The following is a 57,671-nucleotide window of genomic DNA, read 5'->3' as shown; positions in this document are numbered from 1 at the left end:
TTATGACAATATGCGTACAGCCATCGATAAGGTCGGTCGAGGCAAAGAACGGGACGTCAATATTCGCTTTCAAGCCATGGCCAGCCATTATTTGTTTGAACCAGACTTCTGCAATCCTGCATCGGGTTGGGAGAAGGGACAGATTGAGAAGAATGTTCAGGATTCTCGGCATCGGTTCTTTCAACCAGCTCCACGATTTGCTTCACTGAATGAATTGAACGACTGGCTGGAGGAACGTTGCAGGTTTTTCTGGGCAACGACACAGCATGGCAAAATGCGCGGCAGCATAGCCGATCTTTGGATGGAGGAAGCTCAGGCTCTCATGCCCGTTTCCCGACCTTTTGATGGCTTTGTCGAATATACCAAGCGCGTATCACCGACCTGCCTCGTTCACTTTGATCGTACGCGTTATAGTGTTCCAGCATCCTTTGCCAATCGTCCAGTAAGCCTGCGTGTCTATCCTGATCTTGTCGTGGTCGCTGCCGAAGGGCAGATCATTTGCGAGCATTCACGCATCTTCAATCGCTCTCACGAAGCACCAGGTCACACTGTCTATGAGTGGCGGCACTATTTGTCGGTCGTTCAACGAAAGCCCGGTGCATTGCGCAATGGCGCTCCTTTCACGGAGCTTCCTGAAGCGTTTCGCACACTCCAGTTTCATCTGTTGAAGAAGCCGGGCGGCGATAGGGAAATGGTCGATATCCTTTCCCTCGTCTTACAGCATGATGAACAGGCCGTACTTATGGCAGTCGATATGGCACTGAAGTCGGGAGTGCCGACAAAGACCCATATCCTCAATTTGCTTCACCGTTTGGTCGACGGCAAATCTCTCATTCCACCCCCGATTAATGCGCCGCAGGCACTTACCCTTAACAATGAACCCAAGGCCAACGTCGCACGCTATGACACCTTGAGAAAGGCGGAGGCTCGTCATGCGTCATAATCCAGCGAGTGGTGCTATCGTTATCATGCTGCGGCAATTAAAGATGCATGGCATGGCACAAGCAGTTGGTGAACTCACCGAACAAGGGTCACCAGCATTCGAGGCAGCTATTCCAGTTCTTTCTCAGCTGCTAAAAGCCGAAACGGCGGAGCGTGAAGTCAGATCAGTTGCCTATCAGCTCAAAACTGCACGCTTTCCAGCCTACCGTGATCTGAACGGCTTTGACTTCGATAGCAGTGAGATAAACGAGGCATTGGTCCAGCAGCTGCATCGCTGTGACTTTCTCAATGATGCAAACAACATCGTTCTGGTTGGTGGACCCGGCACGGGTAAAACTCATATCGCCACCGCTATTGGAGTACAGGCGATCGAGCACCACCACAAACGTGTCCGGTTCTTCTCAACCGTTGAACTTGTGAATGCACTTGAACAGGAAAAAATCCAGGGCAAATCGGGGCAGATCGCCAACCGACTCATTTATTCCGATCTCGTCATTCTTGATGAACTCGGATATCTGCCATTCAGCGCATCAGGTGGCGCACTTCTATTCCATCTGCTCAGCAAACTTTACGAGCGCACGAGCGTCATAATCACCACCAATCTCAGCTTCAGTGAATGGGCAAGCGTGTTTGGTGATGCCAAAATGACGACCGCATTGCTCGACAGGCTCACTCATCACTGCCACATCCTTGAAACCGGAAATGATAGCTTTCGGTTCAAAAACAGTTCCGCACAAGAAACAAAACGACCAAAGGAAAACACGAAACTTGACCCGATCGAAGCCTTGGCGCGCGACTGATGACCTTGGAAGGACATCGTAAACTTGACGATGTGGGAAAACGAAGCATGACAAACCGTAAGCCGGTTCTGTTCGGGACGCTTCTCATCTGCTTGAATGTTGATTTTGCGCTGAGGAGTGGTCAGCGCTCAGCGCAAAATCAACATTCAAGCGAATCTACCGGCTAACTTCAGAGAGAAGGCAAGAGCCATTGCAGTTTACAGCCTAAATTGCCACTCGCAACGAATGTCGGTATCGGTGGTTGCGTGCCCCCGCAACCAAATCAAAAATAGCCCCGTCTCCGACGGGGCTTTTTGCGTTTAAAGCAAACCAAATCTAAAGCCCACTAATCAATAAAAAAACGCTAGCACGAAACGGATCTTAAACCGAATACTGAAAATCATGTGGGAGGGAAAAGGGTCAACTCCAAGCCCCCCATGTAACAAAGGTTACTGTCTCTAGAGCGCCAGATGCCAAAATATCAACGCCGATAATGATGGCAGTCTGAGGAAACAGGCCCCCCGTTACCATAAAGAAAAGCCCCGGCAACAATTGTTGGCCGGGGCTAAGCTATTGGGAACCTGCATAGGGCAAGTCCAGGAGGCGACGTTAAAGGGTGATAAAACTAAACGGTTTCGGTGACTTTGCTGAGATTCATAGGCTTATCGGGATCAAAACCGCGGGCTAGTGCAACGCGTTCAATCAAGCCGTAATAAGCCCCTAGACCTACAAGCGGATCAATCAAACCATGTCCCGTTGGCGTGATCCCGATAGCTTTATGTTGAGCGCTTCGAGCGCTAATCGCTATAACATCAGCACCAAGACCAACCAGACGGTCGACTGCCTGGTTGCTGGCGCTGAATGCTTCGTCTTCATTCAAAAATGTCAAGACTGGAAAGCCGCTGTGAACCAGACGAATGGGGCCATGCATAACTTCGGCCAACGAAAAAGCCTCTGCGTGAATGCCACAGGTCTCCTTGGCCTTAAGGGCAGCTTCCAATGCGACTGCAAACCCAGTGCCTCGTCCGACGACATACATTCCTTCAATTGAGGCGAGTTTTGTAATCAATGCCTCATCGATTGGAGCACTCGTCGTTGCGTCCAATGCCTGCGGCAGTCTGGTGAGCGCCGCTTGCAACGCACTGTCGTCGCTGATTGCTGCTGTGATGGCGGCAAGTGCGGTAGCGCCCGCGATGCAGGATTTGGTTGCAGCTACGCTCTGTTCTTTGCCTGCGTGTAACCCCAGCACAATATCGGCCTGTTGCGCCAAAGGACTGTCGGTTACGTTGACGAGAGCCACGGTAATCGCTCCGCCCTGTTTGGCCGCCCTCTGCAACGCAACAATGTCGGGGCTGGCACCGGACTGCGAAACCGTAAAGTGCAATCCATCCTGCAGCTGCAAGCGGCTGTTATAAACCGATGTCACCGAAGGACCTATTGAAGCCACCGGCAAGCCAACGCTGATCTCGAACAGATATTTGAAGAAGGATGCAGCGTGATCCGATGAGCCGCGGGCAGCCGTCGTAATCACACGTGGCTTACGCTCTTCATAGAGACGTTTGATTGCCGCGATCGTTGCGGCTTCTTCAGTCAGCAAACGCGAAACAACGGCCGAGGCCTCTATTGTCTCTTTGCGCATAAATGATGTCGTGACCATGAAAGACCCCATGCTGAAATAGTTGAATGATTTTCTGCCAGCTTAACTCTGCAGGATGGAAGCCCCACCTGCGGCCTGAACCGCCAGGCTACCGCTTTTGACACCCGCAGCCAGACAGTCGGCCGGACTACATCCGTCAATCCATGAGTCGATGAAACCAGCATTGAAAGCATCGCCTGCACCGGTCGTGTCTATAACGTCTACCTTGTCAGCAGGAATAAGCATCTCCATCGACCCGGTGCTCAGCCATGCTCCTTCTTCGCCCGCCTTCAGAGCGACGATTGGAAAGTGCTTCGATAGAACACCGATTGCTTTGCGGGGATCTCGATCTCCGGTAATGGCTTCCGCTTCCTCGCTGTTAGGCAGGAAGATATCCACGCCTTCACAGCTTTTCAGAAAGTCCTGGCTATAGATGAGAGTTTCATCCCAACTTGGATCTAGTGAAACGGTCAGCCCGGCAGCTTTAGCTTTAGCAATCAAATCCGGTATTTCGTGCAACGTCGCATATTCTGCGATGTGGAGATGTTTCGCATTGTTCCATGTCAAAGCGTCATCAAGGGTGGATGGCCGTGCGGAGCCCGCACGGCGCGAAAGAAACGCGCGGTCGTTGCCGATAACACTAGCCACAGTCACTTGCGGCCCAGCCTCAGTTGAAGTTTCCAGAAAGCGCAGATCAAGACCATCGATGGCCAAGTCCTTAGAAATGCCCTTTGAGAGGCTGTCCGTTCCAAGTCGTGCGACCAACGCCACCGAGCGGCCAACATGAGCAAAATGGGCGGCGGAAATAAAGGCGCCGCCGCCGGCTACGATCTTCATGTCGCCTGCAAAAACTTCTCTGCCTGGCTGCGGTAACGCATCAAGGCCAGTGAAAATCAGGTCGCAATAAATCCGTCCTATGCTAAGGACCGCAGGGGTTTTGAACTGTTTTGACATTATAGGCGACCGAGGCTCTTTTCTGTCTTGGCATCAAACAGATACAGGCTGCCAGCAGGCGCAACGACGCTCAGTGTCGTGCCAGACTTTGGAACGGTTTTGCCCGGTGCTGTCGCAATAACAGCATCACCATTCACATCAAGATGAACCAGAGTTTCTGCTCCGAGCGGCTCAACCGCCGTTACCACACCTTGCAGCGATATACCGCCTTCAGTGCCGGTTTCACCGACGGTCAATTCATGTGGGCGAATACCGATCAACATGTCGCCATCAGCACCGAACTCGACCGTATCGCCTTTGCGGCGGCCTTTGAGCAGGTTCATCGACGGGCTGCCGATAAAGCGTGCTGTAAACACATCCACCGGATGCTCATAAAGCTCGGTCGGCGTGCCGGTTTGCAAAATATTACCATCGCGCATCACCACAATACGGTCGGCCATAGTCATGGCTTCAACCTGATCATGGGTCACGTAAACTGTGGTTGTCTTGAGGCTCTGGTGCAGGCGTTTGATTTCAATGCGCATCTGTGCGCGCAATTGCGCGTCAAGGTTCGACAATGGTTCATCAAACAAGAACGCTGAAGGATTACGAACCATTGCACGGCCAATTGCCACACGCTGACGCTGCCCACCGGACAGAGCCGCAGGACGACGATCGAGATAGGGTGTCAGCCCCAATGATGCACCAACATCCTCAATCCGCTTGGCCTTTTCCGCCTTTGAAAGTTTTGAGGTGTAAAGGCCGAAACCAATATTCTGGCGTACGCTCATATGCGGATAAATCGCATAATTCTGGAATACCATTGCAATATTGCGCTGTTTCGGATCGCGTTCGTTGACGACTTCGCCACCGATTTTCAACTGCCCCCCGGAAATATCTTCCAGACCGGCAATCATACGCAGAGTTGTCGACTTACCGCAGCCGGAAGGGCCAACGAAAACGACAAATTCTCCGTCTTCGATCTGCAGATCGATTGCGCGAACTGCTTCGACCTTGCCGTAACGTTTGACAAGTTTTTCGAGTTCAATGGTTGCCATTAACGTGTCTCCGCAAGTGCGCTGAATTTTTCATTAAGTTCTTGATTGGCTTTAGCTTCATAAGCTTCGTGCTCTGCAGCGCGTGCTGTTAAACCCGCAACGTTTGTTTGGTAACGCGCGAGGGCCTCGCGCATTGGCTCTGGTGCCGGACCGCCTAAACGGCTACGCACAGCAACGAAATGCTGCGGCGAAACCAGTTCTTCAAATTTGACCTGATCGAAGGATGGTTCGCGTCCGGTTGCTTCATGGAATGCTGCAAGGAAAGGCGCAAAGCCATCTTTCTCAAGCCCGCCACCTTGAGCCACCACCGCGCGTGCTACAGTCGCTGCAATCGCATGCGCCTGACGGAACGACAGGCCTTCAATACGCACCAGTGAATCGGCAAGTTCCGTGATCGTAATACACGAACGACGGATATTTTCAGCAACTCGTGCCGGATCGATACGAATGGCTTCGATGAAGGCCGCCAGCAGATCAAGCACACGACCGGCAGAGGCAAAAGCCTCATAGCCCATTTGCTGGGTTTCGCCTTCACTGTCATTCATATCGGTGAAAGGCGTATTGTGCATCACATCCAGCACAGTGCGGGCACGCCCCATTGTCTGGCTCGACAAATGACGCATATGTTCAATCGGCACCGGATTGCGCTTTTGCGGCATGATTGAAGAAATCTGCACAAAGGCGTTCGGCACATAAATCTGGCCAACTTCAAAGCTCGTCCAGAACTGGAAGTCCTGAATGAGCCTTCCCAGATGAATGAACATCAGTTCCAGCGCGGAATAGGTCGAGGTGATGTAATCCACAGCTGCGATACAGCTGTAGGAATTGTTTAAGGGGGCAGCAAAGCCCAACAGCTCCGAGACGCGCTTGCGGTCAATCGGAAAGCCGGAGGTGGTGATGGCTGCTGCCCCCATCGGGGACTGGTTTACAATCGCGCGGGCGGCTTCAAGGCGTTCGATATCCCTGATTAGTACTTCCGTAGCCGCAGCGAGATAATGCCCGAATGTGGTCGGCTGTGCCGGTTGCCCATGGGTATAGGCAACGATCAATGTTGCCTGTTCACGTTCAACAGCTGCAACCAGCACATCAAGCAGGTGCCGTGACTTGGCCAGCAACGCATCAATGTGCTTTTTTAGGCCAAGTTTGAACAGCGTGTGGTCAATATCATTACGCGAACGAGCAGTATGCAAGCGCCCCGCAACATCGGCACCGATACGGGCTTTAAGTTCCTTCTCGATGAGGAAGAAGAAGTCTTCTACCTCACCGGTATAGGTCAGCTCAGCCGGATTGATTTCCTGATCAATTGCTTCAAGCGCGCAGGCAATCTGTGCCGCCTGTTCGCGATCCAGAATACCGGTTTCAACCAGCATCACCAGATGAGCGCGGTCAATGCGACGGAAACCATCAACATGGTGTGTCTTGGCACCATCAAACAGCGGACGAAGCACGGTTTCTTTATAAACCGGATTTGGAAACACGCTGTTGTCGGACAATTTTGGGTCGAGATCAGACATGGTTCAACCTTTCAGACCTGCCAGCATAACACCGCGTACGATGTAGCGCTGAAGCAGCATGAAAACGATAAGCGTAGGCAAAGTAGCGATCGCTGCGCCGGTCATGATCATTTCCCACTGGATCGATTGCTCAACTGCAAAGCTCGATAGTCCCACCGGCAACGTATAAAGCTCCGGACTGGTTGAAACGATCAGTGGCCAGAAGAAAGCGGTCCAGTTACCGAGGAAGGTAAAGATCGCCAGCGCCGACAGAGCCGGGGTGACCAATGGCATGGCAATTTTCCACCAGATCTGGAACTCGTTAAGCCCGTCTACACGTGCGGCTTCGAGGAAATCATTTGGCACGCCTTCAAAGAACTGTTTCATCAGGAAGGTACCAAAAGCAGTCATCATGCCGGGGAACATGATGCCCCAATAGCTGTCCAGCCAGCCGAGCTTGCTCGACATCAGATACCAAGGAATAACCAGCATTTCGGTCGGGATCATGAGGGTCGAGAGGATCGCGAGGAAGATGAAATAGCGGCCTCGGAACTGGAATTTCGCCAGCGTATAACCGACCAGACTGTCGAAAAATACGTTCGACAAGGTTACGACCACGGCCACGATCATCGAATTCATGAACCAGCGCAGAAAGCGCCCGTCAGCAAGAATGGTGGCATAGTTTTGAAGCGTGGGCTCCGCGGGAATGAGCCTCAAATCATAGACCTGACTTGCAGTTTTCAACGAGGTTGAAAACATGAAAACAAGTGGCGTGATCATGATCAGTCCGCCGATGAACAGCAAAGTCCATGTGATGACGCGGCCGGGCTTCAGATTCTGGAACGGGAGGGATTTGGTTTGTGCAGGCGCGGTCATTTCTTTTCCCTCAGAATCCAGAGCTGTAACAGGGAGACGCAAAGCAGAATGATGAAGAGAATGATCGTTTGCGCAGCCGCATAGCCCATTGCATAGGACGAAAATGCCGTCTGATAGATCATCAGTACCAGTGGTTTGGTTGATCCCAGTGGACCACCGGGATCATTGGTGGTCATGTTGTAGACCTGATCGAAGATGCGCAGGAAACCGATTGAGGAAAACACCACCAAAAACACAGTTGTTGGCTTTAGCAACGGGATGGTGATTTTGCGCAGAATGGCCCATTCGCCGAGGCCATCAATGCGCGCCGCCTCATAAAATGTGCCGGGAACCGCGCGCAAACCCGCCATGAAGATGATGATCTGAAAGCCAAGTCCTGCCCAGATTGAGGTTGCCATGATGGCATAAAGCCCCTGATCAACCGAGCGCAGAAAACCTTGTTGCGGCAAGCCAAGGGAACTCAGAATATTATTGATGAAGCCGATTGGTGCAGGCTGGTAAAACCAGCGCCATACCCATGCCATTGCTGCAGCTGTGGTCAGATAAGGCAGGAAATACAAGGCTCGAATGAAACCGTGCATAAGCCTGACACGGTCCAGATAGTAAGCGATGACAAAAGCCAGAACCAGACTGATGGGCGTGCCGACCAACAGGTAGATGAAAGTGTTTTTGAACACTTTCCAGAATTCAGGATCGGCAAAAAGCTTCTGATAGTTGGCGATGCCGATAAATTCCGGCGGACTCATGAGATCCCAGTTGGTGAAAGACAACCAGAATGCTTCAATCGTCGGATAAAAGCGGATGACGCTATAGAAAAGGATGGGCAGAGCCAGAAAGCTCCACACCCAAATCAATTTTCTGGTTTTCATCGACAGGCGATCTGTCAGTCGCGAACCGAAAGGTCTGCGCGCTGTATGATCGGGTTCAGCCGTCATTGTCATAATAAAAATCCTTCGGCCAGCCGATGCGTTGCAGGGCAGCCACGGTCGGAAACGATTGCTTCCAAAACAGAGCCGTGTTGTTCAAAGCAGCACGAAAGCTGCTGAAAATCGGAAGCGGGCGGTCCGCGAGAACCGCCCAACCGAACGCAGTTCTACTTCGCAGTGTCCAGAATGGCTTGTTCAGCCTTGGCAGCTTCATCAAGGGATTCCTTGACTGGCTGGTTCTGCAGGATCACGCGGTTAGACATGTCGACGACGATCTGGCGCTGCTTCAGCTCATCGGTGAACATGGTTGTGTGGGCATATTCCAGACCTTTGAGGAATGGTCCATAAACCGGATCAGCCAGATTAGTTTCCGTCAAAGCCGCCGAACGGCGCGCAGGCAATTCGCCTACACCCTTCAGCCAGATTTCCATGGCTTCAGGTGACGTAATGTAGTTCAGGAACTTTGAAGCCGCTTCCAGCTTTTCGCCCTTTGCCGATGCACTGATGCCGTTGGCAAAATAGCTGGCATAGTTTGAACGCACGCCCTCAGCATTAGCTGGCAACTCAGTCACGCCCCACTCGAAGTCCTTGATGGTGTTAAAAGCGGCGAGACGGAATGTTCCATCCACAGTCATTGCCGCCTTACCGGAACGGAATGCTGCATGGCCTTCATCCATGAACTTCACTTCGCCGACCTTATATTTGGTCTGCAGGTCGGTGTAGAACTGCAATGCATTTTCGCCGGCAGCGTCGTCATAGGCAACCTTGCGATAATCATCGCTATATGGCTTGCCGCCGAACTGGCGAACCAGCACTTCGCGCCACCAATGCAGATCTTGACCCGGCATATCTAACGTGATGCCTTCGCTCAACAGATTGCCGGAAGCATCGCGCTTAGTTGCTTTCTCGGCATAAGCCAGCAGTTCTTCGAGATTTTTCGGCGGATTTTTCGGGTCAAGGCCCGCTTCTTCGAAAAGCTTCTTGTTGTAGAACAGAGCCAGTGAACGCACAGCAGTGGGCAAGCCGTAATATTCATCGCCGCGCTTCATAGCGCTTACGATTGGGAAGAATTCGCTTTCGATCTTGTCGTGCGGAAAAGCCTCCTGTGGCAGCGGCTGCAAAATGCCACCGGCAGCGAATTTATCAAGCCAGCCGTAGAACAGCTGCATCACGTCTGGGCTTTTTCCCGCCATCTTCGCCGCAATAACGCGGGTCTGATAATCGTCATAAGGGAACGTGACCTGCTTGACCTTGATATCAGGATTGGCTTTTTCGAAATTCTCGATCAGCTTGTCCATCGTCTTGACACGCGATTCAAAGACATACTGCCAATATTCGATTTCAACTGCTTGTGCAGCGTTGATTGCGATAGAGCTCAGACCGGCCACAAGACCCGCAAGCAGCAACTTACCCATTTTCATAAGACCTCCCCGTTGCTCAGCCCCTCTGGTGCCCGAGCAAGGTATGTGCAGGTCAATGACCTGCCGGTTCCACCATTGCTGCACTTTTCGTGCAGCATCCTCACCGTCAGTATGTTCGGCCAGGCGCCGTTCGAATACCGACAGGGCAATTATTTGCCCCTCCATAGGCTTCAATTTTGTAAGTCATTTGTCAATAAGATAATTTAGTTGAATTAATATATTGCTGTTAAAAGTCGGGTGCGCTATCTAATTTGAGGCATTTGGGAGAGGGCATGAAATCGAAGGCGGCGAACTCACGAACCATGGTGCATCCGGACACGCAACCGATCACTTTGGGTAAAAATCCTGAGCGAATTCGGGATCATAACCGCCGTGTGGTGTTGGATGTCGTTCGCCGTCATGGCCCCGTGGGTCGAATGCATATTGCCCGTTTGACGCATCTGACGGCGCAGGCTATCGCCAATATTGTTGATGAGCTGGTCGCTGAAAATCTTCTGATGCAGCTTGGCAGATTAAAGACCGGGCGCGGCCAGCCGCCGATTCAATTTGCTGTTAATCCGTCTGGTGCGATGACAATCGGAATTGAAATGGGTTCGACCCATATGGTGACGACGGTTCTTGACCTTTCTGGCGTCCCACGCAAGCAACAGGTGCATCTGGTAAGCGACACGCGGCCCGAGGCGCTTTGCGCCCAGCTTCGCATCGAGATCGACAAGATCAGGTCTGAGTTTGATGCGCGTCTTCTTGGGATAGGTGTTGTGATGCCGGGTCCGTTTGGCATCGAAGGCATGACCTCGGTCGGTCCGACGACGCTACCGGGTTGGGCTGGCATTGACGCCGCGGCTGTTCTAAGTGCTGCCTTTGGTGAGCCTGTCATCGTCGAAAATGATGCAAATGCTGCGGCAGTGGGCGAGCGATTGTTCGGGGCCGGGCGTGCTATTTCAAACTTTGCGATGATCTATTTCGGTGCCGGTATCGGTCTCGGTATGATCCAGGATGGCTCGCCGTTTCGCGGTGCTTTCGGCAATGCGGGTGAAATCGGGCATATCTCGATTGTACCAGGAGGGCGGCTCTGCTCCTGCGGTCAGCATGGTTGTCTGGAAACTTATTCATCAGTTCATGTTCTCAAAGAGAAATTAGCGAATGCGGGGCTTTTCGATGTCAGCTTCGAGAAGCTTGAAGAACTGCTGCAGGACAGAAATCCCTTGGTCTTGGATTGGGTAGCGGACGCTGCAAAACATCTTGCGCAAATGATTGCGATTATCGAAAACATTCTTGATCCTGAGACCGTGGTTCTCGGAGGAATGCTGCCAAATCCCGTCATCGACGCGCTGATTTCGCATATGGATGAGCTGCCGATATCGGTCGCAAACAGAAGTGCACGCACGCTTGCCCGTGTGCTTCGCGGACAGACAGGTCAGTTTACGGCGGCTCTGGGGGCGGCCTCGCTGCCCATGTTTGAGGTCATGACACCCAAGCTTGATATGAGTCTATAGTCCGCCCAAATATCTTGAATGATGCGAGTTGTAGGCCCTGAATTCAGTGTGCGGATTGTCTTGCGAGCGCTTTGTTGAGCCATGATCACAAAGTCGTCGCGATATTCGCGCCCTAATTGCTCGTCGTTTAGACCAGGAAATATATAATTATTACAAAACGTTATGATTATTTGAGTTGATGTGCACTGTCGCTGATGCAGGATGGATTTTTATGCCCTGAAGTTGATTTTGACAAAAGACGATGACTGCTAATCAAATGTAAAATACGTGTATTGACATATGTCGATCAATAAGTGATTTTTGTCGTGCGTGGTCAAGGAGGATACCGTGCAGACGCTATTGAAAGTAGAGAGCCTGAAAAAATCGTTCGGCGGTGTTGCGGCACTTCGCGATGGCCAACTGGAACTGCGTGCAGGTTCGGTCCATGCCCTGTGTGGCGGCAATGGTGCAGGCAAATCCACATTTCTCTCCATTTTGATGGGTATTCAGCAGCGCGACGGCGGCAAGATCTGGCTGCGGGGTGAAGAGGTTCAATATTCGACGCCTGCGGAAGCGCTTAAATCCGGTATCGCGATTATCGAGCAGGAGCTAAGCCCAGTTCCACATATGAGTGTTGCAGAGAATATCTTTCTCGGTCGCGAGCCTTCAACGCGATTTGGCGGCATTGATTTCAAGAAGATGAACAGTGAAGCGCAGGCGCTTCTGGATCGTCTGGAGTTCGACATTCGTGCGACCCAGGTGATGAGCCAGTTGTCGGTTGCGCAGATGCAGCTCGTGGAAATCGCCAAAGCGTTCAGCCACAATGCCGATGTGATCTTCATGGACGAGCCGACATCGGCCATCGGTGAAAAGGAAGCGCAGCATCTGTTCAAGGCGGTTGAGCGCCTCAAGGCTGAGGGCAAGGGCATTGTCTATGTCTCGCATCGCCTGTCCGAGATTTTCCAGATTGCAGATTCCTATACGGTTTTCCGTGATGGCGGTTATGTCGGTTCGGGCGCGCTGAGCGATATCGACCGTCCCGAACTGATCCGTCTGATCGTTGGGCGCGAGCTTGGCGAAGAATTCATCAAGACCAACGAGCCGACAGATGAGATCGGTTTCGAGGTTTCCGATCTCGCGCTGCCTGGCAAGATCGAAGACATTTCCTTCTCGGTCCGCAAAGGCGAAATCTTTGGCATTTACGGCCTGATGGGTTCCGGTCGCTCTGAGATATTCAACTGTGTTTTCGGCCTCGACAAGGCGAGCAAGGGTGAAATTCGTCTTGAAGGCCGCCAGCTGAAAGTTGGCAGGCCTGCCGATGCGATGGCTGAAGGCATTGCCTTTGTGACAGAAGACCGCAAGCTGACCGGGCTTAACCTCACGGACAGCGTGCGCGCCAATATCTGCCTTGCAAGCTTGCCTGAAATGAGCCCGGCATTTGCCATGCGTCAGCGCGAAGAAGCTGAAGCAAGCGCTAAGATGATCAAGCATTTTGGCATCAAGGCAGCGCGCGATACGATGCCGGTTTCCGGTCTTTCGGGCGGTAACCAGCAGAAAGTCGTGCTCGGCAAGTGGTTCCTGCGCAATCCGCGCCTGTTGCTGCTTGATGAGCCGACACGAGGCGTGGATGTGGGCGCGAAGCGGGAAATCTATCGCATCATCTGCGAATTCACTGCGTTAGGCGGCACCGTCGTGATGATTTCATCTGAAATCGACGAGGTTCTGGGCATGTCCGACCGCATCCTCGTGATGCGGCAGGGCCGGTCAGCTGGCGTCTATGACAGGGCAGACACCGACGCACAAAAGCTGGTGCATCTGTCCACCTGACGGTGGGCTTTTTGATCCAGAGCGCGCTCAGAAAGATGCGCTTGAAAACAAATGATCAGAGTGCCTGATTGAGATTAGGCCTGACACTGGCAGGCTGGGAAGAGGCTGGAAAACGTGAGCAATATCGAGAAAACACAAACGAGCAGCTGGTTCGCTTCCGAGAAGCGCCGGTTGATCATTCAGGAATACGGCATTTTCCTCGCCTTCCTGCTTCTCGTCTTCATCCTGTCGGTGTCAAATCCATACTTCCTGACAACAGGCAATATTTCGAACGTTCTGCTACAGACCTCAATCAACGGTGTGCTGGCTATTGGCATGACGTTTGTCATTCTGACGCGTGGCATTGATCTTTCTGTAGGCTCGGTTGCAGCGCTCACAGGTATCGTTGCGGCTAGCCTTGCCACGACATCTGCCGCTGCAAGTGTTGCGGGCGGCCCTTATCCTGCGGTTGTAGCCATCGCTGCCGGTCTTGCTGTTGGTTGTGCCTGCGGCGCATTGGTCGGCTGGATCGTTTCCCGCTTCTCGGTGCCTGCATTCGTTGCAACGCTCGGTATGCTCTCGGCTGCACGCGGCATGACGCTTATCTATGGTGGCGGTAAGCCTGTGCCTGCACTGATCCCGGATTTCCGCTGGATTGGTACCGCCAAGATCATGGGCATCCCGATGCCTGTCATTATTCTGGCGATCGTCTTCATTGGCGCCTGGTGGGTTCTCACCCGCACGCGCTTCGGCCGCTATGTCTATGCTGTTGGTGGCAACCCCCATGCTGCAAAGACATCGGGTATCAATGTCACCCGTGTTCGCTTCAGTGTTTATATCATCTCCGGCGCACTTTCCGGCCTTGCAGGCATGATGCTCGCCGCTCGCACCGGTTCGGCGCTGCCACAGGCCGGTATCGCTTACGAACTGGATGCAATTGCTGCGGTTGTTATCGGCGGTACCAGTCTTTCGGGTGGCGTGGGTCGCGTAACTGGAACGCTGATTGGTGCGCTCATCATCGGCGTCATGAACAATGGTCTCGATCTGATGGGTATCGAATCTTACTACCAGCAGGTTCTCAAAGGCGCGTTGATCGTCGGTGCAGTCATGCTCGATCAGAAACGTAACCAGAGCGCCTGATTTCTAGAAGTTTCCAATTGCCAGTCACATGGCGCAATCAAAGCCGCACATTCAATAATTGCGGATAATGTGGAGGAGAATACCGATGAAGAAATTGCTGATTGCCCTGGCATCGGCTACGGCCTTACTCGCAGGCGCTGCAAATGCTCAGGAAAAGCTCAAGATTGGCGCAGCCCCTTACGGCCTTAATGCTGAATTCATGCAGATATGGTCTGAAGCGCTGAAGGAGCACCCAGCGGTCAAGAGCGGTGAAGTTTCGCTGACGGTTTTCGACGGGCGCTATGATGCGCTCGTTCAGCAGGAACAATTCAATACCATGATCACCCAGCAGTTCGACGCGATCATTTTCGTGCCGATAGATGTTGAAGCCGGTGCGACCGCTGTTCAGGCAGCCGCAGATGCAAACATCCCGGTTGTGGGTTCCAACACCCGCGTAAACTCTGATCTTCTGGCTTCTTATGTCGGTTCTGATGATGCGGTTTCCGGCTACATGGAAGCCAAGACCGTTCTCGACAAGATTGGCTGCAAAGGCAATGTCGTCATCATTGAGGGCCCGATTGGCCAGTCGTCGCAGGTTTCGCGCCTCGAAGGCAACAAGAAGGCTCTTGCTGAATGTCCGGACGTGAAGGTTCTTGAACAGCAGACCGCAAACTGGTCGCGCGCTGAAGCACAGACACTGATGGAAAACTGGTTGACCGCACACAAAGGCGAAATCAACGGCGTGATCGGCCAGAACGACGAAATGGCTCTCGGCGCGATTGAAGCCATCAAGTCGGCAGGCCTCAAGGTTGATGATTTTGCTATCGCAGGTATCGACGGTGTGACCGACGCTCTTAACGCAGTTAAGGCTGGCACGATGACGTCGATTCTGCAGGATGCGCGCGCTCAGGCGCAGGGAGCTATGGACCTTGCAATCTTCCATGCGAAGAAAGGCGATTACAAGCCACAGTCTGATATCTGGGCTCAGTATCCTGACATGCCATTCAACGATGGTAAGGACAAGGAATACAATGTTCCTTGGACGCCAGTAACGGCCGACAATGTCGATAAGTTGCTGGAAACACGCAAGTAATAGAGAACTGCGGGATGAGCATCCAGCTCATCCCGCAACCCAAACATTCCGCTACCCTCAACACCGAGGATCAAACCATGTCCGACCAATCTCCCCAAATCGACCTGAACTTCCCGCTCAACGGTAAAGTTGCTCTGGTAACTGGCGCTGCTTCCGGTATTGGCGCGGCTGTTGCTGAAGCCTTCGCTGCCAAGGGTGCAAAGGTTGCTGTGCTTGATATCAATGCTGATCAGGCGCGCGCCAAGGCTGAAGCGCTTGGAGATGCTGCAAAGCCTTTTGTCTGTGATGTATCTGATCCTGGTTCGGTAAAGGCTGCGGTGTCAGGTGTGGTCGAGGCATTCGGACAGATTGATATTGCTGTAAACAGTGCAGGAGTTGTTTTTCTCGCTCCTGCCGAAGATCTGACTATTTCCGATTGGGATCGCACGATTGCAATCAATCTCAAGGGTAGCTTCCTCGTCACACAGGAAGTGGGCCGCGCCATGATCTCTGCGGGCAAGGGTGGCAAGATCGTCAATCTTGCTTCGCAGGCTGGCACTGTAGCCATTGAAGACCACGTTGCTTACTGCGCGTCGAAGTTCGGTGTTATAGGTATGTCGAAAACCTTTGCTGCCGAATGGGGCAAATACGGCATCACCGTCAACACGATCTCGCCGACCATTGTTCTCACGGAACTGGGCAAGAAAGCCTGGAGCGGCGAGAAGGGCGAAGCGGCTAAAAAGCGCATTCCTACCGGACGCTTCGCGTTTCCCGAAGAAATTGCCGCTGCCGCAGTCTTTCTGGCATCAAGCGGCGCGAACATGATAAATGGTGCCGACCTTCTGATCGATGGTGGCTACACAATTCTTTAACAAAGCGAACGGTCTGACGATTGTTCGGGGCCGAAAATACGGCTTTAAAATTACAGAGCGGGAACTCATCTCTCGCCTTCGATAGGTGCAAAATGCAAAGATTTATCAATAACCCGGATGAAGTGGTCGAAGACACTGTCAAGGGTTTCATCAAAGCTCATAACGATCTCGTGCGGCTATCGACGGAAAACCCTCGTGTGGTTGTAGCAAAAGACGCACCTGTCGAAGGGAAAGTCGGCGTTATCACCGGGGGTGGCTCGGGCCACGAGCCTGCGTTCATCGGCTATACCGGCAAGAACCTGCTCGATGCTGTTGCTGTTGGCGAGCTCTTCTCTTCGCCCACCGCCAAGAGTTTTTACGATGCCGCGCGTGAAGCAAATGGTGGCAAGGGTGTTGTCTGTCTCTACGGCAATTATGCCGGAGACAACATGAATGTGAAAATGGCAGTGAAGCTCGCCGCCAAGGTCGGAATTGAAGTTCTGACCGTAGTTGCCAATGACGACGTCTGCTCGGCTCCCATCGAAGAACGTGAAAAGCGCCGCGGCGTTGCTGGCGAAATCTTCATGTGGAAAGTTGGTGGTGCAAAGGCTGCTTCGGGTGCAAGCCTTCATGAAGTACAGGCAACCGCACAGAAGGCTATCGACAATTGCCGTTCCATCGGTGTGGGTCTTGGTCCGTGCACGCTGCCATCGGTTGGTCATCCAAACTTCACTATCGAACCAGGCACGATGGAAGTCGGTATCGGCCATCATGGAGAACCAGGCGTTCGCGTTGAGCCGCTAAAGCGTGCCGACGAAGTTGCCAAGGACATGACCAAGATCGTTCTCGACGACCATGATCTTTCAGAAGGCACTGAAGTGGCTGTTCTGGTGTCTGGTTTGGGGGCAACACCGCTCAACGAACTCTATATCCTCAATGATACAATTGAGCAGGAAATCACTGGGCGTGGTCTTAAGATTTACCGCACCTATGTGGGCAACTACTTTACCTCACTCGAAATGGTTGGAGCCACGCTGACTGTCATGGCGCTTGATGATGAGCTCAAGACGCTGCTGGATGTCGAAGCCCGCTGCACGACAGTTTTGTAAGAAAGAGGTGTATCATGCAGACATTCAAGAATGCAGGATCGGGTGAGATCGTACTTTCGCTTGCGGAGCGGATCATCGAAAACAAAGCCTATCTGAGCGAGATCGACGGCAGGATCGGCGATGGCGATCACGGCGTGAATATGGCCAAGGGTTTCGGCCTTGCAGCAGAACGCCTGAGAGGCAAGGATGTGTCTCTTGCAGAAGGTCTCGACACACTGGGAACAGTTCTGCTCACCGAAATCGGCGGTTCCATGGGCCCGCTTTATGGCGTGATGTTCAACGAGTTCGCGGAGAAGCTGGAAGGCATCGAGAATATCGACGCAGCCACTTTCAGCACGATGCTCCATGCCGGTCTGGAAGGCATCCAGTCAATTGGCTCGGCAAAGCTCGGTGACAAGACACTGCTCGACACGCTAATCCCGGCCATCAATGCTTTTGACGAGGCAAACGGCAAAGGCCAGTCCTTTGCTGAAAGTCTGGATGCTCTATCGGCTGCAGCCGAAACAGGCCGTGACTCAACGCTCAATCTGGTTGCAAAGATTGGCCGGGCAAGTCGCCTTGGCGAGCGCTCGCTGGGCGTACTTGATGCAGGCGCAACATCTTGCGCGCTGATTCTGACAGACCTTTCGGCACAGGCAAAGAGCCGCTTGCAGTAAGCTCTTTGCTTTGATTTTGCATTTGGCGTCTGAAAACTGTGTGGGCCCACACGTTCAGGCGCCAAATTCGATTGATCGTGTTGCAATTGCGTTCGACTGCTTTCATGTTTGCGGGTGGAACAGAGGCAACAGAAAATCGCATGACGCTTAAGCCCAACACATCGCGCAAGGCTGGCAAGCCGAAGGCCAATTCCAGCGAAAATTCGCTTGCGATTCCGATGCGTTATGGTGACGATCCCTACGTATGGGCCTGCTGGCTTTATTACGAAGACGGTCTGACGCAGAGCCAGATTGCCGATGTCATGGGCATTTCACGCGCGACCGTAAACAGCTATCTGGCCGAAGCACGTGAAAAGGGTATCGTCAATATTTCCATTGAAGGTGGGCGCCTTGAATCGCTGTCTATTGCTCAGGAACTAAAGCGCCATTTCGGGCTGACTGACTGCCTTATCATTCCCCACGACGACAATGCTCGGCCTTTGATCGATCGGCTGGGTGGAGCTGGTGCTCATGCGCTTAACAAGATCCTGAAATCAGGTGACACACTTGCTGTCGCCTGGGGCCGTACTGTGCTTTCGGTGGGTGAGCAGACCGCCATCGGTACTTTGCAGGATATGACGGTTGTGCAAGCGACGGGTGGGACGACTGCATCATTTCCTTATACGCCTGAACGTTGTGCGACCGTTCTTGCGGAAGCAGTCTCGGCGCGCTGCATCAACATCATGGCGCCTGCGATGGTTCGTTCGCAGCAGACGCGGGATGTTATGCTGGATGAGCCATTGCTGCAGGAACAATTCGCCACGCTTGAGAATGCCAATCGTATTCTGTTTGGCGTCTCATCGCTTCGCTCCAATTCTACCATTCACACAAGCGGCTTTTTTGAATCCGTATCTCTGCAACAATATCTTGCAGCAGGTGCGGTTGGGGTCGTAGCGGGTCGTTTTATCGACGAGCGTGGGAAGCCGGTTGCGGGGCCACTTGATGAGCGGACCATAGGCATCTCGCTCGACAAATTACGCCAGATCCACACGCGTATCGCGGTTGCGGGTGGATTTGACAAAGTGCCAGCGCTCCTGGCAGCCCTCCGCGGTGGTTGCATCAATGTGCTGGTCACAGATGCTGCGACGGGGCTTGGCATTCTGCGCGCTGATGGCGTTATTGACCTTGATGCGCGGCTTTCGCAGAAGCCTAAGACAAACCAGATTCCGGCAGCCTTTCGCGTGCGTGTAAAGAAACTCCTCAACAACCCCAATGAGGTGGTTGAGGAAATGCTTGATGGCGTTGTCCGCGCGCATGGAAAATTTCTGCGACCGATCGGCGGCTCCAATCGTGCGCTGGTCGCATGTGATGGCCCACGTCCCGGGAAGGTCGGCTTGGTGATTGGCGGAGGAGCAGGGCATGAGCCATGTTTCCTTGGCTATGTCGGGAAGGGACTGGCAGATGCGGTTGCTGTGGGCAACGTCTTCTCGTCTCCTCCACCAGATCCGATTGTTCAGTGCGCGCTTGCAGCTTCCAATGGCGAGGGTGTGCTCTTCGTCTATGGTAACTACGCAGGCGACGTCATGAACTTCGAGATGGCGGCCGAAATGGCCGAGGAGAAGGGCATTCGGATCAGGACCGTTCTGACCACCGATGACATTGCTTCATCGCCGATAGATGACAAGGACGGACGGCGTGGTGTGGCAGGCAACTTCTTTGTCTTTAAAGTGGCAGGTGCGGCCTGCGACAAAGGGCTTTCACTGGAAGCCTGCGAGATCGCGACACGCAAAGCCAATGCGCGCACTTACACCATAGGTGTGGCGCTGGAACCAGGCTCTTTGCCGCAAACTGGTCGGCACAATTTCGAGATTGGTCCCGAAGACATGGAAATAGGCGTCGGTATTCATGGCGAGCCGGGTGTTTCGCGTGACCGCATCCGACAGGCTGACGAAATCGTCGATAGCATCATGGACAGAATTTTCAATGAAATGAAGGCCGTCTCAGGTGACCGCGTCGCAGTCTTGGTCAATTCATTCGGAGCGACGCCGTTGATGGAACTGTATGTTCTTTATAGGCGCGTGGCACAGCGGCTTGAAGCGAAGAATATTCACATTGAAGCCAACTGGATCGGACACTATTGCACGTCTCTGGATATGGTTGGGGCGTCGATATCCATCATGCACCTCGATCAGGAATTGACGGATTTGTTGCTGCATCCTTGTGAAACGGCGAGCCTCAAAATCAGCTAAACGCTGTGTTTGAGTTCTATCGTTTCACTCTGCCTGAAAGTAAATTAGCATACGCCTTATGATGAGCGACGCGCGTTGCAGTTGTAAGGTTTGAGGAGAAAATCCATGTCGGAAACTGCTGCTCGTCGTCTTGCCCATATGTTTGATGCTGTTTCTGCAGCTATAGAAGCTGACCGTGATCGGCTGTCCGAACTCGACGGTGCAATCGGCGACGGCGACCATGGAACGACAATGGCACTGGGCTTTCAAACTGTGCGGAGCGAGTTGTCCAAGCTCAATCTGGATGACACAGATATTTCGACGGTTCTCAATACGGCAGCAACAGCCTTCATCAATGCGGTCGGCGCATCGACGGGTCCGCTTTATGCCACGGGTTTTCGTCGTGCAGCGCGAGCAACAGCAGGCCATAATGATCTCGATCTTGCCACTTCTGCGGCCATTATTGAAGCTATCGGGGTGGGTATTCGCGAGCGTGGTCACGGTCAACGTGGTGACAAGACAATGCTTGACGCTTGGCTGCCAGCCGCTGAGGCCGCTCAAGCGGCAGTCGCCGAAAATAGAAGTTCTACTGAATTCTGGGACAAGGTTGTGGCAGCTGCCACGGCTGGCGCCAATACGACCCGCTCGATGATTGCCACCAAGGGGCGTGCCGCGCGCTTGCGCGAACGCTCGCTCGGTCACATGGACCCCGGTGCGGCATCGACGGTCATCATTTTGCAGGCAATGGCCAGATCAGCAAAAAAATACTGATGACAGTTTTAAAGTTGAAAAAGCAGGCATGTGCTCGTCGAGCATCCTTCCGGCCTTTTGAGCCTTATCAGTATCTGTTCAACGAGTGCCTCGATAAAAACCTGTCGAGTTCCCTTTGCTGTGGTGTTTGGCCGGTGAAGGCTTGCACATAATGAGGAATGCGCGCGAGGCGCACCTCAGTTTCTTCCTGCGTCCGCATTGAAATATAGCCGATCTGCACGAGATAGATCGTGCGTGCGCGAACATCTGCGATAGCTTTATCAAACCCGAAACGCTCAAACATGCGGGTCAAACCTTCAAGCCGAGAGGCGTCGGCTTCGCGCACCTCCTCCTCGACCTGTGCGGATTGTAAAGCCCAGCTTCTAATTGCGAATTCGAACGCTGGATCAAACAAATCGCGGTTCAGCCAACAGTCAAAGACGTTCAAAACAGCTTCTTCGATGGTTTCCGCATAGGCGTCAGTCTGGCGCAAAAGGGCGCCCGTATTTTTATCGCGCCAGCGTGCGGTGAGAGCGTCGAGCAGCTCTTCGCGATCTTTGAAGAACCAATAAAAACTCGTGCGCGAAATATCGAGTGTCTTTGCAAGCGGTAGAATGCGGACAGCGTCAACGCCGTTTTCAATCAGCGCATCATAGGCTGCCTGAAGCCATAAATCCGGCGAGCCGCGCCATCCTGCATCACTCGTTGTGACCTGTTCCATTGTTGAATTCTTACCAGACAACACTGGTTTGGCAAGGGCAATGTACATCTATGATTATTAAATTGACAGTTATGTACATTTATACTTAGCTCATAAAAAATCATAAAATGGGAACTTTTGATATGTCAGTCGATCCGCTGCTGCAGCCGCTTCAGATCAAGCATCTGACGCTTCGCAATCGCATCATGCTTACCTCTCATGAACCAGCCTATGCCGAAGATGGCATGCCCAAGGAGCGTTATCGTGCCTATCATGTCGAGCGTGCCAAAGCTGGCATTGCTTTGACGATGACGGCCGGTTCGGCAGCCGTTTCAAGGGATAGTCCACCGGCGTTCAACAACGTGCTTGCTTATAAGGATGAGGTGGTGCCGTGGCTGCGCGATCTTGCTGACGAGTGTCATGAGTACGGCGCGGCAGTAATGATCCAGCTCACTCATCTTGGCCGCCGTACGCGTTGGGATAAGGGCGATTGGTTGCCTTCACTTTCATCGACGAGCAAGCATGAGCCTGCTCATCGCGCCTATCCCAAGAAGGCCGAGGAATGGGATATTGAGCGTATTATCGGCAACTATGCCGACGCTGCAGAACGGATGAAGGCCGCTGGTCTCGATGGGCTGGAACTCGAAGCTTATGGTCATTTGCTGGACCAGTTCTGGTCGCCACTAACCAATGAGCTTGATGGCGATTATGGGGGCTCGCTAGATAATCGTATGCGCTTTTCGTTACAGGTATTGAATGCCATTCGGGAGCGTGTTGGTCCTGATTTTTTGATCGGCATTCGCTATGTTGCCGATGATGTTCTCGAGGGTGGGCTGACGAAATCCGATGGTCTTGAGATATCGCGCAAGTTGAAGGAAAGCGGCCTTGTCGATTTTCTCAACGTTATTCGCGGGCATATCGAAACCGATGCCGGATTGACGGATGTTATCCCCATTCAAGGAATGCCTAGTGCACCACATCTTGATTTCGCGGGCGAAATTCGTGCAAGCACTGGAATGGCAACCTTTCATGCTGCGAAAATTCAGGATGTAGCTACAGCCCGTCATGCGATTGCATCTGGCAAGCTCGACATGGTGGGTATGACGCGGGCGCATATGACTGACCCGCATATCGTGCGCAAGATTATCGAAAAGCGGGAAGAGGAAATTCGCCCCTGTGTGGGTGCCAACTACTGTCTGGATCGCATCTATCAGGGTGGTTCTGCCTATTGCATCCATAATCCGTCGACAGGGCGTGAACTGACCATGCCGCATTTGGTGCAGAAAGCGGATCAAAGCCGTCGTGTCGTCGTTGTTGGTGCTGGGCCAGCGGGTTTGGAAGTGGCGCGCGTGAGTGCTGAGCGCGGTCACAGGGTTACGGTGTTTGAGGCCGCAAACCATCCCGGCGGACAGGTACGATTAACGGCTCAAAGCCCGCGTCGTCGTGAAATGATGGGCATTATCGACTGGCGCATGGCGCAATGCGAAAAACTTGGCGTCGAATTCCATTTCAATACATGGGCAGAAGCCGATGTTGTGCTGGGTGAAACACCCGATGTGGCAGTTATCGCCACAGGTGGCATGCCTGATGTGCAAATCCTGCGTGAGGGTAATGAATTAGCGGTTTCGGCCTGGGACATAATCTCAGGTGATGTGCGACCGGGCGCAAATGTGCTGGTATTCGATGAAGCAGGTGATCATGCCGGGCTGCAGGCCTCCGAGTTCATCACGAACTCAGGTGGGAAAGTAGAGATCATGACAGCAGATCGCACCTTTGCGCCTGAGGTGATGGGCATGAATCTCGTGCCCTATATGCGCAGCCTGCAGAAAAAGGATGTGATATTTACTGTGGCCTATCGTCTGGAGGCAATCCGCCGAGACAATAACAGGCTGATGGCGCAGATTGGTAGCGACTATGGCGGTATCAGTTTTGAGCGCGAATTCGACCAGATCGTTGTCAATGACGGTACAAGACCGATGGATGATCTGTATTTTGACCTTAAACCGCTTTCCCGGAACATGGGTGCAGTCGACTACGACGCGCTTATAGATAGAAGGCCGCAAAAACTGGTCAGAAACCCAGAAAGTGCCTTCGAACTTTATCGGATTGGTGATGCGGTTTCTGCGCGCAATACACATGCTGCAATCTATGACGGATTGCGGCTTGGCAAAGTGCTATAGCCTGACATAAGGCGGTATCACTTCAGGTTATGACTGTGCGGATATTTTTTGCATTTGTAATCTGTTGGGCCGGGACTATCGTGACTAACCAAGGGAACACTGACGGCAAAAAAATACGAAACAGCCGTTAGCACTATAAATACTCCAGCACCTGCTGCAGGAATTAGAAATCTGCACGTCGCGGAACGATGGAACAATCGTGATGAACGATCAAAATGGGGAGTTTTCTTGTTGAACGCAATGCGACCGACACAGGTGTCTGACACGGCGACTTTGACCGCTCTCTCACCAAAACTTATTCGCCTTGAAAGGCTTAGCAAGCATTTCGGCGCACATCGCGTTCTCGAAAATATCGATCTGGATGTCGCACAGGGCGAGGTCCTTGCAATCATCGGTCCCAGCGGTTCAGGCAAAAGTACGTTGTTGCGCTGTATCAATTATCTGGAGCAGCCAGACGGCGGCTTAATTGCGGTGGGCAAGGTGAAGCTTGATGCTACGCAACAGCCACGTAAGGACCAGCTGAAAGAGTTGCGTAACACGGTTGGGATGGTGTTCCAGTCGTTCAACTTATTTCCGCATATGAGCGTTCTACGCAATGTCAGCTTGCCGCAGGAGCGCGTGTTGGGGCGTAGCCGTGCTGAGGCTGATGAAAGGGCGCTTCAACTGCTGGAGCGTGTCGGACTTGCCGATAAAGCAACTCAATATCCGGGGCGTTGTTCTGGCGGACAGCAGCAGCGTATCGCGATTGCGCGCTCGCTGGCGCTTGATCCGCAGGTGATGCTATTCGATGAGCCGACTTCCGCACTCGATCCTGAACTTGGCCTCGAAGTTTTGGCTGTGATGCGTGAATTGGCTGAAAGCGGCATGACGATGCTGGTTGTCACGCATGAAATGGGTTTTGCCGAAAATGTTTCGGACACTGTCATGATCATGGCCGAAGGTAAGATCATAGAAAAAGGTGCGTCGAAAGAAATCATGCGTAATCCGCAAGAGGAGCGCACGAAGCGATTTCTTCGTGCGGTGCATGACAGATGACAGCAGACAATGTTCTTCTCATCCTGAGTGGCTTGCCCTGGACACTTGCTTTAACGCTAGGTTCGTTTGGCATCGGCTGTATTCTCGGCGTGCCATTATTGGCTGCACGCAGAGCCAGCTTCGCACCTACACGTTGGATTGCGGCTTTCCTCATTCAGGTCGTGCGCGCTCTTCCGCCCATTCTGTGGCTCTTCATTATTTTCTTCGGCATCGGTATGGGCATCATGCCGATCAATCCTTTTGTCGCAGCGTTGATCGGCCTTGGCCTGATTGCGTCGGCCAATATGGCTGAGATCTATCGCGGTGCGCTGACGTCACTCCATCATGGTCAGTGGGAGGCGGCAACGGCTCTCAATCTCGGCACCAGATTTACATTGATTGACGTAGTCGCTCCGCAGGCATTTCGGGTCGCGCTGCCTTCGGCTGCGAGCTATCTGATAGGGCTTATGAAGGAAACGGCTGTCGCATCGACCATCGGCGTTGCGGATCTGGCTTTTCGCGGCAATCAGTTATCGCAGCTTACCTTCAAGGGCATTGAAGTTTTCGCGCTGGTTGGCCTGTTCTACATTTTCCTGAGCCTTCCGGTTGCGTGGTTGTCGCGTTCTGCTGACAGCTATTTGAGAGCAAAGGTGGCCCGCTGATGTTTCCCACCCTGGATGAGTTTTACGAATGGATGCCAGCGCTTCTTGGTGGCCTTAAAATCAGTCTGCAGGTTGCCGCTTTAAGTCTCGCCATCGGCATTCCGCTTGGACTTGGTTTGGCGCTCGGTGTTGGTGCCAAATCTCGTACTGCGCGTTATGTAAGCCTGTTTCTGGTTGAAATTGGCCGTGGTGCGCCCGCATTGGTTCTTCTGCAGTTCATGTATTTCGGCCTGCCCTCAACAGGACTGACAATGACGTCTTTTGCGGCAGCAGTTATAGGTTTGGCCTGGAACACCGGCGCCTATACGAGTGAAATCATACGCGCCAGCCTGCAATCGATCCATCATGGTCAGCGAGAAGCAGCTGAAGCAATGGGTTTCAGTATGCTGGATGAGTTGCGCTTTGTTTTGTTGCCACAGGCCTTGCGAGTGGCGCTGCCTGCGCTGTTGGGCTTTGCCATCCTGATCTTTCAGAGCACCTCGCTCTGTTTCACTATCGCGCTGCCAGAACTCGTGAGCAATGCCTATGAAATTGGCGCCAACACATTCCGCTATATGCCCGCGCTGATGTTGGCAGGGTTGCTCTATGCCACGATCTGCGTTCCGGCGGCATGGATCGTATCTTACGTGGAGAAGCGGTCATCCGCTTATGCCGCGCGATAATTCACAATAACAAAAGGGGAGTCGCACATGAATAACGGGATCATTCGCAAAAGTATTATCAGTGTTGCCATTCTGATGGGGCTGTCAGCAACAGCCTTAGCACAGGATTGCAAGCCGAAGCATGAGTTTAAAACCATTACGCCGGGAACATTGACGATTGCCGTCACCACCTATGCACCGCATTCATTCATGGATGAAAGCGGCAAAATGAGTGGGCTGGATGGCGATATCGCGACAGAATTCGCCAAACGCGAATGTCTGACGTTGAAGCCTGTTGCGGTCGATCCGGCCGCGGCAATTCAGTATGTTCTGTCTGGTCAGGCCGATATTACCACCGGTGACTGGTATCGCACAGCCGAGCGCGCCAAGGTGATGAACCTTTCCTATCCGCTTTATAAGGATCAGATGGGCCTTTATTCCAAGGATGGGATCAAGACCGTCGAAGAACTGGTTGGCAAGAATGTCGGCACTGTTCAGGGCTATCTCTGGGTGACAGATGCCAAAAAACTGTTGGGTACCAATCTTCGCCTTTATCCGAACTCGGTGAACATGCATCAGGATCTCGCCTCCGGTCGTATTGATGTTGGTATCGACGGTTATTCGACAGGTGCTTATGCTGCCAAGAATGGCAACTTGAAAGACATCAAGGTTGAGATTGCGCAGCCTGACGATCGCATTCGAGCCACTAAGGAAGCGGCACAGGCAAGCTTGCCTTACGCTAAAAGTGCAACGGATTTTGGCGCCGCGCTCGATGCGAATATCGAAGAGATGCACAAGGATGGCACGATTGCCAAAATCCTGGAATCCTATGGTCTTGATGAAAGCATTGGGGACACTGGCGCTCCGAAGCTTATCGAATAGTCGATAAGATTACGACTTGATGCAGCGGATTGCTGCTGCATCCACCTCAACCAAATTCATATCGGAGACTGCAACGATGACTGTTTACGCGGTCAGCCGAAACAGCCAGTCGTGGTATGGGGAACAGGTCGGCATCCTCATTCTGGATGCCGCCTATCCCTGTGTGCCCGGCAATGTCGGCAATGCGACTACATATAAATATCCGGTGCGTTATCAGGAGGTGCGCGGCGCGTCCATTGATCGTCTGCTGAACCAGCGTGATCCGGCGCTGCGCGAAGCTTTCGTGGAAGCGGCGCTTGAGCTGCAAGGACGCGGTGTCAAAGCCATTACAGGTGCTTGTGGGTTCATGGCTTATTTTCAGGAAGAGGTTGCGGAAGCTGTCGATATTCCGGTCTTTCTGTCGAGCCTGATGCAGATCCCGTTCATGCATGCAGTGGCGCGTGGCACGGTGGGCGTTATCACTGCCAATGCAGAACGCCTGACACCCCGCCATTTCGCTGCGAGTGGCATCCCGGATACGATCCCGGTTGTGTTGGCTGGAATGGAAGATCAGGCCGAGTTTCGCGAAGCGATCCTTGAAGAAAAAGGAACTCTTGATTCAGCAGCAATCGAACACGAAGTTTGTGAAGTTGCCAAAAAACTGGTTCGCGATAATCCGGAAGTACGCTCTATTCTGCTCGAATGCAGTGATCTGCCACCCTATGCACATGCCGTGCAGAAGGTGACGGGTAGGCCAGTTTTCGATTTCATCTCAATGATCAATTATGTCCAGCAGACTGTTGCTTGTCGTCCTTATCAAGGCTTCATGTAATCCGCTTGATAAAGAGGAGCTTCCCGATGTCGCTTGATCACTATTTCCTCCTTGGCCGATCCGGGCTGCGCGTAAGCCGTCTTGCGCTTGGCGCGATGACGTTTGGCAATGGGGGCGTGAGAGGGATCGGCGGCTCTTGGGGCACAGATGAAGACAATGCCCGCACCATCTTCAATCGTTATCTGGAGGTGGGTGGCAATTTCATCGATACTGCAGACTCCTATGGCGCGGGGCTCAGCGAAACTCTGGTTGGCAAGTTCGTCACGGAAACTGCGAGTCGTGATCAGGTAGTGATTGCGACCAAATATTCGAACAATCTCCAGCCCGGCAATGCCAATGCGGGTGGCAATAGTCGCAAGAACATGATGCGTGCTGTTGACCAGTCGCTGAAACGTCTGAAGACCGATTACATCGATCTTTATATGGTACACACATGGGACGGTATGACCCCTGTGGAAGAAGTGATGCGCGGCTTCGATGATCTGATACGCGCTGGTAAAATCCGTTATTGTGGCCTGTCCGATGTGCCGTCCTGGTATGCGGCGCGGGCGCAAACATGGGCGGAAGCACATGCACTGTCGCAACCGATCAGCCTGCAGCTGCCGTATTCGCTGGCCGAACGCAGCATTGAACAGGAATTTGTGCCACTCGGACAGAATCTTGGAATGGGCATTACCGCCTGGAGTCCATTGGCTATGGGGCTTCTGTCTGGCAAATACCGTGCGGGCGGTGAGGGGCGTCTCAATCGCAATAATGCTGAGGGGTTAGGGCTCTTCACTCAGCGCAATATGCGTATCGTTGCTGCACTTTCTGAAGCGTCCGACGCTATGGGAAAATCAATGGCTCAGATCGCACTTAACTGGGTCGTCACTCAGCCCGGTATTGGCGCCGCTATCATCGGCGCAAGCAAGCTTACCCAGCTGGATGATAATCTCGGTGCGCTTGCGTTTACGATCCCCGACGAACTGCGCATGAAGCTGGATGAGGCGAGTGCGATCCAACCGACTTATCCGTACTCGCTGTTTGTCCCAGATTATCAGGCGGGTATCCTCAATACGGGTGTTTCAGTTGGCGATAAGCCGAACGGTTATATGCCTTCGAAATTCGTGCCCAAGGTTGGTGACTACGCTTTCGGCAAATCCGCCAAAGGCTCGTGAAATTTCAGAAAGAACAATCATGAATGACATGTCAGTCAAGGTGCGGCCCGTGGCCAGCATCGATCCTACACTTTTTGTTCTGACGCTGGATTGTGATGACAAGCCTGGTATCGTGGCGGCAATCACAACCGAACTTGCCGCAGTGGGGGGCAACATTGCCGAAAGCAATCAGTTCCGTGACAAGCTGACCAACCGCTTTTTCATGCGCATCGCTTTCACTGCTCCGCTTGGCATGTCACGCGATGCCATAGAGCACGCATTGAAGCCAGCCGGCGAACGATTTGGTATGAAATTCACGGTTGCTGACGCGAACCGCAAACCAAAGATCGTGCTTATGGTGTCGAAGTTCGACCATGCCATGTTGCATCTTCTCTATCAAATCCGGGTTGGTTGGCTGAATGCCGATATTGTCGCCGTGGTGTCTAACCACGAGGATAGCCGAGAGACTGCCGCAAGCGCTCAAATTCCATATCATTATTGGGCCGTGAATAAAGATAACAAGGCTGAGCAAGAGGCGCGGTTGCTTGATCTCGTGCGGGAAAGCCAGGCTGATCTGGTTGTGCTCGCCCGCTATATGCAGGTGCTCTCAGATAATCTTTCGAACCGTCTGTTCGGCAAAATCATCAATATTCATCATTCGTTTTTGCCATCCTTCAAGGGTGCCAAGCCGTATCATCAGGCATTCGAACGCGGCGTGAAACTAATTGGTGCGACCGCGCATTATGTAACGCCAGACCTTGATGAAGGCCCTATTATCGAACAGGAAACCGAGCGGGTGACGCACTCCATGAGTGCTGAGGATTTTGTGGCAACGGGTCGTGATATCGAGAGCCGGGTTCTGGCGCGCGCGGTAAAGATGCATGCAGAAAACCGCGTTATGCTGAATGGGCATAAAACCGTTGTGTTTGCACAATAATCAAAGCGTTCCCAGCAAAAGTTCGAAGCGATTTTCGGGATAGGTTTTAAATGCCAAATTCGGCATCTGCGCCTTGTTCCAGCAACCAGTCGCGAAACAGTTCAGCGCCTCGTTTTGGTGGGCGCTGGGCTGGCATGACAAGATGAATAATATCACCGGATCGGTTGAAAATATCGATTGCGGGGACGAGACGACCGGCCGCGATGTGGTCACGAACGAGATGCTTCCAGCCAAGTGCGATGCCCTGTCCAAATACTGCGGCTTCAATGGAACTAAGCGCGTCGGTGAAGACAAAGTCTTGCTCTATACGCGGGTTGGGTACACCGCTTCGTTCAAGCCATTCTCGCCATCCAAGCCGCGACCGATGCCGTTCCTCGAAATGCAATAATGTGTGGTTGAGGAGGTCCTGCGGGGATTTGATTGCTCCGTGTTCTTCCAGATAGGACGGGCTGCAAACAAGCCATACTTCCTCGGTCACAAAAGGCCATGAATGGATGCCGGGCCACTTGCCATTCCCTAGCCGGGCCGAAACGTCGATGTCTTCTTCGAGCATATCCTGATCGTCCCGGCTGCTTTCCTCGATGCGAAGGGCCACATCGGGATGTTTTTCCTTGAAGCTTTTCAAACGCGGCAGCAACCAGAGCTGCACAAAAGACGACGAGAACGACACCCGAATAATGTCGCGCGAATGCTTCTTGCGCATGGAAGAGATGACCATGTGCAGATGATCGAACGCTTCCTGCGTTTCGCGATAAAGCCTTTGCCCCTCAGCTGTCAGCTCCAGACGACTGCGGTCGCGCCTGAAAAGCTTTAGACCGGTCGCTTCCTCTAACAATTTGATGGTCTTGCTCACTGCGGGCTGGCTGACATTCAGCTCTTCTGCAGCCGCCGTGAAGCTTAGACGGCGAGCCGCCGCCTCAAACACGAAAAGATAGTTGGCAGAGGGGATCAGCGAGCGGAGTCTATGCATAATCTGAAGTTATACCTATGCGGATTTTTTATCAAGCTCACAGCGTCGAGAACCCTCTGTAATGTAATGCCAAACGGGACCGTCTGGCTGCTCAGTCTGATCGCTGGTCGTCCCCACAAAATATGACATGGAAGGGAACTTGGAATGCAGACTCATGCACGCGCGGTGGTCATCGGGGGAGGGTGCGTTGGTGCCTCAATTCTATACGGTCTGGCAAAACGAGGTTGGTCAGACGTCGTTCTGTTGGAACGTACCCAGCTTACCGCCGGTTCGACATGGCACGCCGCGGGCCTGATCCCTTCTTATGCACGCAACATCAATATCGGTCGAATGATCAACAAGTCGATCGAGATTTATGAAGGGTTGGAAGCCGAGACAGGACAACATGTTGGCTGGCACAAATGCGGACAGCTGCGCATTGCCAACACACGCGACCGGCTTGACGAATATAAAAGCTATATGAGTGTCGCCGAGGTGCAGGGCATTCGGGCAGAACTCGTGTCTCCGGCTCGTGCTCGTGAGTTATGGCCTTTGCTTGAAAACAATCCTGATATGCTTGGCGCACTCTATCATCCTGACGATGGCCATATCGCGCCTGCTGACGTGACCATGGCGCTTGCCAAGGGTGCACGCGACAATGGTGCCAAGATTTACCTCAACACACAGGTAAATGGCTTCGAGCGTCTGCCGAGCGGCGAGTGGAAGGTGAAAACCAATAATGGTGACATCATCTGCGAGCACATCATTTCAGCCACCGGCAACTATGCTCGTCAGACCGGCGCGATGCTTGGGCTTGATATTCCGGCAATTCCGATTGTCCACCAGTACTGGATCACCGATGCCGTACCCGAAGTGATTGAGCGCAAGCGTCAGGGCTTGCCGGAAATGCCGATCCTGCGTGATGAAGGTTTTGAAGGCTACCTGCGCGAAGAGGGCGATGGCCTGATGTTTGGACCTTACGAAAAGACCGAACATCTGAAGTTGTTTGCTGAAAACGGTGTGCCTGAGTGGTTCGGTGCCGACCTGCTGGAAGAAGATTTTGACTCCGTTTCGTGGAATTGGGAACGGGCGATGGAACTTGTGCCAACGCTTGGCCGCGTTGGCATTAAGGCCAATGTGCGCGGACCATTCCAGATGACAGCCGACGAGTTGCCGCTGGTCGGGCCTGCTTGGGGGTTGGATAATGTCTGGCTCGCAGAAGGTGTGCCTGGCGGAATTCTGTGGGGTGGTGCTATCGGCTACTATCTCTCTGAGCGCATCGTTGAAGGAAGCAACAGTATCGATACGAGCGAACTCGACCCGCGCCGCTTCGGTGATTATGCCAACAAGAACTGGACCCGTGAAAAGGTGCGAGAAGCATGGGGTACTCATGCGGATCAGCATTATCCGGGTCAGGATATGCCTGCAGCGCGTCCGCAGAAAACAGCGCCGTCCTATGATCGGCTGACTGAGCTCGGAGCAGTTTGGGGCTGCCTCAATGGCTGGGAAATGCCGAACTGGTTTGCACCGAAGGGCGTGGAAGCCAAGGATCAGTACAGCTGGCGCTGGACTGAAAAGGGCAAGTATGTTGCCGAGGAAGTCGAGGCCGTGCGCAATGCGGTAGGCCTCGTCGAGATGACGCCCATGACCAAGTTTGAAGTCAGTGGTCCAGGTGCAGAAGCGTGGCTTGATGGTATTCTTGCTAATCGACTGCCGAAAGTGGGCCGGGTTAATCTGGCCCATCATCTGACGAAAACGGGCGGAGTGCAGGCCGAATATGTCGTTGCTCGCATGGATGATGACAACTTTTATATGATTTCCACACCGCGTGCCGAACGCTGGAATTTCGATGATCTGTCAAAGCTTCTGCCCAAGGACGGCAGCGTGAGCTTGCGCAACGTTACCAATGACCGTGGCTGCTTCACCATCGTCGGCCCGAAGGCGCGCGAGGTTCTGCAGTCGCTGACAGAGATTGATCTGTCCAACGAGGTATTTCCGTGGTTTGGCATCAAGTCGGGAACGGTCGGGCTTGCCAGTGACGTGCGTCTACTGCGCGTTAATTACGAAGGCGAGCTTGGTTGGGAACTCTATCATCCGCTCGCTTATCAGCGGCATTTGCTGGAAGCATTGCTGGCTGCAGGCAAAGAGCATGGCTTGCGTCTCATCGGTCTGCATGCACTGGAGTCGCTGCGTCTCGATAAATCCTATCGTGCGATGTATCGCGACATGAATCCTGAGTTAAGTGCTTGGGAGAGCGGTCTTGAACGCTTTATCCGTCTAGACAAGGGCGACTTCATCGGTAAACAAGCCCTGCTTGTACAAAAGGAGCGCGGTATCAAACAGCGTTCCGTGACGCTTGCCGTCGAAACAGATGGTGCGAGCACGCTGACCTCGGAATGCGTGTATCATGACGGCAAGCTCGTCGGCCGTGTTACATCGGGCAGTTATTCGTACACTTTCAAACATGATATCGCGCTGGCGCTGCTACCTTTGGAACTGGGTGTGCCGGGAACTGAACTTGAGATCCCGGTTCTGGGTGAAATGCGCAAGGCTCGCGTGATTGAAGAGTCGCCTTACGATCCGGAAGCCAAGCGTGCACGCGTTTAACATGCAGATGACGCAAAACCATGTTTCTATTTGAATGAGAGGTTAGCCTTATGAAGGTAGTCGTCGCAGTAAAGCGGGTTGTAGATTACAACGTAAAGATCCGTGTTAAGGGTGATGGTTCGGGCGTTGAGCTATCGAACGTGAAGATGTCGATGAACCCTTTTGACGAGATTGCAGTTGAAGAAGCGATCCGTCTTAAGGAAGCAGGCAAGGTGACGGAAATCATCGCGGTTTCGGTTGGCCCGGCACAGGCACAGGAAACGCTGCGCACGGCGCTTGCCATGGGTGCGGATCGTGCCATTCTGGTCAAGGTTGATGAAGCTGTCGAGCCGCTTGGTGTTGCCAAGGTGCTGAAAGGCGTTGTCGAGGCTGAACAGCCAGACCTCGTGTTCCTGGGCAAGCAGGCGATTGATGACGACGCCAACCAGACTGGTCAGATGCTTTCGGCGCTTCTCAACTGGAGCCAGGCAACTTTTGCATCGAAAGTTGAACTGGGTGACGGTTCGGCCAAGGTGACCCGCGAAGTTGACGGCGGTCTTCAGACCATTGATGTGAAGCTTCCAGCCATTGTGACAGTTGATCTTCGTTTGAACCAGCCGCGTTATGCATCGCTGCCAAACATCATGAAGGCCAAGAAGAAGCCACTTGATGAAAAGTCGCCTGCCGATTTCGGTGCTGATATTGCGCCGCGTCTTAAGGTCTTGAAGACTGAAGAACCGGGTGGCCGCAAGGCGGGCGTCAAGGTCGGTTCGGTTTCCGAACTGGTCGAGAAGCTCAAGGCCGATGGCGTATTGTAAGAAATCGGAAGGGACAAGATAAATGGCTATTCTTCTTATTGCCGAACATGACAATGCAAGCCTTTCCGATCAGACCGCAAAGGCACTGACGGCTGCCGGTAAAATCGGTGGCGATGTGGACGTGCTGGTTGCAGGCAAGGGTGCGAAAGCTGCAGCTGACGCAGCTGCAAAGCTTTCCGGTGTGCGCAAGGTTCTGCTGGCTGAAAGCGATGCGCTGGAAAACCGTCTGGCTGAGCCATTGGCAGCACTCATTGTTGAACTTGCAGGCCAGTACGACACGATCATCGCACCAGCAACCACTTCGGCCAAGAACGTGCTTCCACGCGTTGCAGCACTTCTCGATGTGATGCAGCTTTCTGAAATCATGGAAGTGGTGTCCGCTGACACTTTCAAGCGTCCGATCTATGCAGGCAATGCAATCCAGACTGTGCAGTCAACTGATGCCAAGAAGGTCATCACCGTTCGTACGGCTTCGTTCCAGGCTACCGGCGAAGGTGGTTCGGCTGCAGTTGAAAGCGTGAATGCTGCGAGCGATCCGGCACTGTCGAGCTTTGTTGAGAACGCGCTTTCGGGTGGTGATCGTCCGGAGCTGACCTCTGCCAAGATCATTATCTCGGGCGGTCGTGCACTTGGTTCATCGGAAAAATTCCAGGAAGTGATCCTGCCTGTTGCTGACAAGCTTGGTGCTGCGGTTGGTGCCAGCCGTGCGGCAGTTGATGCGGGCTATGCACCAAACGACTGGCAGGTTGGTCAGACCGGCAAGGTGGTTGCACCTGATCTTTACATCGCAGTTGGTATCTCGGGCGCGATCCAGCATCTTGCAGGCATGAAAGACAGCCGCGTGATTGTTGCGATCAACAAGGACGAGGAAGCTCCGATCTTCCAGGTTGCCGATTACGGCCTCGTCGGGGATCTCTTCACCGTGTTGCCGGAAATGGAAAAGGCTTCATTCTAGATATGCAACAGGTCGCCAGATCTTCAGTCTGGCGACCTGTTTAGCTCAAGCTGTCTCAAAATTGTTCAGAAACATCGATACTGTCTTCATGCAAAGATCGCGTTCTTCCACATGTGGCATGTGGCTCGATTCCTCAAAAAGCACCCATTCACTACCCGGGACATTGTTGACGTAAGGTTTCACCACCAAAGGGGTAGCCTCGTCATAACGACCGGAGATGACAAGCGTTGGTGCTTGAATTCGGTTGAGACGGTCTTCAATCGTCCAGTCCTTCATCGTGCCAATCACATGGAATTCGGTCGGGCCATTCATGTTGCGATAGACGGTATTGTCTTCATCCATGATGGCGAAGGTTCGCGCGACTTCCTTTGGCCATGGGCTTACGCGGCAGACATGACGATCGTAAAATACCCGCGAAGCGGCGATATATTCAGGATCGGTCAGACTGCCTGCTTCTTCGTGTTTCAACAAAGTTTGTTGTACTTCGGAAGGGAGTTCACGCCGTAGGCGGTTGGCCTCCGCGACCCAAGTTCGCATGTTGGCAGGTGAGTTGGCGATCACCAGTGCTTTGAGGCCATCCGGTTTTCGCACTGCATGTTCAGCGCCCAATATTCCACCCCACGATTGTCCCAGATAGGCATAGCGATCCTGAATGCTGAGATGTTTCAGAAGGTTGTCCAGTTCTTCCAGAAACAAATTCACGGTCCAGAAATCGGGGCCCCTATCAGGAAGACGTGTGGAGTTGCCGTTGCCGAGCTGGTCGTAATGAATGACCGCACGACCATCGAGTGCTGCGATGTCCTTAAAGGCATCCACATAATCATGCGTGCAGCCGGGGCCGCCATGAGCGACGACGAGCGGGAGTTTTTCTGAATCGAGTGAGCCGGTAATGCGGTACCAAGTCTGATAATCGCGGAAAGTGGCGAAGCCTTCCGTCTGATTGATTGAAGCCAATTGGTCCTCCATTTGTGCGTTTTTGGAGAACCATAGCGCCGCTTTTTTGGCGGCGGCAGCTATCATAACTTATAGGTCTAGTGGATTGAGCCTTACATATGATCGACGTCTGTGTCTTAGGGATGCAAATATCGGAAACAGACCGCCAGGCCGCAATCAGGCATCAAGCAGTCGCGCACGTGTCGCTCGAACAACGGCCTGAGTGCGGTTCTTTGCCCCCAGTTTTTTGGCGGCGGCATTGAGATGCATCACAACTGTCGGAACGGATCTGTCGATGATACGGGAGATTTCTTTCGCTGAGAGGCCTTCAGCTGCATAGCGCAGACACTCGCGTTCGCGAACTGTGAGGTGCACCTTGCCAATGCCGCGAGTATGTTCGTCAAAAAGCTCATATGCGCTTTGATGGAAAATCTGTGCCATCAGATTGAAATCGGCCACATAGCGCAAAGCGCGCTGTCTGAAATCGGATCGTGGGCCAGAAAATACACCGGTGACGGTCGCATAATCGCCATGTGGCATATGAATGGGAACGGTGACGCCTGCAGATATATCGCGCTCATGAAGATAGTTTGCGACGGGTGCTGTGTCTTCCGTCATGAATTCCTGCAGCAGCGATTCAGCCCGCTCATCATAATTCCAGAAGAATGGTACAGATGCCCTACACGCGAGGCGCTGAACCGGATCAATGCGGAAATAGCCTTTTTCGGCCCAAAATTCGAGCATGTCATCGCTGATATTGCGCAGTTTCATCAGCGACGGTCCCATCATGTCGCCATTCATGTCGAAAGCGGATGGGGTGTAATCGTAGATGAGGGCTTCGAAGCCAAGCGGTTTCATAGCCTGAAATATCTCATCAATGCGCCCATCGAGCGTTTGGTGAGCAGTAAAGTTCTGTCTGAAGGTCTCAATCTCGTCTCGCATCACGGTCTCCGAAACCTACCTCCCGATTGCATCCTATCACTTCTTATAGCTGGTGTAGTTTAGTTATTCGGTCCAAAATCAAAAGAAAAATGATGCCGACAATTCGACGCGGGAAACGGGTCGATGCGGTGATCGGGGAACAGATGTGGCGTGAGATGAAACCGGACAACCGGTATGAAGTGTCTGTCGGCACTCATAAGGTGGTGGCGTATAGTTTTGGAACCGGAGACGAGGTGGTGTTCTGCCTCAACGGCGGACCCGGTTTGCCGTGCGACTATTTAAGAGATGCGCATTCGTGTCTGATCGACGACGGCTACCGCGTGGTAGCTTTCGATCAGCTTGGCACGGGTGCGTCTGATCGGCCAACTGATCCTGCATTGTGGACAATCGCGCGCTATGTCGAGGAAACTGAAACCGTCCGTCAGGCGCTTGGTCTTGGTAAGGTGCATATTCTTGGTCATTCCTGGGGCGGTTGGCTTGGAATTGATTATGCACTGACTTATCCACAAAATCTGAAGACACTTATTCTTGAAGATACGGTCGCGGACATGCCGCATCTGGTGAGTGAACTAGAGCGGTTACGCAGTGCGCTGGGGTCAGAAACTGTTGCGATGATGCAGAAGCATGAAGCGCAGGGAACGCTCGATCACCCGGAATATGCGGCGGCGATCACGATCCTCAATTATCGCCACGTATGCCGCCTGTCGGATTGGCCAGCACCTGTAAGGCGTTCGCTGGATGATTGGAACATGGGGCCATACGGCACGATGCAAGGTCCGAATGAGTTTCTCTATACGGGTAATCTGAAAGACTGGAACCGTCTGCCTGATCTCGGCAAGATCGAGGTTCCGGTGCTGATCACGGTTGGTGAGCATGATGAGCTGACGCCTGCCTGCGCGCTGCGCATGAAACTTGCCTTGAAAAATGCCGAACTGCATGTGGTGCCAAATGCCAGCCATATGCCGTTTTACGAGAACCCGACTTATTACTACCCGGTCGTTACCAGCTTTCTCAATCGACATCGTTCCTCTCGATAGATCAGAATATTAGGGAGAAACTCCGCAGCTCATGCATCGCTTCCAGTTTGTACTCCGTCGCCCCTTTCAGTTGTTGCCGGTTCTGTTCGGCATCAGTGTCATCACATTCGTACTGGTCCGGCTTATTCCGGGTGATCCGGCACGTGTGCTTCTAGGCACGCGCGCGACGCCCGCAGCCATTGCCAATATTCGTGCGCAGTATGGCCTCGATGAACCCATGTGGCTTCAATATCTCTATTTCCTGCGCAACATCGCGAATGGCGAAATGGGCAAGTCGATCCTCTATAAAATTGACGTCCTGAAGCTGATTGCGACACGCATTGAACCTACTTTGATGCTGGTTATTTGTAGTGTCATTCTTTCGATCCTGATCGCGGTTCCTTTAGCGGCGATCGCTGCACGGCGTAACGGTAAACTCAGCGATCATGTGATACGCACGGTGTCGACATTCGGGATCGGCTTTCCGCCTTTCTGGCTCGCTCTGATGCTGATTATCCTCTTTAGCGTGAAGCTCGATCTACTGCCGGTATCAGGCTATGGCAACACGTTGAAAGAGAAGCTGGCGCATCTGGTTCTGCCGAGTCTGACGATAGCCCTTTCACTTTCAACTGTACTTGCGCGCAGCCTGCGCGCTGCGATGATCCAGTCACTCAATTCAGATGTTGCCACAGCTGCCAGAGCTCGCGGAATGCCTGAAAGCATTGTTTTCTGGCGACACGTTTTACCCAACTCTCTTGTACCGACTGTCAATTTGCTTGCCGTCAACATCGGCTGGCTGATCGGCAGCACAGTGGTCGTCGAGAGCGTGTTTGCGCTTCCGGGCATGGGGCAGCTGCTTGTGCGCGCGATCTTCTCCCGCGATTATATGGTTGTGCAGGGGGTAGCCATGGTCTTTGCGTGCGCAACGGTTATGGTCAATTTCATGGCCGACATTGCCACTGTCGCCCTTGATCCAAGGGTGAAGCTATGAATGCGCGTCTTATCCCCATCACCTTGATCAACTGGCGTCGCTTTCTGAGCCAGCGGACCACGCTTGCCATTGGAATCGGTGTTCTTGCCCTCTTTGTACTGCTGGCTTTTGGCGCACCGTTGATCGCGCCTTTTGATCCAGTTGTTCAAAATGCCGACGTTCGTCTGCAGCCACCGTCATGGTTGCATCCGTTCGGGACCGATAATTTCGGACGGGATATTCTCTCACGCGTTATCTGGGGTGCACGTATCGATCTTCAGATCGCAGTCTTCGGCGTTATATTCCCCTTTGCCATTGGAACGGTCGTCGGTACGATTGCCGGTTTTTTTGGTGGCATCGTTGATACGATCTTCATGCGTCTGATCGATATCATTCTGGCATTCCCATTTCTGGTTCTGATGCTCTCAATCATTGCCATTCTAGGGCCGGGCCTGACGAGTTTCTATATAGCCATGGCACTGGTTGGATGGGTTTCATACGCCCGCCTTGTTCGGGCACAGATACTGGTTTTGAAATCCACAGACTATGCCGTTGCTGCGGAAAGCCTTGGGTTCAGCCGTTTCCGCATCATGTTTCGCCATCTTCTGCCGAATGCGATTGCCGGTTCGCTGGTTTTCGTAATGTCGGATGCGGTTCTCGTGCTGCTGAATGGTGCAGCAATCAGCTATCTCGGGCTCGGCGTACAGCCGCCGGTTGCCGAATGGGGCGTCATGGTTGCCGAAGGCCAGCCGTTTGTAACGACTGCCTGGTGGATCACGTTGTTTCCGGGGCTCTCTATCGTGTTTCTGGCTTTTGGTTTTAGCTTGCTCGGCGATGGACTGGGTGAAGCGCTGGGAGTGCATGAATGACAAAGTCAGTTCTTTCGATCCGCAATCTTCAGGTTGATGCTTACTTGCCGGATGAAACCAGGCGCTTGATCGATGATGTTTCTCTCACGCTCAACCAGGGTGAAATTCTTGGCTTGGTCGGTGAAAGCGGATCGGGGAAAAGTTTACTTTGCCGCTCGATAGTCAGGCTTTTGCCATCGTCGATTTTAAAGATCACCGCAGGTTCGGTCATGCTCGGCGGCACGGATTTGGCACAGGCGAGCGAAGCTGAATTGCTTGCGGTGCGTGGTGGCAAGATTGGTATGATTTTCCAGAATCCGACCAGCCATCTTGATCCCGTAATGAGTGTTGGCGACCAGATCGCAGAAGGGATACGCTTTCATAGGGGGTTGGATAAGATTAAAGCCCGCACAGCAGCAATCGAAATTATGGCGCAGGTCGGGTTTACAGACCCGACGCGCCAATATGGCAGCTATCCGCATGAGTTTTCAGGCGGGATGCGTCAACGTGCGATGATTGCGGTGGCCCTTTCCTGCGACCCTGAAATTCTCATTGCTGATGAGCCGACAACTGCGCTCGATGTCACCATTCAAGCGCAGATACTCCAGCTTTTGATGGACATTCGTGATCAACGCGGGCTCTCTATTATTCTCATCACCCATGATCTTGGGGTGGTCGCGCAGACTTGTGATCGTATTGCAGTGATGCGCAATGGGAAGGTGCTGGAACAGGGACTGAAGAGCGAAGTTCTCGGCAATCCCCGCGATCCCTACACACGCAATCTCATAGCCAGCCATCCGTCGTTGCCTGAAACGGCCTCATTGCGTCTCGTTCCTCAGTTGGGGGAGCCGCCGCTGTTGCAGGTCAATGATCTGCACGTTCGTTACGCTGTCGCTGGGGGATTCCTCAAGGCCCGGAAAACGAGCGCGTTAAAGGGTGTCAGTCTTGAAGTTCAGGCTGGTGAGACGATCGGAATCGTTGGGGAATCTGGCAGCGGGAAAAGTACACTTGCCCGTGCAATTTTAGGCCTGACACCAATCGCCGACGGCAGCATTACATTCGACGGATTGACGCTCAGCCCTGATCGTAAGGAAGCTCTGGCGGCACTGCGTCGTGATGCGGCCATGGTATTTCAGGACCCGTTCAATTCGCTCAATCCGCGCATGACGGTTGGTGAAACCTTAGCCGAAGTGCTGCGGGTACAAGGCAAGGTCGACGCCAAGAATATACCTCAGCGCATTGCCGAGCTGCTGGATCTCGTTGGGCTAGATCAAAGCTTTGCCGCGCGCAAGCCACGCAGCCTGAGCGGCGGACAATGTCAGCGCGCCGGTATAGCGCGCGCTTTGGCAGTGGAGCCAAAAATGATCATCGCCGACGAGTGTATCGCAGCACTCGACGTCACCATTCAGGCACAGATCGTTGATTTGTTTCGCGAGCTCAAAAGCAAGATGCAGCTGACCTTGCTTTTCATCGCCCATGATCTGGCTGTCGTGCGCAATCTCTGTGAGCGCGTGGTCGTTATGTATCATGGCGAGATCGTTGAAGAGGGATTAAGCGCCGAGGTGTTTGCGCATCCGAAAGAGGCTTATACGGCGGCACTCATCAGCGCGATACCCGATATTGACCCCACGAAATCGCTGTTTGAAGAGAGAATTCTTGCTGAAGCATCCTGAACAAGCATCGAAAACGATGCACGACTAACCAAAAAATATAAGGGGAAATACACATGCTTAAAAAATGGATGAAGATCGGTCTCGTCACCGTCATGACGAGCATGACATTTGGTGCAGCACTTGCCGAAGCGGCGGGTGTTTTGACAATCGGACGACGCGAGGACTCCTCCACTTTCGATCCAATCAAGACCGCACAGAACATCGACAACTGGGTGTTCTCAAACGTCTATGATGTGTTGGTGCGGGTCGACAAGACAGGCACGAAACTTGAGCCCGGTCTTGCTGAAAGTTGGATGATTTCGGATGACGGTCTCACTTATACGTTCAAGCTGCGCGATGCGAAGTTCTCGGATGGATCACCGATTACTGCCGAAGACGCTGCTTTCTCACTTCTGCGTATTCGTGACAATCCAGCTTCTCTGTGGAGTGACTCTTATAAGGTCGTGAACACTGCAGAAGCTGCAGATACGCATACACTGGTCGTTAAATTGAAAACGCCGTCGGCACCATTTCTGTCCACGCTAGCGCTCCCCAATGTCTCGGTTCTTTCTAAAAAGGGAGTAGAGGAATTGGGCGAGGATGGTTACGCGGAAAAGCCAGTGGCGTCGGGCGCGTTTGTGGTGGACGAATGGCGTCGTGGTGATCGTGTTATTCTGAAAAAGAATCCGAATTTCTGGGAGGCGGATCGCGTCAAGCTTGATGGTGTCGAGTGGATTTCGGTCCCCGACGATAATACGCGGATGCTCAACGTGCAGGCAGGTCAGCTGGATGCCGCGATCTTCGTACCGTTCTCTCGTGTGGCCGAGTTGAAAAAAGACCCAAATTTGAAGGTCCATGAAGATACGTCCACACGCGAAGATCATCTGTTGATCAATCATGAGCACGGTGCACTTGCGAAAAAGGAAGTCCGTCAGGCGCTGGACATGGCTATCGATAAGCAGTCGATTGTCGATACCGTGACATTCGGTATTGGTCAGGTTGCGAATTCCTACATACCGAAGGGTGCTCTGTATCATTACGCGGATAATCTCAAGCGTCCGTATGATCCGGAAAAGGCCAAGCAGATGCTGGCCGATGCTGGCGCATCGGACTTGTCGCTCAATTATATCGTCAATGCTGGCAACGAAACGGACGAACAGATCGCAGTTCTTCTACAACAACAGCTTCAGAAGGCAGGCGTCACCGTTAATCTCCAGAAAGTCGATCCCAGCCAGAGCTGGGATATGTTGATTGCGGGTGATTACGATATCTCTGTCATGTACTGGACCAATGATGTTCTTGATCCTGACCAGAAGACCACATTCGTTTTGGGTCACGATACCAATATGAATTACATGACCCGATACAATAATGAGAAGGTAAAAGACCTCGTTGCAGCAGCGCGTCTGGAGCTTGATCCGAAGAAGCGCGAAGCGATGTATATCGATCTCCAGAAAATGGCGAAGGACGACGTCAACTGGATCGACCTCTATTACAGCCCTTATATCAATGTCACGGGCAAGAACATTGAGAATTTCTACCAGAACCCGCTCGGACGCTTCTTTCTCGAAGATACTGTGAAGAACTAAATTTGTCAGGCTAAGGCGAAAATGTAGCGGCGGGCTTTGCCCGCCGCATTATTGTTATCATTTGCGCAAGCGATAATTGACCTCGAAAAATTCAAATTCGAGACGGACCGCACGCTGGAAGAAGTTGTGACATATATCAGATTGCGCCGGGCCAATCCGATCCAGTTCGGCTTGGAGAAAGCTTACAAACTCTTGGAAAGAAGGATTATCATGTAGTGTGATCCATTCTGCATGAACGAAATTTTCAGGACGTGGCGATTGCGCGCGGGATGCCCAATCGAGATAAAGACCTTCAGCAACGTTGAGAACCGAGAGTATTGCACCATAGGAGCGCGTGTCAGCGGCTTCACGCATGATTGCTTTGAACCCGATGGTCGGTTCGGTATCGGGGATATTTGCGCGTTGTTCTTCGCTTACATTGAGTGCTGTGAAAGCGCGAAGAAAATAGGTGTTTTCTTCTCCTGAGACCATGCCGGCGAAACGTCCATAGCGCAGCCGCGCCTCAAACGTGTCGGCTGTGGCCATTGCTGCGCCCAGCAAAGTGAGGAAGCTGTCTAGAAAACGATGGTCCTGAACCAGATAGGATGCCATAGATGCATCCGAAAGAGTGCCTGCACAGAGCTCTTTGACGAAAGAATGCTCAACCGCCTGCGTCCATAATGGTTCGCTTTCTTGTTTTAATATTTGAGAGAAATGCTTGGTCATAAAGCTACCTTTTTGCTGGCAGCGAGACCACTTGAGTTTGGCATTATACGGTCTCGCAGTGAGACCGGCAAAAGGCTGGCTTAAACTTCCCCATCCCTTCGCCGGCATGATCCGGATCAGGTTCGAAGGGTCACGGCGCTGCGCTTGCCAGCCGTATCTCAGCCCCTTGCGGGACACCCCTTGGAGTCAAAAATCTTAATCGAGACTCTCGCCAATGTCGAGCCATCGGGGAGTCGATGAGTTACATACAACCAAATTGAAATCGTCGCTTGATGATACGCCAGTCAGTCGGCCTTATTAGATTCTACAAGTTTAAGCTTTCTGCGTCTTAATATCTCATACATAGATGTAGTACGCAGATTTGTTTCGCGATCAATCTCGCCGCCCTTCTGCCAGATGCCATATTTCTGACGGAAATAATCGATGACAAGCAGATCAGCTTCAATACGGTCATGTCGAGCCCTGCGTTGCGAAAAATTTACTATTGTACTCATGTTTAAATTGCAAGGGTTCTTATATGCACCGCAAGGGTTTTGCACCGCCTTGGCAGGAGGCGTGTTTCATGCTGCACGAACATAGCAAGCTAGCCGACGAGTTGCGCTTCGTTCAACGAGGATTGGCGGGATTTGATGGCATTCAGCAATGGCAATAGGGCATCGTGTGGAAAAGCCACAGCCCTTTGGTGGATTGGCAGGGCTCGGTAGGTCGCCACGTAAAACGATGCGTTTACGTTGCCGCTGGGCCACAGGGTCAGGCAGTGGAATGGCCGATATCAAAGCCTCCGTATAAGGATGTTCTGGCCGGTTGAAGACCTCGGAGGTTTTGCCTGTTTCGACGATCCGTCCAAGATACATGACCGCTACACGATCCGCGAAATGCCGAACGACCGATAGGTCGTGACTGATGAACAGATAGGATAGTCCGAATTGTCGTTGAAGATCGAGCAGCAGGTTGAGTATTTGCGAGCGGATCGAAACATCGAGCGCTGAAACTGGTTCATCCAAAATCATGAGCTTGGGGTTGAGTGCCATCGCTCTGGCGATCACGATGCGCTGTCTCTGCCCGCCTGAAAATGCACTTGGCCTTCTCACTGCATGTTCTGGATGCAGGCCGACAAGCTTGAGCAGTTCTGCCACACGCGCACTGCGTTCGGACGCTGTGCCGATATTGTGGATAGCGAGCGGCTCAGCGATGCTTTCTCCGATTGTCAGCTTTGGATTGAGTGCCGAGGCAGGATCCTGAAACACGATCTGAATATCACGTGAAAGTCCGCGTATTGTTTCGGACAGACCATGCATGACTGGCTTGCCATCGAAGCTGATATTGCCGGATGTCGCTCTGGTCATCCCGAGGATTGCCGTGCCAAGCGTGGATTTACCACAGCCGGATTCGCCGACCAGTGCCACACTTTCCCCACGGCCAATCTCAAGATCGACGCCATCAACTGCTTTTACAAACTTGACGGCTCGTCCCAGAAGACCGCCACGAATGGGATAATGAACTTTAAGATTTTTAACGGAAAGCAGCATGTCGCTCATACCAGTGATCCCACTTGTTGCGAACGCCAGCAAGCCGCAGCACCAATATCGATGCGCGCTGAAAGCGGCGGTACATGCTTCCTGCATTGATCTTCCGAGATCGGGCAGCGGGGCGCGAAGCGGCAACCATCAGGCCATGAGCCGATGTCAGGCACAATGCCTTCGATAGTTGGTAGATAGGTTTTCGGTTCGCCTTCCAGACGTGGAATGGTTGAGAGCAACAGCCTTGTATAAGGATGCTCTTGGCCAGAGAAGATCGCATCGACCGGCGCCTGCTCAATGACGCGACCTGCATACATCACTGCCACGCGGTCGGCCATATCGGCGACGACGCCCATATCGTGCGTGATGAGCAGGATTGCCGTCCCGGTCTCATCGCGAAGCTTTTTCATGAGATCGAGTATTTGCGCCTGAATAGTCACGTCGAGCGCCGTTGTCGGTTCATCGGCGATCAGAAGGCGAGGACGGCAGATCAAGGCCATGGCGATCATTGCACGCTGGCACATCCCACCGGAAAGCTCGAAAGGGTATTGCCCAAAGCGAATTTCAGGTTCTGGAATTCCCACTTCCTCAAGCATGGCAATGGCAGCGTGACGGGCTTTCTTTCCGCTCAAATTGCGATGAACAACAAGGCTTTCCTCGATCTGCCGACCGATTTTCATCAGGGGATTGAGCGATGCGACCGGCTCCTGAAAGATCATCGCGAGATCATTGCCACGTAAGTTGCGCTTGGTCTTTTCGGATGTATCGACAAGATCATGCTCGCCGAACATAATGCGCCCCGATGCAATGTTTGCGACCTTAGGCAACAGTCCCATGACGGAGAAGGCTGTCAGCGATTTTCCGCAGCCGGACTCGCCCACAACAGACAGGATTTCGCTTTCATTGACCTGAAAGCTGACTCCATCCACCACCGGTTGGCCTGCAATATGAACGACAAGCTCATCGACTATAAGCACAGGGTTTGTCATTCTGCCTCCGTGCGTACCGCTGCCCATGGATGGTAGGGATGAGCCATTCCGATATTGTGGGCATCTTCGAGCATCACTACAGAGGGGATGGAGAAGTTCACCGGATAAAGCGTGTCGGCGATGATTTCGACCGGAAACTCTTCGCTCAAACGCGATGCGACATCGGGCTGCGCACGTTCGCTGACGCGCAGCTTTACGCCACTTGCATCGATGCGTGGCGCATGAAATGCTTCTTCAGGCGACATGCCGAAAGCATGGATATAGGACAATAACTGCGCGATTGCTGGCATGATCTGACGTCCACCTGCAGCGCCAAGGGCTATATATGGCAGGCCGCTTTTGTTCGCAATAATTGGGCACATATTTGCAAGCGGTTTCACGCCGGCCGCAATGGAGTTTGGCTGCCCCGGTCGAGGGTCGAACCACATCATGCCGTTGTTCATGAGAAGATCGAGCGAGGGCGCAACGACTTTCGAGCCGAAGCGCGACAACAGCGTGTTGGTAAGCGAAACCATGGTTCCATCACGATCAACAACGCTGACGTGTGTCGTACAGCTTTCGCCACTGCTGCCATGGCCGAGTGTGCGAAGTCGTTCTTCAGATGCACGGCGGATGGCTCGCGCAAAGGCGAGCGCGGTTTTTCCGGAACGTGCGTCTTCGTTCGGCAATGTCCTGCCGAGTTCCTCGAGAACGCGCGCGAGGGTTGGCCCACCGGAAAGTCCCGGCATAGCGTGAACAATGGTACCGCGATAATCAACAGTGAGCGGCTTTTTCCACTCAGGCTGGAACTCGCGCAGATCGTCTTTGTCGATGTGGCTACCGCCAGCGCGCAAATCTGCAATCAGCTTTTTGGCGATTTCACCCTCATAGAAGTCGCGTGCGCCGGCCAGGGCCAGTCTCTCCAGCATGGCAGCTTTTTTCGGCATCGGAATGCTACGCGGCGAGCCTATTTCGGGGACGCGCGGTGCACGGCCATTGTCAAGAAACAGCGCACTTGATGCAGGAAAACGGCTCAGTCCTTCGGTGTCGATAGCGAGGCAAAGCGTGGTGAACCAGTCAATTTGTAGCCCATTCCGGGCATGGTCGATTGCGGGCTGCAGCGCATCGGCGAAGCTGATCGAGCCAAAGCGTTCCAGCGCAGATGCGAGACCAGCGATTGCGCCCGGCACACATATGGAGCTGTAACCTATGAGATTTCGGTCTTCGACAACTTTGGGCCAGTTGAACCAGTCCCCATCGCTGCCGGGTGCCAATGGATAGTCATCCGGGTCAAGGCGGCGCGGAGACACTACGTTGAAATCAAGCGCATCCACTTTTCCGTCTTTGCCACCAGCACGCAGGAGAAAACCGCCACCGCCGACACCGGAAAGCCAAGGTTCCACCACACTCAAGACAAGTGCCGTCGTGACTGCCGCATCCATTGCGTTGCCGCCACGGCGCAAGACCGCTGCGCCCGCTTCAGCGGCAAGCCAGTTCTGACAGGCGATTATGCCGCCGTCGCTTAAGGTTTGCTTTTTCTGGATAGCCCAGTTTTCAGCCATTCGTCTGTCCAAATCTGCGGTTGCCGATAGGGGCGGGTGTTTTCGCTTCGACAGCAAAGCGCCCTACATTGACGGATGAAGCATGGTGGGCAGCAATCTCCGCCGCCGTTGCGACCCATGTGTCTTTTTGGCTGGTGATGTTGTCCAGCAGTTCTTCCAAAATGGCGATGCGCTGTGCCCGACCCGAAATCCAGTCATGTACGGTCAGCGTAAACAACCCACCAAAACGGTGCAGTGTGCGCCACTCTGAAATCCAGTCATGCAATATCGCCTGCCCGGATTGAAGCGGCCACTTGTCCCGTCCGCCACCCTCAAACTTGAAGAAAATCGCGTCGTCAATTGCCCATTGAACGGGGATTTCAGTGATGCCGCCGATCTCGTAGGGATGATCGAAGCCGGATAGTGAGGAGTCATAAGCCAATCCCACACGCTTGATCTCGCGCAGCATATGCGGCGTGATTTCCCATGCGGGTGACCGAAAGCCGACTGGCGACTTGCCGGTTTGTTTGACGAACAGCTCTATACTTGCTTCAAGCGCACCGGTGAATTCTGCATCCGACACATCGGCGACGATCTCATGAAAATAGCCATGAAGGCCTACCTCATGCCCGGCTTCAATGAGGGCTGGCAGGATTTCCGGGTTGGTTTCGGCAGTCAATCCGGGGACATAGAAACTGGCTTTTACGTGATAGCGTGCGAATAGGTCAATCAGCCGATAAAGCCCGGTGCGCGGCCCGAAGTTACGGATTTCGAGCGTTGCCAGCCGATCGGGAAGGCCATCGCGATGCGCCCACATGAACGGCACCTGCGCGTCCACATCGACGGATAGAAGCGTTGCTGACTGCTTTCCAGATGGCCACTGATAGTTGGGCCAGGGCGATTTGACGTTTAGCCTTTCGGTCATAGCGCCTTCTTCTTTTGCTGAAATACGGCAAGCGAACCGATGGAGTTGCCGCCATCTACAGTCAGTGTAGCGCCGGTGACATAAGCGGCTGCCGATGATGTGGCATAAAGAACTGCGGATGCGACATCAGGAGCGGAGGAACCACGCCCAAGCGGTATCGAAGAAGTGACGGTCTTTATGTGTTCATCAGACAGAGCGCTGACATCGCTTCCGGCCGCAAAGCCGGGTTCGACCACATTAACGCGAATACCATATTCGGCAAGCTCAAGTGCGAAGCCTTTTGTCAGGCGGTCGAGCGCGGTTTTGGAGGTGCAATAGGGGACGACCGTGGTGCGCATTTTGCGTGCTGCACCTGACGAGATATTGACGATTGAACCTGCGGTTTCCGTATTGATCATCTGTTTCGCGAAAAGCTGAGACAGCAGGAATGGAGCGCGCAGATTGACACCCATAATGCGGTCCCAGTCTTCGAGCGAAATGTCGAGCAGGAAGCCTGACGGATATATGCCTGCGTTGTTGACGAGAATATCTGGCGCGCCCCAGCATGTGGCAACCGCGTCCGCAAAGCTGGTGATAGAAGCTGCATCGATAAGGTCTGAGACAATGCCGAAATGGCCTTCGCCGGGAAGTTCCGCAATGCGCTCATCAAGCTTTGTCTGATCCTGATCGGTAAGGCAAAGGATTGCGCCTTCCTGCGCAAAAGCGGTGGCAATCCATCCGCCGATGATGCCGCCAGCGCCCGTTACGATAACTTTTTTGCCTTTGAATTCATTCTCGAAATTCACGAATAAAACTCCTATCTGCCGCGCGGGTCGAGCCGGTCGCGGATATGGTCGCCGATAAGGTTGATGGAGAGGACGAGCAGGAACAAAGCGACGCCCGGAAATGTCGCGATCCACCATGCGGAAGCTACATAGTTGCGTCCGGTTGAAAGCATCGCCCCCCAGCTCGCGGTTGGTGGCTGCACGCCCAGCCCAAGAAAGGACAATCCGGCCTCAAACAACACCATCAGCCCGAATTCAAGCGTGGCAACGACAATAAGCGCGCCTGCGATATTTGGCAGAATATGTCGCCATAAAAGGCGCAGCCATCCGGCTCCCATGAAACGTGACAGGCGGACATAAGGCATATTGGCCACAGAAAGCGTCTGCCCATAGGCAACGCGCGCATAGCGTGGCCAGCGGGTGAAGGCCAGAACGATGACGACATTGGCAAGACTTGGTCCGAGAATGGCAACAGTGATGATTGCCAGAAGAATGGCCGGGACCGACAGGACCATATCGACCAGCCGCATGATGATAGTTTCGGTCCAGCCGCGATAAAAGGCTGCAACCATACCAAGGACGCTTCCCAAGATTCCAGAAAGAACGACCGAGGAAATAGCAACCAACAACGAAATACGAGCGCCGTAAATCAGGCGGCTTAAAACATCGCGCCCCAGCTCATCAGAGCCGAGATAATAGACAATGCCACGGCTCTCAAAGCCGGGAGCCTTGAGGCGCGCAAGCAGGTTTTGCTTGTTGGGGTCCATGGGTGCGAAAAATGGCGCGAATATCGCTATCAGGATCAGAACGATCAATATCGCGATAAATGGTGAAACCGATAGCGGCAGCTTCTTAGACCATTTTGCGAGTGCCCGGGATGACGAGGAGGTGAGGGATGTCATGACTGACCTCCCATACGAATGCGCGGATCGATAATGCTGTAAAGCACGTCGGCGACAAGATTGAGCGCAATCGCAGTAATCGCGCCCAGCAGAACAACGCCCTGCACCACCATGAAATCGCGTGCGGCAATTGCTTGAACGGTCAATTGCCCCAAACCGGGCCATGCGAAGACGGTCTCGACGATCACAGCACCGGCCAGAAGATTGGCAATCTCAAGTGCTGCAACGGTGACAACTGGGATAGACGCGTTGCGCAACAAATGGCGAATGACGATGCGCGTTATCGGCACGCCCTTCGCGTGAGCGGTGCGTACGTAGTCTTTTTCGAGTTCATCAAGAACGGCTGTACGGGCCACACGCGCAAATGTCGCCATGGAGAGGAGGCCGAGTGCCACGGACGGCATGATGAGGCTTGGCCAATCACGCGCACCAGAGGGAGGCAGCCACCCGAGCCAGACCGCAAAGACCATGATCATCAGTATCGCGCTCCAGAATGTCGGCATGGATTGGCCCGCAAGCACAAATCCCATAATGGCTTTTGACTCAGCACGTCCGCGGCGCACAGCCATAATGACACCAAGGGGAATACCAAGGCCAATAGCGACGAGAAGCGCACCTCCGGCCAGCATGAGCGTATAGGGCAAGCGGCTCGCAATCAGCGTCCATACGGAGACATTCTGCACATAGGAACGCCCGAGATCGAAAGTAAGCAAACCACGCAGATATTCGAGGTATTGAACAGCCAGCGGCCGATCGAAGCCAAGCGCGGTACGCATCGCTTCGATATCGGCCTGTGTTGCGTTTTGGGGGACGAGCAACAGAACGGGGTCTCCTGCAAGACGTTGCAGAAAGAAAATAAGCGTCATGACGCCAAGAATGGCGATCAATGCCTGCACAATGCGGGTCAGAAAAAAGGCTGGCACTGCGTGTATCGTTCCCTTGTTATTTTTATTGCTGGTCGGCGCATAACTGTGCCGACCTTTGGTGTTTTAGTCCTGCCAGCTCATACGGTTCAGGAAGAGGCTTTCATTGGCCGTTGGCTTCCATTGGAGCTGCTTTGCTGCGCCATAGATGATTGCGGCCTGATAAAGCGGCACGAGGGGGACGTCTTCGGCAACGAAAGTACTGACAGTTTTGTAGTTCTCAAGGCGGGTGTTCTCGTCCAGCGTGCCGCGTGCGGCTTCCAGCGCCTTGTTGATTTCAGGGTTGTTTGTGGACGACCACGAGCTTGACGCATGCAGAAGTGGGAAAAGCACACCGTCTGCATCCTGACAGGCGCAAGACCAACGACCGAAAGCGATAGCAGGCTGGCTTTTCGGCTCACTCTGAGCGCTCTTCAAATAGGTCGCCATATCGGTCATCTCGATATTGACCGTCAGTCCCGTTTCGCCAATCATTTGCGCCACGGCCTGCACAACGCGCTGGTCGAATGTAGGGGCGGTGGCAAAGCTTACAGCTTTGCCGGTTGCGCCCGCATCCTTGATAAGCTGCTTGGCCTTTGCCAGATCGTAGCCATAACCTTCAATGCCTCCGACATAGCCGAAATGCGCAGGCGTCGCCATTTGCGTGACCGGTTTATCAACGCCACCAAGGAGCCCTTCGGTAATCGCTTCCTTGTCGATTGCGCGGGCGACGGCTTCACGAACGCGTTTGTCATCGAAGGGTGGAAGATTCGGGTTGAGCTTCACATAGCCCACACGTTCGGTCAGAACGGACAATGGCTTGGCATTGGCGGATCCTTCGATCTGAGCCGCGAGATCGGCATCAAGGCCGACGGCAAGGTCAGTGGTGCCCGATTGGAGATTGGCGATACGGGTGGCCGCATCAGGAACCGCACGGAATTCAGCAGTTTTGAATGCGCCCTTTTCGCCCCAATAGTCGTCATTGCGTTCCAGCTTAACCGCAACACCGCGCTGCCAGTTCGAAAACTTATATGGGCCAGAGCCGACAGGGGCTGCATTGAAAGCATCGTCGCCCTTGGCTTTAACGACCTTCTCCGGAACGATGGACAGTTTGACGAGCTGGGCAAGAAGTGCCGGATAAGCGCCGTCGGTCTTCACCGTGACTTCGTTATTGCCTGTGGCTTCGGCCGATACGATCTTATTGAACTGACCAAGCTGCGGGCTTGCGAAGGTTGGGTTGATGATGCGGTTGATGCTGAATGCAACGTCTTTTGCGGTCAGCGGCGACCCGTCATGAAATTTCACGTCTGAGCGCAGCTTAAAGACGATTTCGGTATCGGAATTATATTTCCAATCGGTAGCGATCTGCGGCGCTATTTCATCAACATCAGTGCGTGTGACCAGATTGTCGAAAACATTGCGATAGACGTAGTAACTGTCCGGGTTCCACTGCTTATGCGGATCAAGCGATGATGGCTCGTTCACAAGATCAATGACGAGCTGATCCTTGGCAAAGGCTGCAGTCATTGTAAGCGGTGAGCAGGCGAGAACGAGGCCTGCAATGGCGGAACGGATCGAACGGCTCGCTACTTTCATATCTATAATGCCCCTGGTTTATCCAAATGCGGTTCTGGACGAGATTTTTTTTCGGTTTTGCTTTTGCCCGCGTTGCGGCGGGCGGGTTTCGCGCCGACCATTGCTTCCGATTCAAGGAAACGGTCGAGCAGATAGGTTTCGAGCGCGGTATTGGCCGCGCCAAACAGTTCCAGTGCTTCGCTCTTTCGTCCCTCGATAATCGCACTGATCAATAGCGAACGGTTGGCGGGGATCAGTCTGACGCGCCCGGTTTTTTCGAAGAAGTTGACCAGACGTACGGCACGATCCCAAAGGTCGGTCAGCCAGCCTGCAACAATCGGCATGTTGAGCCGGGTGGCGAGTAACTCCAAAATTTCGCGCTCATAGCGGCGAATGGTTGGAAGGATGTCACCGCCAAGTTCGTTGCGTTGTGTAAGCGCCAGATGCATTTCACCCAGCGCGTTCAGTCGTTGAATAGACGCCTCGTCCAGCACCGCTGCAAAAAGCAAAGGTTCCAGGTGCCGTCTAGCTGCGCTCAATTCGCGGATTTCGCCTGCCGAAATTGGCGTAACGACCCAGCCGCTGCGTGCGGATGACGACACCAGTCCGCTCGCTTTAAGGCGTGCGAGTGCTGCGCGCAGTGCGCCGCGGCCCAATGCGAATTCGGTTGCGAGTGCAGATTCCGACAGCCGTTCACCTGGTGCCAGAACGCAATTCACAATCGCATTTCGCAGTGCCTTTTCCGCCAGATCCCCCTTGCCTTCGAGCGATATGGGAGATGTGTAGGCATCGTTATCCAACATTTATAACTGACCTCTCAGTTTTATATTTTGAAATCTCTTTGATCTAAAGAAAAGAACAGATTTTCTTTTCCATATCGCTTGAATGAAGAATTTATCTCCGTATCTCTCTCCAGAGGAAACAGAAGCATGTTGCCTTCACAATTCCTATAAATCAACTGTTTCTCTTTGAGGGACAAAATTGAAATGGCATTTTTCAATTGCGTGTAGATTTAGAAAATGCGCTGGTTGCGCGTCTTTTCGTAAAGTGGCAGTATTTGATATTAATATTGCAAAGCTTACAACTGAGATGTCAAATTTTTATTTCGGTTCATGATTTGATTATCATTCAGTTGGGAAAACCGGGGAACCCACGGGAGAAACTTCGATGCGCTTTAAAAACGCACTCTTCGCAGCGATGCTCGCAGCAACAGCGCTCGCTGCCCAGCCGCATAATGCCAGCGCGAAAGATTTGCTGGCAGTGGATTTCATTGCAGAACCGAGCTCGTTGGACCCGCATGTGCAGTGGAACACCGACAGCTTCAATGTCTATCGCAATATTTTCGACAATCTGCTGACGCGTGACGACAAAGGCGAGATCGCTTCGCAAATCGCCACCGAGTGGAAGTATCTTTCCGATGCGGAAGTCGAATTCAAAATCCGCAATGACGTGAAATTCCACGATGGTACACCGCTGACGGCTGAGGACGTTGCTTTCAGCATCAAACGGATCATCGACCCGGCATTCGCCAGCCCGCAGATAGGCCAGTTCAATCAAATCAGCGATGCGGTTGCGAAGGATGATACGACTGTCGTCGTTAACACCAAGGGCCCTTATCCTGTTCTGCTTGCACAGTTGACGAAGCTTTCCATCGTGCCAAAACATGTGGTGGAGAAGGTCAGCAAGGATGAGTTCAACATCAAGCCTGTGGGCTCTGGTCCTTACAAGCTTGAGAATTGGAACCGTGGCGTTGAAGTGCTGCTCGCACGCAATGACGATTATTGGGGCAAGAAGGGTGAATTCCCGAAAGTGGCCTTCCGAGCCGTTCCAGATGGTTCAACTCGCATTGCGAACTTGCAGGCGGGAACAGCTGATCTCGCAAGCAATCTCGACAATGATCTTGCAGCCCAACTGGAAGCGTCGGGACAGAGCAAGGTTTTGCCAGTCCGTGGCGAACGCATTGCTTTCTTCTCGCTCAATATCAACAAAGCACCGCTGGATGATCCACGCATTCGTCTGGCAATAGCCCATGCCATTGATAAGCAAGGCATCGTTGAGGGTATTCTGGGTGGCTATGATGCCCCGATCGACGAGCTCACGTCCCCGGTTTCATTCGGGTTTGTCGAGGGCATAAAGGCCCCAGAATATAATCCCGAGAGAGCTAAGGAGTTGGTGGCGGAAGTCGGCGATGCTGCCAAAACCGAAATCACCCTTCTGACGACGCCGACCTATGATCAGCGCGTCGTGCAGGCGATCCAGCAAATGCTCAATGATGTTGGCCTCAACGTCAAAATCGTCACCACCGATATGGGCAACTGGATGCAGCAGATGCAATCAGGTTCGAATACGATCCCTTCGGCAGCCTTTGGACGTTGGAGTTGTGGCTGTCAGGATGCCGATGGTACGCTTTATCCGCTTCTGCATTCATCGAGCAGCTGGTCAACAATCAAGGATGAACGTCTTGACAAGGCGCTGGATGAGGCGCGAACCGTCATCAACCCAGAACGTCGACTTGAACTCTACAAGTCTGTCCATGAGATCGTAGCTGCGGAGAACTATATCATTCCGCTCTATCAGGCTTCGGTGCTTTACGGTTCGGCAAAGAATGTGGAGTTCGCGCCGCTGCCAAACGAGAACCTCTTCCTTAACCGCGTTGGCTGGTCGGAAAAGTAAATTGATCGAAAAAGCGTTGAAGCCGGTCTGTTGTGCAGTCCGGCTTTTGCCGTTTCCAAGTTTCATCACAGGAACAGATTGCAGTGATTACAATTCTCGAAAATGCCAATGTCATTGACGTTGAGAATGGCAAAGTGCTCCCCGATCAGCGCCTTGTTTTGGAGAATGGTTTCATTCTCGAGGTAAGCGAAGAAAAAGTGCCACACTCCGACGCAAACCGGATTGATCTTAAGGGCGCATTCGTTATTCCGGGGCTGGTTGATGCCCATGTTCATGCCACGGCCTACACTGCCAATCTGGGGGAGCTGCCACGTCAATCGCCAATGTATGTTGCCGCACGTGCGGCACAGGTGCTTGATGGCATGCTTTCGCGCGGTTTTACGACTGTGCGTGATGTCGGCGGCGCTGATTTTGGTCTCGCACAGTCGGTGGAAGAAGGACTGATTTCGGGACCTCGACTTCTGTATGGTGGCAAGGCGCTTTCAGCGAGTGGTGGTCATGGCGATCACCGCGCTATGGGCGTGGATCGGACTGACGAGACTTATGCGCAAGTTAGTCTTGGCCGACGCTGTGACGGTGTTGCCGAAGTTCGCCGAGCGGCGCGCGACGAAATCAGACGCGGTGCCCATCATATTAAGATCATGGCCAACGGCGGGATTTCTTCGCCTACCGACCGCATCACTTCGGATCAGTTTTCGGAAGAGGAAATTGCGGCAATCGTTGATGAAGCCAATATGGCTGATCTCTATGTGGTGTCGCACACATATACTGCGCGTTCGGTTGCGCGCGCCGTGCGTAACGGTGTGCGCTCAATCGAACATGGCAATCTGCTTGATGAAGAGACCGTCGCGCTAATGAAACAAGCCGGGAGTTTCCTGACGCCGACGCTCTCTTGCTTCCGGGCGTTGGCGGAAGTCGGGGCTGAAAGCGGCTTTCCGAAAGATCGGATGGACAAGATCAAGCTGGTGCTCGACTCGGGACTTTATGCCGTCGAACTTGCCTATAGCGCGGGTGTGCCAATGGCTTATGGCACCGATTTGATCGGGCCGATGCATTCCCGCCAGCTGCATGAGTTTGCATTGCGTGCCGACGTCGTTCCCCCGCTTGATCTACTTCGTGCAGCAACAAGCACTGCGGCGAAGCTGGTGCGTCTTGAGAATGAAATCGGCTATGTTAAGGAAAATTACCGCGCCGATCTCAATGTTCTCTCAGCCAACCCGCTTGATAAAGGCGTTCTGGAGGGCTTCGCCGATCACCTGCAGTTTGTTATCAAAGGCGGCGAAATCGTCAAAAACTATTCTTCATAAAATCTGAAATGCAATCTCGCATTCTTCTGCGACCTGACGGTCCCATTCGCTCTTGTCGAGTGACGCAAGCGGCAGAATGCGGGTAGCGCGCTTTGTGAATGGAAACTTGGCTGCATCCGTCGAAGCATAGCCGCCGCTATCGACGACAAAAACGCCTTGCTCTGCGAGCGGCGTAAATGACGTGCGGAAGTGATTGCTCGATTTGACGTGAATGATCGCCTTGCTTTCGAGATTGATACCTAAGCTGCGAAAAGCCTGTGTGTCATAGGCCTGAATGCGCTCAGTGACGAGAACGATATGCCCTTGATCGCGGACACGAAGAACAGCACCCAAGCCTCCTTCGAGCAATTCGCCATATAGGTTGGCGCCTTCATTGCGATAGTTCACCTCCGTGACGCGTTCCACAAGCGTATCGACAACAAACGGCTCGCCGTTTTGCAAACGCCCCATGGCAATTTCACCACGATTGCCCTCGCCGATTGCTTGAGCAGCCAATACCGCGTGGCCATCAACCATAAAGCCTGCCGCGAACGGCAGGTCTTGAGCAGAAAGATTTGCG

At 53.1% G+C, this 57,671-nt stretch carries 52 protein-coding genes and 1 riboswitch (2 of these 53 running past the window's edge); of the genes, 29 read left to right on the top strand and 23 right to left on the bottom strand.

Translation table 11 applies throughout. The annotated features are described in order from the left end of the window. Together istA and istB are read left to right on the top strand one after the other, a co-directional pair. Positions 1-943, top strand: the 3' portion of a protein-coding gene (gene istA / locus CES85_RS04625; protein ID WP_157743400.1) for an IS21 family transposase. The gene continues 584 nt to the left of window position 1, outside the view; 943 of the gene's 1,527 nt are visible here — the last part of the coding sequence; its start codon lies beyond the left edge, outside the window; its stop codon occupies positions 941-943. Then, the gene (gene istB, locus CES85_RS04620) at positions 933-1,742 is read left to right on the top strand and encodes an IS21-like element helper ATPase IstB (protein WP_095444842.1); all 810 of its coding nucleotides are present in this window, start codon (positions 933-935) and stop codon (positions 1,740-1,742) included. Before istA ends, istB begins: the two co-directional genes overlap by 11 nt. Positions 1,743-2,346: 604 nt before the next feature. Here the strand turns inward: istB and CES85_RS04615 are convergent. The 7 genes from CES85_RS04615 to CES85_RS04580 form a co-directional block, all read right to left on the bottom strand. After that, positions 2,347-3,378: an SIS domain-containing protein gene (locus tag CES85_RS04615; protein WP_095444841.1), complete on the bottom strand. Its 1,032-nt coding sequence runs from the start codon at positions 3,376-3,378 to the stop codon at positions 2,347-2,349. A gap of 42 nt (positions 3,379-3,420) precedes the next feature. Next, entirely contained in the window at positions 3,421-4,311 is an 891-nt protein-coding gene (locus tag CES85_RS04610) for a carbohydrate kinase family protein (RefSeq protein WP_095444840.1), read from the bottom strand. Then, entirely contained in the window at positions 4,311-5,348 is a 1,038-nt protein-coding gene (locus tag CES85_RS04605; RefSeq protein ID WP_095444839.1) for an ABC transporter ATP-binding protein, read from the bottom strand. The genes CES85_RS04610 and CES85_RS04605 overlap by 1 nt, the downstream gene beginning before the upstream one ends. Continuing rightward, positions 5,348-6,862 (bottom strand): argininosuccinate lyase, encoded by a 1,515-nt coding sequence (gene argH, locus CES85_RS04600; RefSeq protein ID WP_095444838.1) that lies wholly within the window; start codon positions 6,860-6,862, stop codon positions 5,348-5,350. The genes CES85_RS04605 and argH overlap by 1 nt, the downstream gene beginning before the upstream one ends. 3 nt (positions 6,863-6,865) lie before the next feature. Further along, positions 6,866-7,717, bottom strand: coding sequence for a carbohydrate ABC transporter permease (locus tag CES85_RS04595; protein WP_024898680.1), 852 nt, complete (start codon positions 7,715-7,717; stop codon positions 6,866-6,868). Further along, positions 7,714-8,658 carry a carbohydrate ABC transporter permease gene (locus CES85_RS04590; RefSeq protein WP_404903382.1) on the bottom strand — a complete coding sequence of 315 codons (945 nt, stop codon included), beginning with the start codon at positions 8,656-8,658 and terminating at the stop codon, positions 7,714-7,716. Before CES85_RS04590 ends, CES85_RS04595 begins: the two co-directional genes overlap by 4 nt. A 152-nt stretch (positions 8,659-8,810) precedes the next feature. Beyond that, on the bottom strand, positions 8,811-10,058 hold the full coding sequence (locus CES85_RS04580) for a sugar ABC transporter substrate-binding protein (RefSeq protein ID WP_095445701.1): 1,248 nt from the start codon (positions 10,056-10,058) through the stop codon (positions 8,811-8,813). 278 nt (positions 10,059-10,336) lie between these two features. Here CES85_RS04580 and CES85_RS04575 point away from each other — a divergent pair, with 278 nt between their 5' ends. From CES85_RS04575 to dhaL (CES85_RS04535), 9 genes are all read left to right on the top strand, one after another. Continuing rightward, positions 10,337-11,560, top strand: a complete 1,224-nt coding sequence (locus CES85_RS04575; protein ID WP_244923225.1) for an ROK family protein — start codon at positions 10,337-10,339, stop codon at positions 11,558-11,560. Positions 11,561-11,887: 327 nt separating this feature from the next. Then, positions 11,888-13,366, top strand: a complete 1,479-nt coding sequence (locus CES85_RS04570; RefSeq protein ID WP_095444836.1) for a sugar ABC transporter ATP-binding protein — start codon at positions 11,888-11,890, stop codon at positions 13,364-13,366. A gap of 114 nt (positions 13,367-13,480) precedes the next feature. Beyond that, a complete protein-coding gene (locus CES85_RS04565) occupies positions 13,481-14,485 on the top strand; it encodes an ABC transporter permease (RefSeq protein WP_095444835.1) in 1,005 nt (334 codons plus the stop codon). 85 nt (positions 14,486-14,570) lie between these two features. Next, positions 14,571-15,557 carry a substrate-binding domain-containing protein gene (locus CES85_RS04560; RefSeq protein WP_095444834.1) on the top strand — a complete coding sequence of 329 codons (987 nt, stop codon included), beginning with the start codon at positions 14,571-14,573 and terminating at the stop codon, positions 15,555-15,557. 77 nt (positions 15,558-15,634) lie between these two features. Beyond that, entirely contained in the window at positions 15,635-16,408 is a 774-nt protein-coding gene (locus tag CES85_RS04555; protein WP_095445699.1) for an SDR family oxidoreductase, read from the top strand. A 92-nt stretch (positions 16,409-16,500) separates the two neighbouring features. After that, positions 16,501-17,496 (top strand): dihydroxyacetone kinase subunit DhaK, encoded by a 996-nt coding sequence (locus tag CES85_RS04550; RefSeq protein ID WP_095444833.1) that lies wholly within the window; start codon positions 16,501-16,503, stop codon positions 17,494-17,496. Between the two features lie 14 nt (positions 17,497-17,510). After that, positions 17,511-18,152, top strand: coding sequence for a dihydroxyacetone kinase subunit DhaL (gene dhaL / locus CES85_RS04545; protein ID WP_095444832.1), 642 nt, complete (start codon positions 17,511-17,513; stop codon positions 18,150-18,152). Between the two features lie 140 nt (positions 18,153-18,292). Then, the gene (locus CES85_RS04540) at positions 18,293-20,380 is read left to right on the top strand and encodes a bifunctional sugar-binding transcriptional regulator/dihydroxyacetone kinase subunit DhaK (protein WP_095445698.1); all 2,088 of its coding nucleotides are present in this window, start codon (positions 18,293-18,295) and stop codon (positions 20,378-20,380) included. Between the two features lie 105 nt (positions 20,381-20,485). After that, positions 20,486-21,130 (top strand): dihydroxyacetone kinase subunit DhaL, encoded by a 645-nt coding sequence (gene dhaL, locus CES85_RS04535; protein ID WP_095444831.1) that lies wholly within the window; start codon positions 20,486-20,488, stop codon positions 21,128-21,130. Between the two features lie 67 nt (positions 21,131-21,197). Here the strand turns inward: dhaL (CES85_RS04535) and CES85_RS04530 are convergent, their stop codons facing one another. Next, positions 21,198-21,830, bottom strand: coding sequence for a TetR/AcrR family transcriptional regulator (locus CES85_RS04530; protein ID WP_095444830.1), 633 nt, complete (start codon positions 21,828-21,830; stop codon positions 21,198-21,200). A gap of 122 nt (positions 21,831-21,952) precedes the next feature. On the opposite strand from CES85_RS04530, the gene CES85_RS04525 reads away from it, so the two are divergent. The 8 genes from CES85_RS04525 to purU all read left to right on the top strand — a co-directional run bounded on the left by CES85_RS04525 (position 21,953) and on the right by purU (position 30,072). Continuing rightward, the gene (locus tag CES85_RS04525) at positions 21,953-23,989 is read left to right on the top strand and encodes an NADH:flavin oxidoreductase (protein ID WP_095444829.1); all 2,037 of its coding nucleotides are present in this window, start codon (positions 21,953-21,955) and stop codon (positions 23,987-23,989) included. Positions 23,990-24,229: 240 nt separating this feature from the next. Beyond that, complete coding sequence (locus CES85_RS04520) at positions 24,230-25,024, top strand: amino acid ABC transporter ATP-binding protein (RefSeq protein ID WP_095444828.1); 795 nt, start codon at positions 24,230-24,232, stop codon at positions 25,022-25,024. Then, positions 25,021-25,665 carry an amino acid ABC transporter permease gene (locus tag CES85_RS04515; protein ID WP_095444827.1) on the top strand — a complete coding sequence of 215 codons (645 nt, stop codon included), beginning with the start codon at positions 25,021-25,023 and terminating at the stop codon, positions 25,663-25,665. Before CES85_RS04520 ends, CES85_RS04515 begins: the two co-directional genes overlap by 4 nt. Then, positions 25,665-26,327, top strand: coding sequence for an amino acid ABC transporter permease (locus tag CES85_RS04510; protein WP_095444826.1), 663 nt, complete (start codon positions 25,665-25,667; stop codon positions 26,325-26,327). The genes CES85_RS04515 and CES85_RS04510 overlap by 1 nt, the downstream gene beginning before the upstream one ends. 27 nt (positions 26,328-26,354) lie before the next feature. After that, positions 26,355-27,188, top strand: coding sequence for an ABC transporter substrate-binding protein (locus CES85_RS04505; RefSeq protein ID WP_095444825.1), 834 nt, complete (start codon positions 26,355-26,357; stop codon positions 27,186-27,188). 76 nt (positions 27,189-27,264) lie between these two features. Beyond that, entirely contained in the window at positions 27,265-27,999 is a 735-nt protein-coding gene (locus CES85_RS04500; RefSeq protein ID WP_095445697.1) for an aspartate/glutamate racemase family protein, read from the top strand. Between the two features lie 26 nt (positions 28,000-28,025). After that, positions 28,026-29,156: an aldo/keto reductase gene (locus CES85_RS04495; RefSeq protein ID WP_095444824.1), complete on the top strand. Its 1,131-nt coding sequence runs from the start codon at positions 28,026-28,028 to the stop codon at positions 29,154-29,156. Between the two features lie 19 nt (positions 29,157-29,175). Beyond that, positions 29,176-30,072: a formyltetrahydrofolate deformylase gene (gene purU, locus CES85_RS04490; RefSeq protein ID WP_095444823.1), complete on the top strand. Its 897-nt coding sequence runs from the start codon at positions 29,176-29,178 to the stop codon at positions 30,070-30,072. A 46-nt stretch (positions 30,073-30,118) separates the two neighbouring features. Here the strand turns inward: purU and CES85_RS04485 are convergent, their stop codons facing one another. Continuing rightward, positions 30,119-31,042: a LysR substrate-binding domain-containing protein gene (locus tag CES85_RS04485; RefSeq protein WP_095444822.1), complete on the bottom strand. Its 924-nt coding sequence runs from the start codon at positions 31,040-31,042 to the stop codon at positions 30,119-30,121. Positions 31,043-31,186: 144 nt separating this feature from the next. On the opposite strand from CES85_RS04485, the gene CES85_RS04480 reads away from it, so the two are divergent. Genes CES85_RS04480 through CES85_RS04470 form a run of 3 tightly spaced genes read left to right on the top strand, consistent with a single transcriptional unit; the run spans position 31,187 to position 35,380 of the window. Beyond that, positions 31,187-33,628, top strand: a complete 2,442-nt coding sequence (locus tag CES85_RS04480) for a GcvT family protein (protein ID WP_095444821.1) — start codon at positions 31,187-31,189, stop codon at positions 33,626-33,628. A gap of 50 nt (positions 33,629-33,678) precedes the next feature. Next, the gene (locus CES85_RS04475) at positions 33,679-34,425 is read left to right on the top strand and encodes an electron transfer flavoprotein subunit beta/FixA family protein (RefSeq protein ID WP_095444820.1); all 747 of its coding nucleotides are present in this window, start codon (positions 33,679-33,681) and stop codon (positions 34,423-34,425) included. 22 nt (positions 34,426-34,447) lie between these two features. Next, positions 34,448-35,380 carry an electron transfer flavoprotein subunit alpha/FixB family protein gene (locus CES85_RS04470; RefSeq protein ID WP_095444819.1) on the top strand — a complete coding sequence of 311 codons (933 nt, stop codon included), beginning with the start codon at positions 34,448-34,450 and terminating at the stop codon, positions 35,378-35,380. 45 nt (positions 35,381-35,425) lie between these two features. Here the strand turns inward: CES85_RS04470 and CES85_RS04465 are convergent, their stop codons facing one another. Continuing rightward, a complete protein-coding gene (locus CES85_RS04465) occupies positions 35,426-36,334 on the bottom strand; it encodes a proline iminopeptidase-family hydrolase (RefSeq protein ID WP_095444818.1) in 909 nt (302 codons plus the stop codon). A 156-nt stretch (positions 36,335-36,490) separates the two neighbouring features. Then, positions 36,491-37,255: a helix-turn-helix transcriptional regulator gene (locus CES85_RS04460; RefSeq protein WP_095444817.1), complete on the bottom strand. Its 765-nt coding sequence runs from the start codon at positions 37,253-37,255 to the stop codon at positions 36,491-36,493. Between the two features lie 143 nt (positions 37,256-37,398). On the opposite strand from CES85_RS04460, the gene CES85_RS04455 reads away from it, so the two are divergent. From CES85_RS04455 to CES85_RS04435, 5 genes are read left to right on the top strand one after another with little or no spacing between them, the layout of a single operon-like run. Continuing rightward, on the top strand, positions 37,399-38,292 hold the full coding sequence (locus tag CES85_RS04455) for a proline iminopeptidase-family hydrolase (protein WP_095445696.1): 894 nt from the start codon (positions 37,399-37,401) through the stop codon (positions 38,290-38,292). A gap of 31 nt (positions 38,293-38,323) precedes the next feature. Further along, positions 38,324-39,262, top strand: a complete 939-nt coding sequence (locus CES85_RS04450) for an ABC transporter permease (protein WP_095444816.1) — start codon at positions 38,324-38,326, stop codon at positions 39,260-39,262. Next, positions 39,259-40,110 carry an ABC transporter permease gene (locus CES85_RS04445; RefSeq protein ID WP_095444815.1) on the top strand — a complete coding sequence of 284 codons (852 nt, stop codon included), beginning with the start codon at positions 39,259-39,261 and terminating at the stop codon, positions 40,108-40,110. The genes CES85_RS04450 and CES85_RS04445 overlap by 4 nt, the downstream gene beginning before the upstream one ends. Further along, positions 40,107-41,762 carry a dipeptide ABC transporter ATP-binding protein gene (locus tag CES85_RS04440; RefSeq protein ID WP_095444814.1) on the top strand — a complete coding sequence of 552 codons (1,656 nt, stop codon included), beginning with the start codon at positions 40,107-40,109 and terminating at the stop codon, positions 41,760-41,762. The genes CES85_RS04445 and CES85_RS04440 overlap by 4 nt, the downstream gene beginning before the upstream one ends. A gap of 53 nt (positions 41,763-41,815) precedes the next feature. Beyond that, the gene (locus CES85_RS04435; protein WP_095444813.1) at positions 41,816-43,330 is read left to right on the top strand and encodes an ABC transporter substrate-binding protein; all 1,515 of its coding nucleotides are present in this window, start codon (positions 41,816-41,818) and stop codon (positions 43,328-43,330) included. Positions 43,331-43,387: 57 nt separating this feature from the next. Here the strand turns inward: CES85_RS04435 and CES85_RS04430 are convergent, their stop codons facing one another. The 11 genes from CES85_RS04430 to CES85_RS04380 all read right to left on the bottom strand — a co-directional run bounded on the left by CES85_RS04430 (position 43,388) and on the right by CES85_RS04380 (position 53,935). Continuing rightward, positions 43,388-44,035: a TenA family protein gene (locus CES85_RS04430; RefSeq protein WP_095444812.1), complete on the bottom strand. Its 648-nt coding sequence runs from the start codon at positions 44,033-44,035 to the stop codon at positions 43,388-43,390. 76 nt (positions 44,036-44,111) lie between these two features. Further along, positions 44,112-44,226, bottom strand: a riboswitch (TPP riboswitch). Positions 44,227-44,319: 93 nt separating this feature from the next. Then, positions 44,320-44,529 carry a hypothetical protein gene (locus CES85_RS04425; RefSeq protein ID WP_095444811.1) on the bottom strand — a complete coding sequence of 70 codons (210 nt, stop codon included), beginning with the start codon at positions 44,527-44,529 and terminating at the stop codon, positions 44,320-44,322. Positions 44,530-44,595: 66 nt separating this feature from the next. Further along, positions 44,596-45,573: an ABC transporter ATP-binding protein gene (locus tag CES85_RS04420; RefSeq protein WP_095444810.1), complete on the bottom strand. Its 978-nt coding sequence runs from the start codon at positions 45,571-45,573 to the stop codon at positions 44,596-44,598. Further along, positions 45,570-46,544: an ABC transporter ATP-binding protein gene (locus tag CES85_RS04415; RefSeq protein ID WP_095444809.1), complete on the bottom strand. Its 975-nt coding sequence runs from the start codon at positions 46,542-46,544 to the stop codon at positions 45,570-45,572. Before CES85_RS04415 ends, CES85_RS04420 begins: the two co-directional genes overlap by 4 nt. Continuing rightward, the gene (locus tag CES85_RS04410) at positions 46,541-48,085 is read right to left on the bottom strand and encodes a gamma-glutamyltransferase family protein (protein WP_095444808.1); all 1,545 of its coding nucleotides are present in this window, start codon (positions 48,083-48,085) and stop codon (positions 46,541-46,543) included. Before CES85_RS04410 ends, CES85_RS04415 begins: the two co-directional genes overlap by 4 nt. Then, a complete protein-coding gene (locus tag CES85_RS04405) occupies positions 48,078-48,989 on the bottom strand; it encodes a polysaccharide deacetylase family protein (RefSeq protein ID WP_095444807.1) in 912 nt (303 codons plus the stop codon). Before CES85_RS04405 ends, CES85_RS04410 begins: the two co-directional genes overlap by 8 nt. Continuing rightward, positions 48,986-49,774: an SDR family NAD(P)-dependent oxidoreductase gene (locus tag CES85_RS04400; RefSeq protein WP_095444806.1), complete on the bottom strand. Its 789-nt coding sequence runs from the start codon at positions 49,772-49,774 to the stop codon at positions 48,986-48,988. The genes CES85_RS04405 and CES85_RS04400 overlap by 4 nt, the downstream gene beginning before the upstream one ends. 11 nt (positions 49,775-49,785) lie before the next feature. Next, complete coding sequence (locus CES85_RS04395; protein WP_095444805.1) at positions 49,786-50,655, bottom strand: ABC transporter permease; 870 nt, start codon at positions 50,653-50,655, stop codon at positions 49,786-49,788. Further along, positions 50,652-51,578 (bottom strand): ABC transporter permease, encoded by a 927-nt coding sequence (locus tag CES85_RS04390; protein ID WP_095444804.1) that lies wholly within the window; start codon positions 51,576-51,578, stop codon positions 50,652-50,654. The genes CES85_RS04395 and CES85_RS04390 overlap by 4 nt, the downstream gene beginning before the upstream one ends. Before the next feature lie 66 nt (positions 51,579-51,644). Then, positions 51,645-53,153: an ABC transporter substrate-binding protein gene (locus CES85_RS04385; protein WP_095444803.1), complete on the bottom strand. Its 1,509-nt coding sequence runs from the start codon at positions 53,151-53,153 to the stop codon at positions 51,645-51,647. A gap of 2 nt (positions 53,154-53,155) precedes the next feature. Continuing rightward, positions 53,156-53,935 (bottom strand): GntR family transcriptional regulator, encoded by a 780-nt coding sequence (locus CES85_RS04380; protein WP_095444802.1) that lies wholly within the window; start codon positions 53,933-53,935, stop codon positions 53,156-53,158. Positions 53,936-54,299: 364 nt separating this feature from the next. Here CES85_RS04380 and CES85_RS04375 point away from each other — a divergent pair, with 364 nt between their 5' ends. Both CES85_RS04375 and CES85_RS04370 read left to right on the top strand, forming a co-directional pair. Further along, positions 54,300-55,805 carry an ABC transporter substrate-binding protein gene (locus CES85_RS04375; RefSeq protein WP_095444801.1) on the top strand — a complete coding sequence of 502 codons (1,506 nt, stop codon included), beginning with the start codon at positions 54,300-54,302 and terminating at the stop codon, positions 55,803-55,805. 83 nt (positions 55,806-55,888) lie between these two features. Continuing rightward, complete coding sequence (locus CES85_RS04370; RefSeq protein WP_208636283.1) at positions 55,889-57,112, top strand: metal-dependent hydrolase family protein; 1,224 nt, start codon at positions 55,889-55,891, stop codon at positions 57,110-57,112. Here CES85_RS04370 and CES85_RS04365 read toward each other — a convergent pair. After that, positions 57,107-57,671: the end of a M81 family metallopeptidase gene (locus tag CES85_RS04365; RefSeq protein WP_095444800.1), read on the bottom strand. It continues 956 nt past the right edge of the window; 565 of the gene's 1,521 nt are visible here — the last part of the coding sequence; the start codon falls outside the window, past its right edge — the gene reads right to left on this strand; the stop codon is at positions 57,107-57,109. The two genes, CES85_RS04370 and CES85_RS04365, sit on opposite strands and share 6 nt — an antisense overlap.

Source organism: Ochrobactrum quorumnocens (genome assembly GCF_002278035.1).
GTDB lineage: Bacteria > Pseudomonadota > Alphaproteobacteria > Rhizobiales > Rhizobiaceae > Brucella > Brucella quorumnocens.
This window is presented reverse-complemented; position numbering and strand designations above follow the sequence as displayed.

Excerpts from the sequence above, each read along its gene's own strand:
- istB (WP_095444842.1), top strand. The coding sequence starts at position 933 with ATGCGTCATAATCCAGCGAGTGGTGCTATCGTTATCATGCTGCGGCAA.
- CES85_RS04615 (WP_095444841.1), bottom strand. The coding sequence starts at position 3,378 with ATGGTCACGACATCATTTATGCGCAAAGAGACAATAGAGGCCTCGGCC.
- CES85_RS04610 (WP_095444840.1), bottom strand. The coding sequence starts at position 4,311 with ATGTCAAAACAGTTCAAAACCCCTGCGGTCCTTAGCATAGGACGGATT.
- CES85_RS04605 (WP_095444839.1), bottom strand. The coding sequence starts at position 5,348 with ATGGCAACCATTGAACTCGAAAAACTTGTCAAACGTTACGGCAAGGTC.
- argH (WP_095444838.1), bottom strand. The coding sequence starts at position 6,862 with ATGTCTGATCTCGACCCAAAATTGTCCGACAACAGCGTGTTTCCAAAT.
- CES85_RS04595 (WP_024898680.1), bottom strand. The coding sequence starts at position 7,717 with ATGACCGCGCCTGCACAAACCAAATCCCTCCCGTTCCAGAATCTGAAG.
- CES85_RS04590 (WP_404903382.1), bottom strand. The coding sequence starts at position 8,658 with ATGACAATGACGGCTGAACCCGATCATACAGCGCGCAGACCTTTCGGT.
- CES85_RS04580 (WP_095445701.1), bottom strand. The coding sequence starts at position 10,058 with ATGGGTAAGTTGCTGCTTGCGGGTCTTGTGGCCGGTCTGAGCTCTATC.
- CES85_RS04575 (WP_244923225.1), top strand. The coding sequence starts at position 10,337 with ATGAAATCGAAGGCGGCGAACTCACGAACCATGGTGCATCCGGACACG.
- CES85_RS04560 (WP_095444834.1), top strand. The coding sequence starts at position 14,571 with ATGAAGAAATTGCTGATTGCCCTGGCATCGGCTACGGCCTTACTCGCA.
- CES85_RS04555 (WP_095445699.1), top strand. The coding sequence starts at position 15,635 with ATGTCCGACCAATCTCCCCAAATCGACCTGAACTTCCCGCTCAACGGT.
- CES85_RS04550 (WP_095444833.1), top strand. The coding sequence starts at position 16,501 with ATGCAAAGATTTATCAATAACCCGGATGAAGTGGTCGAAGACACTGTC.
- dhaL (WP_095444832.1), top strand. The coding sequence starts at position 17,511 with ATGCAGACATTCAAGAATGCAGGATCGGGTGAGATCGTACTTTCGCTT.
- CES85_RS04540 (WP_095445698.1), top strand. The coding sequence starts at position 18,293 with ATGACGCTTAAGCCCAACACATCGCGCAAGGCTGGCAAGCCGAAGGCC.
- dhaL (WP_095444831.1), top strand. The coding sequence starts at position 20,486 with ATGTCGGAAACTGCTGCTCGTCGTCTTGCCCATATGTTTGATGCTGTT.
- CES85_RS04530 (WP_095444830.1), bottom strand. The coding sequence starts at position 21,830 with ATGGAACAGGTCACAACGAGTGATGCAGGATGGCGCGGCTCGCCGGAT.
- CES85_RS04525 (WP_095444829.1), top strand. The coding sequence starts at position 21,953 with ATGTCAGTCGATCCGCTGCTGCAGCCGCTTCAGATCAAGCATCTGACG.
- CES85_RS04520 (WP_095444828.1), top strand. The coding sequence starts at position 24,230 with ATGCGACCGACACAGGTGTCTGACACGGCGACTTTGACCGCTCTCTCA.
- CES85_RS04515 (WP_095444827.1), top strand. The coding sequence starts at position 25,021 with ATGACAGCAGACAATGTTCTTCTCATCCTGAGTGGCTTGCCCTGGACA.
- CES85_RS04510 (WP_095444826.1), top strand. The coding sequence starts at position 25,665 with ATGTTTCCCACCCTGGATGAGTTTTACGAATGGATGCCAGCGCTTCTT.
- CES85_RS04505 (WP_095444825.1), top strand. The coding sequence starts at position 26,355 with ATGAATAACGGGATCATTCGCAAAAGTATTATCAGTGTTGCCATTCTG.
- CES85_RS04500 (WP_095445697.1), top strand. The coding sequence starts at position 27,265 with ATGACTGTTTACGCGGTCAGCCGAAACAGCCAGTCGTGGTATGGGGAA.
- CES85_RS04495 (WP_095444824.1), top strand. The coding sequence starts at position 28,026 with ATGTCGCTTGATCACTATTTCCTCCTTGGCCGATCCGGGCTGCGCGTA.
- purU (WP_095444823.1), top strand. The coding sequence starts at position 29,176 with ATGAATGACATGTCAGTCAAGGTGCGGCCCGTGGCCAGCATCGATCCT.
- CES85_RS04485 (WP_095444822.1), bottom strand. The coding sequence starts at position 31,042 with ATGCATAGACTCCGCTCGCTGATCCCCTCTGCCAACTATCTTTTCGTG.
- CES85_RS04480 (WP_095444821.1), top strand. The coding sequence starts at position 31,187 with ATGCAGACTCATGCACGCGCGGTGGTCATCGGGGGAGGGTGCGTTGGT.
- CES85_RS04475 (WP_095444820.1), top strand. The coding sequence starts at position 33,679 with ATGAAGGTAGTCGTCGCAGTAAAGCGGGTTGTAGATTACAACGTAAAG.
- CES85_RS04470 (WP_095444819.1), top strand. The coding sequence starts at position 34,448 with ATGGCTATTCTTCTTATTGCCGAACATGACAATGCAAGCCTTTCCGAT.
- CES85_RS04460 (WP_095444817.1), bottom strand. The coding sequence starts at position 37,255 with ATGCGAGACGAGATTGAGACCTTCAGACAGAACTTTACTGCTCACCAA.
- CES85_RS04455 (WP_095445696.1), top strand. The coding sequence starts at position 37,399 with ATGTGGCGTGAGATGAAACCGGACAACCGGTATGAAGTGTCTGTCGGC.
- CES85_RS04450 (WP_095444816.1), top strand. The coding sequence starts at position 38,324 with ATGCATCGCTTCCAGTTTGTACTCCGTCGCCCCTTTCAGTTGTTGCCG.
- CES85_RS04445 (WP_095444815.1), top strand. The coding sequence starts at position 39,259 with ATGAATGCGCGTCTTATCCCCATCACCTTGATCAACTGGCGTCGCTTT.
- CES85_RS04440 (WP_095444814.1), top strand. The coding sequence starts at position 40,107 with ATGACAAAGTCAGTTCTTTCGATCCGCAATCTTCAGGTTGATGCTTAC.
- CES85_RS04435 (WP_095444813.1), top strand. The coding sequence starts at position 41,816 with ATGCTTAAAAAATGGATGAAGATCGGTCTCGTCACCGTCATGACGAGC.
- CES85_RS04430 (WP_095444812.1), bottom strand. The coding sequence starts at position 44,035 with ATGACCAAGCATTTCTCTCAAATATTAAAACAAGAAAGCGAACCATTA.
- CES85_RS04425 (WP_095444811.1), bottom strand. The coding sequence starts at position 44,529 with ATGAGTACAATAGTAAATTTTTCGCAACGCAGGGCTCGACATGACCGT.
- CES85_RS04420 (WP_095444810.1), bottom strand. The coding sequence starts at position 45,573 with ATGAGCGACATGCTGCTTTCCGTTAAAAATCTTAAAGTTCATTATCCC.
- CES85_RS04415 (WP_095444809.1), bottom strand. The coding sequence starts at position 46,544 with ATGACAAACCCTGTGCTTATAGTCGATGAGCTTGTCGTTCATATTGCA.
- CES85_RS04410 (WP_095444808.1), bottom strand. The coding sequence starts at position 48,085 with ATGGCTGAAAACTGGGCTATCCAGAAAAAGCAAACCTTAAGCGACGGC.
- CES85_RS04405 (WP_095444807.1), bottom strand. The coding sequence starts at position 48,989 with ATGACCGAAAGGCTAAACGTCAAATCGCCCTGGCCCAACTATCAGTGG.
- CES85_RS04395 (WP_095444805.1), bottom strand. The coding sequence starts at position 50,655 with ATGACATCCCTCACCTCCTCGTCATCCCGGGCACTCGCAAAATGGTCT.
- CES85_RS04385 (WP_095444803.1), bottom strand. The coding sequence starts at position 53,153 with ATGAAAGTAGCGAGCCGTTCGATCCGTTCCGCCATTGCAGGCCTCGTT.
- CES85_RS04380 (WP_095444802.1), bottom strand. The coding sequence starts at position 53,935 with ATGTTGGATAACGATGCCTACACATCTCCCATATCGCTCGAAGGCAAG.
- CES85_RS04375 (WP_095444801.1), top strand. The coding sequence starts at position 54,300 with ATGCGCTTTAAAAACGCACTCTTCGCAGCGATGCTCGCAGCAACAGCG.